Raw genomic sequence first — 57671 nt, 5'->3', positions numbered from 1 at the left:
TTGGGTATCCCGTTCGCGTCCTTCCATCGCTTCCCGGACACATCTCTCCAACTGCTCCGGCTCGGCCGGCTTCAGCAAGTAATCGCTGGCTCCCAGCCGGAGCGCCTGCTGCGCGTAATCAAATTCCATAAACCCGCTAAGAATGACCCAGCTTGCCTGCGGAGCGAGCGTCTTGCCGATCCGAATAGCCTCGATGCCGTCAAGCTTCGGCATTTTGATATCCACGAATACGAGATCCGGTGTATCTTTACGCAATAACTCTAGCAATTCCTCGCCATTTCGGGCTTCTCCGATCAGCTGGCATGGCAAGTTCTTAAGCTCCAGTTCCTGCAACATACTTCTTAAGGTAGAGCGAATTAGCTTCTCGTCATCCGCGATGATGATTTTCATAGGGGGTACTCCTTCGTCGGAATATAAATCGAGATGGTGGTTCCGGCACCCGGCCGGCTCTCCACCTCCATCACGGCATCCGGGTAACTCATGGTCAGACGGGTTCGGACATTGGACAATCCAATTTGGTCCTCGGAATTGGAGGCAGAAGGATCAAACCCAACGCCGTCGTCCTTGACCACGATCTCAATGTAGTCCTGCGAATCCCTTTCCCTTCTTCGAGCCTGTACCGATACGGATACCATTTCCTTGTCGGCCGGTTCTACGCCATGAATGATGCAGTTTTCGACCAATGGCTGCAGCAGCAGCTTCGGGATCGGGAATGAAGCGGCGTCCGGGTCGCAGTCGATCTGGAATGCCAACCGATCATCAAACCGTAATTGCTGCAGCATGCAATATTTACGCAGGATGTCCAGCTCTTTCTCAAGGGTTGTCTCATGGACCGGCTCCAAACTGTAGCGCATCATATAACTCAAGGAGATAATCGCCGTTTCCAGTTCCTTCGCGCGGCCCTCCCGGTTCAAGCCGATAAATCCGTTCAGCGTGTTATACAAAAAGTGAGGCTGAATTTGCGATTGCAGCGCCCGGTATTCGGCATCCTGTTGGGCGAGCTTCGCTAAATACTCCTGGTTGATGAGCTCATCCAGGCGGGAAACCATGCTGTTGAGAGAATGACCGAGTTGCGCAATCTCATCGTTGCCGGGTAACGTGTACCGCTCGGACAAGTCGCCTCTCTTTACTTTGTGCATGACATGATTCATCCGTTTGAAGGGTTTCACAATCCAGCGGGTAAAATAAATCAATACGCCGAAGGTGACTAATAGGGCAGCCGCCGTGAGCAGGAGCGCGACGATATAAATCCACCGAACTTGGTCCTTCTTCTCCTGGTTGGACAGAAACACGACGATTCGCCAGTCCGCGGGACTGATTTTTTTGGAAATGCCTAAATAGTTGTTACTTTCGTACTGATCTTTCTGGCGAAAAGAGGATAATTGCTCTTTCAGCTCTTCGGGCACGGTTTGGTTGGCGTATAGGGTGTTCCCGCTTTGGTCCAGGATCACGACGATGGAAGAGACGTTAAAGTCAACGTCACTGGCGATTTTCTCCAGCACCTTCTTATCCGCATCCGCCATGATCACCGCCAGTGGGCGTCTCGTGTCCGGGTCCTTAATCAAACGGGCCACCGAGAAGGCTTGCGGTACGGATTCCAAGTTTAGGTAGTCCTGGGGATGCGAGCTGATGAAAACCGCTTGTCCATCGCCGTTGTATGCCTGTTGGTACCAATCTTGCGTGTGAAAGATGAAGTCAGGCTTCAGGGGAATCGAACCCTTCGACGTCAAATAAGCTTGCCCCTTGACCGGTACAATCAACGTGCTCAAGATATCCGGGCGGGTATTCGTCAGGTATTGCGGCAGCGTTCCTTTAAGAGCTCGGTCTGTGGTTAATTTGATATAATCGTTAGCGGTTTCGTAGGTATTGTTCGCTTTGATTTTCAATGCAGACATCAAATCATCGTTTAGATAAGGCATTGTGGATAAACGGACTAGGTCGTCCAGATAGGTTTCGATGTTCTTTGAGACGGCATTCATCGTGGATATCGTTAATTTCTGCGTCTCTCGCATCAGCATCCCTTTAATGTAAGAAGGAAGGGCAAAGGCGGAGATGACAAAGGGAACGACGATAAACAGCAAGTAGAGAATCGTAAGTTTAGACCGAAGCGTTTGAAAAAAGCGCATGCTCCTCCCCCTTCCCTTTAACCTTAGCTTCCTTTCTGCCCAAACGTCAATTAGAAACGGTGGGTGTGTAGAAAAGAGCGCTTTCATTGGAGAATGGTGTCGTACAAAAAAAGGGGGTTTACCTTTATGATGGATTCGTAAGGCAATCTTACAAAATATAAGGGGGATACTCATGAAAAGAACAAGAGGGTTACAGCTCGGGATTGTGTTAGCGCTTTCCCTGTCGCTCGCGGCCTGCGGTTCGAGCAACAACAGCAATAACTCAGCTGCGCCGGCTGATTCGACCGGTGACAAGCCAAGCGACAAGAAAATTACGCTTACCGTCATGTCCAGCACCCCTGCCGGGGAGCAAGGTGCGGTAATCGAAGCGATTGCCAGAGAGTTTGAAGCGGAAAATCCTTCAATTAAGGTCGATTTCAGTGCACCTGGCGCAGACTATGAGAACATTATGAAAGTCAAAATGGCTTCCAATGAAATGCCAGATGTATTCGGAACGCATGGCTGGGCCAAGGTCCGTTACGGCGAATATTTGGCGGATCTTCAAGGCGAAGAGTGGGCTTCCCAGCTCCACGATGCAATCAAACCAGCGGTGACGGATGAATCCGGCAAAGTGTATGTCTTGCCGATGGATCAAGATAAATCGAGTTTGGTATATAACAAGGCTGTCCTGGAGCAGTATGGCATCGCCGTCCCGCAAACCTGGGATGAGGTGATGAAAGCTGCTGAGGAAATCAAGACGAAAAGCGAGGGGAAAGTGACGGCGTTCCATGTAGGCGGCGCGGATTCCTGGCCGCTCGGACAGTTCTTCGATTACTTCGCGACTCCGGCTTTCATTAGCGCGGAACAAAACTATGCGGCACAGTTTCTCGATGGCACCTTTGATTGGACTCAATTCGATAAACTGCCTCAGATGTTGTTGGATCTGCAAAAGAACGGATACTTGAACAAAGACGTGCTTACCGCAAAATACATGGATTCTGCGAAAGCGTTTGCGGAAGGGAAAGCCGCTTTCTTCGCTTACGGTCCATACATTATAGAAGAAGCGAAGAAGACCAACCCAGACGTAAAAGGCGGTTTGCTGCCAATTCCTTCGATCGAGCCAGGGGATACACCAACCTTTGCCGGCGGGGAGAAGACAACTTGGGGCGTTTGGAAAGATTCTCCGAATATTGAAGCAGCCAAGAAGTTCGTAAGCTTCTATGCGAAACCGGAGAATGTCGCTAGAGTAGCGGGTGCGATGGTCTTGCCAGCTGGCCTGAAGGGTGTCGACGTAAACTTGGGCGATCTTACCGAGGATTTCAAAACGTATGAAAACCTGCGCGTCATCCCATTCTTTGACCGCGAGTATCTGCCAAACGGCATGTGGGACGTCTTGTGCAAGAACGGTCAAGACTTGTTGGCCGGCGGGATTACCGTTCAAGAGTTCTCTACGAATATGAAAAACGAATATGAACGCTTGCGCGCGGCGGATAAATAAGTTCTACCCGCACTAAAGATCGATAGCCCGGCGGCATGAACTGCACGGGCTATCCCTTTAGTGAGGGACAAACAGACATAAAGCGCAACAACCAAGAGGAGGGGAGAAACCGTGCAAGCAGAACCCATCAAACCCGCAAGCCCATCTCGGTCAAATCTCAGCAAGCCGGGGGTTCTTCGAACATTTTTCCAATCAACAACCGCATTAAACTTCATGTATTTGCCGGCGCTACTGTTATTCGGCGTCTTTATCCTTTACCCCTTAATCAAGGGGATTCAAATCTCCTTCACCAACTGGGACGGATATTCCCAGGATTATAGCTGGGTTGGCTTCGAAAAATACGCCCGGATGTTTCATGACAAAAATATCGGCACAACGATGAAAAATACGCTCATCTACGGTGTTGGCAGCACCCTGCTGCAAAACCTGATCGGGCTTGCATATGCCTTGTTCCTGGACAGCAAGATCCGGGGCAAAGGATTGGCACGGACGATCGTTTATATGCCGGTCATTATTAGCCCGCTCATTATGGGTTATATTTTCTACTTTATTTTTCAATATGACGGCGGGGCATTTAACGATATCATGCTTCTGCTCGGGATGGAACCGACAGACTGGTTAGCCAATGGTTCGCGAGCGGTTTGGATCATTACCTTCGTTAATACTTATCAATATTTGGGGATCGCCATGATCATCTACCTGGGGGGACTGCAGTCGATTCCGAAAGAATATTACGAGGCCGCGCAAATCGACGGTGCCCGCTGGTGGGGGCGTTTCGCCAATGTGACCTGGCCTTTGCTAGCGCCAGCCATTACGGTGAACGTCGTCATTAATCTGATCGGCGGACTGAAGTTGTTTGACGTTATCGTCGCATTGACCAACGGGGGGCCGGGTTATGCTTCCCAATCCTTGTCCACGATGATGTATAACCTGTATTTCGCCAGACAGGATGCCGGTTATGCCGCAGCCATGGGGAACGTGATGTTCCTGCTCATCTGCGTCCTCAGCTTGACCGTACTGCATTTCCTGCGTAGAAAGGAAGTGCGGGCGTAATGAAAACGGCGAGACGAGTTGTCTTTAGCTTGATCTGTCTGATTCATCTGATTCCGTTCTACTTGCTTATCAACTTGAGCTTCAAGCCGCCGGAGGATACCAGCAGCAAATGGCAGCCGGCATCGACGTTATACTGGGATAACTTCGTGAATGCTTGGACGCGGGCTCATATCGATAAAGCGATCATGACGAACTTGACCGTCACGGTCTTCTCGGTGCTCCTCGTCATTCTCGTCGGCGCGTTTGCCTCCTATCCGCTGGCCCGCAACCGGACGAAATGGAACAGCTTTATCTATTCCTTGTGCATTTCGTGTTTGGTGGTACCGAGCTTGACCATTTTGGTTCCTTTGTACAAGTTCGTCGTGGATATCGGAGGATTGAACCAATACTGGTCGATCATCCTGCTGCAAGTGACGTTTGCTTTGCCGCTCACGATTTTCTTGCTTACGGGATTTATGGGGAATGTGCCTAAAGAGCTGGATGAAGCCGCATTGATTGACGGTTGCAGTCGGTACTCGATTTTCTTCCGGATCATCTTACCGCTGCTGAAGCCGATCGTAGCAACGATCATTATTGTCGTTGGCGTGCAAATCTGGAACGACTATCAGTTCTCCGTGTTCTTCCTGCAGAAATCGGGAAGACAAACCATTCCTGTGGCCTTATCGATGTTTATCAGTCAGCACCAGAGCAATATTAATTGGGTCGCGGCCGGTTGTTTGATGGGCATGATGCCTTTGACGGTGGTCTACCTGTTCTTGCAGAAGTATTTCATTAAAGGGATGGCAGACGGAGCGGTGAAGGGTTAATGGGCTGAGAGAATAAGAGAATAAGCGAATGCTTATCGGGAAAAGGAGAAGAAACATGGCGATACGCGTATATGAGGAGCAGGGGATCTTTCACTTGCAGTCCAAAGGAACAAGCTACATCATGCAAATCGTTAACGGTTATCCTGCGCATGTTTACTGGGGGAAGCAACTGGCGTTTGAGGAACAGCCGCACAGCTTTGTGGATCTACCCGAAGGCCCGTTGTTTTTGTTGGACCGGCTGCCGCAGGAGTATCCGCAATACGGCACCGGCGATTTCCGCAGCCCGGCGTATCAAGTTCGTCTGGGCGATGGCAGTCGGATCACCGAGCTGGTTTACAGCGCTTATCGAATCCTGAAAGGGAAGCCCCAGCTGGAAGGGCTGCCGGCCGTCTATTGCGAGACGGAGAACGAAGGCGAGACGCTGGAGTTGGAGCTGCGCGACGCTTACAGCGGGTTGATCGTTACGCTGAGCTACAGCGTGTTTGAGGACAGCGCGGCCATCGCCAGATCCGTTCGGATTGACAATCAAGGCGAGCAGCCGCTGCAACTGCTGCGTGCGCTCAGCGCCAGCATCGATATGCCGCGCTCCGATCTGGACGCGGTGTATCTGGCTGGCACCTGGAACCGGGAGGCGCATGTTCAGCGCCGTCCGCTCGGTCCGGGCGGCACGACGATCGAAAGTCGCAGAGGCGCCAGCGGGCATCAGCTGAATCCATTCCTCGCGTTAGCTGCTCCGGATGCGGACGAGGATCATGGCGACGTGTTCGGCTTCAGCTTTGTTTACAGCGGAAACTTCTTCATCTCCGCCGAGGTGGAGCCATTCCGCACAACCCGGGTGGGGATCGGTATCAATCCGTTTGATTTCAGCTGGCAACTCGCACCGGGCGAAGCCTTCCAAACGCCGGAGGCGGTAATGGTCTATTCGGGCGCCGGGTTTGGCGAGATGTCGCGGACGTATCACCGATTGTACCGGACGCGGTTGTGCCGCGGCGTGCACCGCGACCGTGTGCGGCCGATTCTGGTCAACAACTGGGAAGCAACCTACTTCAGCTTCACGGAGGAGAAGATCGAGGAAATCGCCAAAGCCGGGGCGGAACTGGGGATCGAGTTATTCGTTCTGGATGACGGATGGTTTGGGCGCCGCGAGGATGATCACTCCTCGTTGGGGGACTGGACGCCTAACCCGAGCAAACTGCCTGGTGGCTTAACGAATTTGGCCAAGCGGGTCAACGACCTTGGAGTACAGTTCGGGTTGTGGTTCGAGCCGGAAATGATCTCCCCGGACAGCGATTTGTACCGAAGTCATCCCGACTGGTGTTTGCACGTGGAAGGCCGGCGCCGCACGGAATTCCGTTGGCAGCTGATCCTGGATTACTCTCGGCAGGACGTTCGTGACTACATCTACGATAAGCTAAGCGAGATCTTCAGCACCGTGCCGATCTCGTACGTCAAATGGGATATGAACCGCAACATGACGGAGATCGGGTCGGCCACGGCGGGTCCAGAGCAACAGGCAGAAATCGCGCACCGCTATATGTTAGGTTTATACGAGCTGCTGGAGCGCCTCACGACTCGCTTCCCGAACATTTTGTTCGAAAGCTGCGCCAGCGGCGGCGGAAGATTTGATCCAGGCATGCTGTATTACATGCCGCAAACCTGGACAAGTGACGATACGGATGCCGTTGAACGGCTGAAGATTCAGTATGGGACCAGCTTCGTTTATCCGGTAAGCGCTATGGGAGCCCATGTATCGGCGGTGCCGAACCATCAAGTGGGCCGGGTCACCTCGCTCCAAATGCGCGGCGATGTAGCGATGTCAGGCAATTTCGGGTATGAGATGGATCTGACCCGCTTCAGCGACGAGGAGAAGGATTTGGCCAAAGCGCAAATCAAGCGGTATAAAGAGATCCGTTCACTGGTTCAGCAGGGCGATATGTATCGTCTGGTCAGCCCGTTTGCCGGGCACGAAGCGGCCTGGATGTTCGTCTCCGGAGATCGCAGCGAAGCCTTGGCGTACTATTTCAAAGTATTGGCGGAGCCCAATGCGCCGCAACGTAAGTTGCGTTTAAAAGGACTGGATCCTGATAAGCTCTATAAGGTCGAGGAGAGCGGACTTGTCATGAGAGGGGATCGGCTGATGGCAATCGGAATTGGGATCCCTGCGGAGCTAAAAGACTACTATAGTTATTCGGTTCGTTTGAAGATCATCGACTAATCGAGCTCTAAGCTTTATCCCGAATCATAAAACCCCGAAACTATGGTTTCGGGGTTTACTTTAGGTAAAGCTGTTGATGGCTAGTTTCGAGCAAAGCGCTTTTTTGTTCAATTCTAGATCCTTTAAATAATTATTGATTTTAGCATCCAATTGTTCAATGAGATGCGAACGAATATCCTCAATATGCTCCTCCTGGCAGAAGGCAGAAATGGCCAGGATGCCGTCGGAGTAATGTTTCGTTTCCTGGATGGCGGTGTTGAGCTTCTCTTTATACAGCCGTTTGACCGATCCAGTGATCGGTTTGATCTCGTAATAACGATTCGTCTCGACGAGCAATCTCCACGGTGTTATGCGGGATGCAAGCTGATCTTTCCTTAACTCTACGGTGATTTGATACAATGTTTTTGGGCTGTTCATGATGTTGATCCCCTCGTATATTTATACGCTATATTGAATACTATATCACAAATCATGAGAGCTTTTGAAGCTGATTTCTAGAACTTTACGACTAAAAAAGTGATACTAGAGAACTATAAGCAATTGATTATGAAAAATCAAGAGACAAATCATACAAGTTTCCGTTTCCACCTGCGCGTCCTTCTTTTTTCCTCCTGTCCCGCATAACTTTTAGAGATGGAAATATAGAACATGCTTTAGAAGTTTTCCCGCTGCAGGGGGGGTGAAACATGCGGATACGACGCCGCGGATGGCGGAGCCGGACAAGGCGGCCGAAGCGCAGACGGAAAGTCTGGATCGCTGTCGTGATCATTACCATCATTGGTATGGTTCAATTTGTTCAGTATGTGGAGCGACGGATGACAGGACCGATCGTTCACTTGGCTCAGATTCGGGTCAAACAGATCGCCACCGAATCCATCAACGATGCGATTACCGCTCAGGTGGCGAATCAAGAACAAGTTGGGCAATTGATCGATTGGAAGACGGACGATAACGGAAAAATCACCGGATTTATGCTGAACTACTCCGCGCACATGAAGGTGACCTCCGAGACGATTCAAACGGTTCGGCACACGCTGGACGAAGTGGCCCGGTTATCGGAAACCATCCCGCTGGGGCAAGCCTTGGGTAGTCCGCTCCTGGCTTCCTTTGGTCCGAGTATTCCGATCAAGATCGAGCCGAAAGGGGATGTGAAGGTCGACTTGAACACCCGACGCCAGGATGCCGGCATTAATATGATTCTTGTGGAAGTATACCTTCGGGTGAAAACGGAACTGGCCGTGGTTGTCCCCTTTGATATGGAATCACAGGCGGTGGAAACGGAAATCCCGGTCTCTTACCTGCTCGTGGTCGGGGATGTACCCATGTATTATTATGACAGTAAGGGCAATCCGGTCGGCGAGGGCCAAGCAGATGCACCGAACATTGCTCTTCCCGCGTTGCCGGGTGGCACTGATACGGCCGAACCGCCGACAACTAAGGAGGAGACGGTTACGCCGGACGGGGCCGACGGAGCGGGAGAAGCTGGTGGGAATGCAGAGTCAGGGAATACGGGCACGGAGATACCTTCCAATTCAGAAACAAATGCAGGGGGACATAATTAAAGGGCGCCGGTTATTTGGACGCCCTTTTATTTTTTTTGGAACGTTCGGCTTGCTCCCATTTTTTCAGCAGTGGATAAGGATCAAACGCCCATTCCGTGCTTCCGGTATCCCGGTAGATCCCGTAATGCAGGTGCGGCGGGAATTTTCCCGATGTCCCCGGCGGGCCGTAACCGCTGCTGCCAACCCATCCGATGGTTTGACCTGGTTCGACGAAATGGCCGACTTCAATGCCTTTTTCATAACCTTGCAGATGCGCATAATAGTGGTATCGGTTGTTGATATCCCGAATTCCCATGCGCCAGCCGCCGTAGGGGTTCCACCCTTTTGTTTCCACCACCCCGTAGCAAACGCTGCGCACGGTTACGCCCATCGGGGCGAACAGGTCGGTTCCCTCATGGATACGCAGTCCACCCCAGCCGCGCCGATCACCCCAAGTATCGCGAAACGTATAGATGCTGCGTAACGGAAGCGGGAATGCGCTGTCGCTCAAATCCAGCCGTCCCCAGTTCCTGTACATTTTCGCGAATTGACGGATCCGCTCTACGGCAGAGTCGTTTTGATAGTAACGCCATAAGGCAATGCGGAAGTCCTCTTCCTTATAGCCGAAACCGGTTAAATAAGAAGCCAATGTAAACAAGGCGTCGCGATCGTTCTTCGGATCGGCTGCGCCATCGGCGGTGGCGTCTTTCCCGCTGCCGCCAAATAACTCGATCGTGGCCGGGTTCCGGTCCTCAGGATCCGGATTAAGCGGGCCGGTCCAAAAGGCTTCCTTGAAACGGAATCCGGTTATACGCTGTTCCAGCTGCTGTTGCTCCTTCCGCGGCGTGATGGTACGTTCGTACTGATCCACTGCGGCAAGCCAATACCAGGGAACTTTAGTCAACAGCTCCATTTCCTCGTATAACGTGCGCCTTTGATCGTAAACGCTGGTTACCGCTTCTGCCGATGTCCCCGGGGCGGCATCGGCATCGAGAGCGCCAATCCCTGTTCCCGGCCATAACGAGGTGAGAAGCGACACGCTGACGATACACCAAACCGCTTTGCCGCGGGCAAATCGATGAGACTTCAAGGCAAGTATTCCTCCTTCGCCTTTATTTTGCACGCGATTCGTGACCTCTCTTAGATTGAGGCAAATGTTGTGTTTTTATTCCATTTTGCGAAGTAGGTTTTTCCAGCGGTTTCATGATATAATAAATGGCGCTACGGCTTAAATCACAAGAAGGAAGGTCTTGCGCTTTGGCAAAACAAATCCAGGAACCGAAACCGGATTGGATTCGTATCAAGCTAACAACAGGGGATAATTACCAAGATATCAAGCAAATGATGCGCTCCAAAACCTTACATACCGTTTGTGAAGAAGCGCGCTGTCCGAATATATATGAGTGCTGGGCGAACCGCACCGCAACGTTTATGATTTTGGGCGATATTTGTACACGGGCCTGCCGCTTCTGTGCGGTAAATACCGGTCTGCCGACTGAGCTTGACTTGCAGGAACCTCAGCGTGTTGCTGAAGCGGCGGAGCAAATGAGCTTGCAGCATTGCGTCGTTACCAGCGTGGCCAGGGACGATCTGAAGGATGGCGGGGCCAGTATTTTCGCTGGGACGATCAAGGCGCTACGCGAACGGTTGCCCCTCTGCAACGTAGAGGTGCTTATCCCGGACTTTCAGGGCGACGAAGAAGCGCTGCGTATCGTAATGGAAGCGAAGCCGGATATTTTGAACCACAACATCGAAACGGTGGAACGGATGTCCGACCGTGTCCGGGCGAAAGCGAAATACCGCCGCTCCCTGGAACTGCTGCAGCGGGCGAAAACGATGAAGCCGAATATTCCGACGAAATCCAGCATCATGCTGGGTGTCGGCGAGGAGTGGGACGAGATTTTGCAGGCGATGGACGATTTGCGGGCCGTGGACTGCGATATTTTGACAATTGGACAATATTTGCAGCCCACGCCACAGCACCTGCGCGTAGAGAAGTACTACAAGCCCGAGCAGTTTGCGGAGTTGAAAGAAGAAGGGATGAAACGGGGCTTCAGCCACGTGGAATCCGGTCCGCTCGTGCGTAGCTCGTATCACGCCCATGAACAGGTCAATTCGGCCAAGAAACAAGCAGGCGTTCCCGCTTCGTCGTAAACCAGAAGGAGGATGGATCCTTTGATTCAAATCGGCGGCAGAACCTACGAACTGATTCAGAATTATCGGGAGGCTTGGGATCCCGAGGCTTTTAAGCAGCGGTACAGCGAGGTCCTTGACCGCTACGATTATATTATTGGCGATTGGGGTTACGAGAAGCTCCGCCTTAAGGGCTTTCTGCGGGACAATCATCCCAAGGCGAATCGAGATACGGCTTATTCCGGGATCACGGATTATATCAATGAATACTGCAATTTCGGCTGCGCTTATTTCGTCCTGCAGAAGGTGAAGGACAACCATAAGGACAAGGACAACCCTAAGGACAAAGACGCGGGAAACGGAAAAGTCGAACAGCTGCAGGAAACAGAAGCGGCCTCCGAATAATCGGAGGCCGTTTTATTTCGTCTTATGAAATTAGTTTATGGATAAGTTCAGAAGGCCTTGTTTATAGCTCCAAGTCAGCTTCGGAAATTTCTTCTGGAACTCGTGCAGTTCCAGATAGGATTCGCCATCCACGATTTTGGCCGTTTTGGCGGCCAACGTGAAGCCGGTTTGCTTACCGAGGTGATCCGTAATGGTTAATTTCCCGTTACTTGGAGTCCAGGCTGGGGTGGCTTGAATCAGCGAGGACAACAAGCGGGAAGGAGCATACACTTGCTTACCGCTCTGAAGGACATCGATATAACCCGGGAAAGCCGTTCCGTTAATGTTCAACGAAGCAGGTCCTCCGCTTACGCTGACATGCCGTACGCCGGCTTCATACATTCCGGTAATCAACTGCGCCGCCGCGTTGTTCTTTACCTCCAAGTCCGGCTTCAAACCAACGTGGTTGAAATCCAGTTTCTTTGGTGTTAGGTAAGCTTGAACCGTCAGCTTCAGGGAGCTGCCATTGGATAACGGGAACACGTTCTGGATCCGAGCTTTCCCGTAAGTTTGTGCACCCACAACCTTGGCGATCCCGTTGTCGCGCAGTGCCCCTGTCAGAATTTCCGAAGCGCTGGCGGAGAGCCCGTTGGTTAGTACTACTACCGGTATCCCGATGTCTTCGCCGCCCGTGATCTCTACGGGCTGCAGTTCGCCGCTTTGATCGGTGGTATACATCAGGACCCCAGTTTTCATAAACTGCTTAGCGATATTGGCGGCCGACTCCACGTAACCCCCAAGATTGTCGCGCAGGTCCAAGACGAGTGCACCGATCCCAGCTTGGCGCAGGGAGGTTAGCTTTTGTACGAATTCCTCGTCCGCCGTATCAGAGAAGGAGGAGACCGCGATGTAACCGACCTTACTCGAAGGAATGATCGATCCGGTAACCGAAGGCAGCGAGAAATGGGCTCGCGTAATCGGATAAACCAAAGCTTGTCCGGTCCGGTTAACCGTGATCTTGACCTGGGTGTTCTCCTCCCCCTGAATCCGCGCCACGTCCTCACTGCTGGTTACCGATTGCCCGTCCACCTTGGTGATGATATCGCCCGCTTGAAGACCTGCTTTGGATGCGGGGGAATTCGGCAACACATCGGTGATGTACAGCTTGTCGTTATAGAAGCGAAGTGTAACTCCGATGCCCACGAATTCCTGATTTACGCCATTCTCAAAATCCTGTAGATCCTCTTTCGAGAAATAATCGCTATATGGGTCATCCAGCGAATAAACCATGCCGCGGATCGCATTATCCAGGAACTCTTGGCGCTCCACCCCTTCAATATTGTAAGCTTCCAAATAATCCAATACTTCCTGGAGCGCTTGGAGATCGGAAGAGGTTTCCGTCGAACCTAGTTGAATGATCGTTCCGGCCTCGGCGGTACTTGCTGTTCCAGCCGCCTTCACCGCTCCGGCTGCTTGCGGCAAGCCCAGCAGCGCGAGGGATAACATCGGGATTAATGCATACTTGCGGAATGAAGTTAAGATCATATTCAGTTCTTCCTTTACATAAATTTCGATATTCAGGAGCTTGTCTTCCCCGTCCAATTAATCCAGGAACGCGTTACTCACCCGATTCCAAAACGGAAACGGCCGGTAGCGGACAAAGCTGATTTTCCGCTCGGAGACCTGGCAGCGGACGGAGACCAGATCATTCATCGGCAGATTGACGTGGTCAATCGTCAGCAATAAATTTTGTTCCTTACGCGAATAAATATCGCAGTGATGATGCTTGGGCAGCACTAGCGGGGAACCCAACGTCCGGAACACGCGATTGTTGATGGAAGCAATCTCCGTGATCTGCAGCGCCTCAATCGTGGGGTGGATCATGGCTCCCCCCAAGCTTTTGTTGTAAGCGGTGCTGCCGGAAGGGGTGGATACGCAAATGCCGTCGCCGCGGAACATTTCAAACATCTGGTCGTTGATATCCACTTGGGCAACAACGGTCCCGTCGACGCCCTTCAGCGTAAACTCGTTCAGGCAGATGTGAGAGGATGTCCCCGATTTCTTCTGGATTTCCAGCTCGATCAAGGGGTAACGGACAATGCGGGGCCTAAGCAATCCGGGATCCGAATGTCCGCTCATCATCTGCACCAGTTCGGGTATTTCGTCCGCTTTCCAGTCGGCGTAAAAACCCAGATGGCCGGTGTGAATCCCGACGAAGGCGATGGAAGAAATTTGATCGATAAATGTATGGAAGGCATGAAGCATCGTGCCGTCTCCACCGATGGAGACGACGATATCCGGGGATTTCGCATCCAGCTCAAGCCCTTGCTCCGCCGCGAGCTTATGGAAGGTTTGGCTTAATTCGACGGATAGTTGGTCCCCACGGTCAAGTACATAGTATCTCAAGTTGACAAGCTCCTTTGAAAGAGGCTGTTCAAAAAAACGCCGTTTTGAACACGCGCTTGAATATCCTTTTGTAAAGATCATAATCAATTCACCAGCAGAACACAACGTTTCATTTTCGCTGCCGCATGCGATGAATGAATCCGGACAGGAATGACAAAATAAGCAGGATCGCCATCGTCATCAGAAAGAATCGGAGCGCTCCCGGAAGGGCCTGCCAACCGTAAAGGACCTCTTCTCGTCCAAACTTAGGCGAAGCGATAGCCCAAGCCGGTGCGGCCCCCATGAGAGGATTCCAGATGAGCAGCAACAGCCCGGCGGATAACACGGCGTGAAGGAAACGAGCCACGAGGAATGGGAAATAACGCAGGTCAGCGTCATTTAAGATACTGGCTACCTGAGCATGTACCGATAGGCCGCCCCAAGAGAGGATGAATGCGGCTGCTGCGGCTTTGAACATGAGGGGGATTCCTTCCGGCGCCGCGGCCGATTTGGCGCCCAGGGTCACTTCGAACAGACCGCCCATCAAGGGTTCGGCCAACTGGTTGGGCAGCCCCAAGAGCGGCAGTAGATGGCGAAACCCGGCATATAAAGAGTTCATGAAGCCCGAAGCGGTGAGCACTTCAAGAATGACGGAAAAAAATACAACGAGGCCGCCGACGACGGTCATCAGTTGCAGGGAAGAGGCGACCGCTTGCCGCAGCAGTTCCCCGAGGCTGCGGCCGTCCTGAATCCGTGCCTCATGCATCGCCTTCAGCGCCAGCTTCAGGCTGAAGCGACCGGATTCGCCACCTTCATCGAGACTTGCCGGTTCGTTGCGGTCAGGGCGGTAGAACCGCATGACCAGCCCGATCAAGAGTGCCCCTCCGTAATGGGATAACGCGAGCGCGCCGGCCAGCTTCGGGTTACCGAAGAAGCCAACCGAAACCGCCCCGATCAGAAAGATCGGATCAGACGACGTGGTAAAGGAGACAAGACGTTCTCCTTCTACTCGGGAAACGAGACGCTGCTCGCGCAGCTTGGTAGCCAGCTTGGCGCTCACGGGGTAGCCGGAAGCAAATCCCATGGCCAGTACAAAACCGCCGCTGCCCGGGATCCGAAACACCGGTTTCATCAACGGATCAAGCAGCTTGCCGAGAAAATGGACAATTCCAAAGCCAAGCAGGACTTCGGAGATCACAAAGAATGGAAATAGGGACGGAAACAGCACGTCCCACCAAATGGCCAGACCGCGGACCCCGGCTTGCCAGGAGGCTTCCGGGTAGCTGATCATCAGTACGGCTAGCAAAAGTGCGGCAAAGAGGAATAGAAAAGCCGTCAAGCGTTTGAATACCATGGGGTACGCCTCCACATCAAATCATAGTGAAGTGTATGTTTTGGCTGGGACAAACAGCACAAAAAAATAAAGGAAGCGGTTTCAAGAAGGGCTGATATTTCTGAACTTCTATGTTAAAATGATTCTAGAAGACCAATTTGGATCTTTTGAACCAGCTATGATCCGATCCTAAACGTGGCAGCAGCCAAATTTTGTGGATGGAGTGATGTTCATGAGCATTGTCGCAGGGATCCTTGTCTGTGCTTTTGTTTATGTTATCCGCGCCTCTCTCGTCCATTCCGGCGAAGAGGATTGGCGCAGCTACTGATAGATTCCAGACCCGCATATAAGTAGAAGCTCCGGTAGGAGCTTTTATTTTTTTTTGATATAATAAGGAAAAAACGGAGGCGGTGAACTGATGAATCAAGGCGCAAGCCTATACGACAATCTTGGCGGTGAAGAGACGATTCGGCGACTGGTGGAGGCCTTCTATCCCCGGGTTCAGCGTGAACCGTTGCTTGGCCCTTTATTCCCGGAAGACATTACCCCGGTGATGGAGAAGCAATTTATGTTCTTGTCGCAGTTTTTTGGCGGACCTTCGCTCTATTCCGACGCCGTTGGCCATCCGATGATGCGTGCTCGGCATCTGCCGTTTCCGGTAACCCAGGAACGCGCCGAGGCCTGGCTGGCCTGCATGAGTGCCGCGCTGGAGGAGATAGGGGTCGAGGAGCCGTTGCGAGAATTCGTGCTGGAGCGGTTGTCCGGTCCGGCTTTTCATTTTGTAAATACACCTTAGTCGATAACAGATCATCCGCCGAGCGGACTATTGAAAGGAAGTAGGACGATTTGGAACTTGAACCTCTGTATCAGATCAAAGTCACTTGTATCCATTGCCAAAATGAATTTTCAACCTCGCGCTTGCGTCCCAGCTTTAAACGGGCCATACGCACGGATACGGACTTTTGCGGATATTATCAGAAGGAGAACCCGGATTATTATGTGGTTCGGGTATGTCCCTCATGCGGATTTGCTTCGACGGAGAATTCGGTATCCCGCCTGACCGACCGGCAGAACGCTCTATTCGAGGACGCGATCGCCAGCCGATTCAACAAGAAGAGCTACGGCGGCCATCGCGATTGGGAAACGGCGCTGGAGACCTACAAGCTTGCGTTGATTTGCGCCCAGACCATCGGAGAAACCGACCGGATCATTGCCAGCTTGCTGCATCACATCGCTTGGCTGTACCGGTATCAAAGCAATGTCGAACAGGAGAAACGGTTTCTGGAGTTTGCGCTGGAGGCCTATATCCGCGTATACGAAAATGAAGGCGTTGGCGGCAGCGATGCCCGCTTGATGTATTTGATCGGCGAGTTGTACCGGCGGGTTGGCAATTACAACGATGCGGTCAAATGGTTTGGACGCGTCATCAACGACAAGCGAATTGTGGATGCGGCAATGATCCGGGCTTCCCGCGAACAGTGGGCGCTGCTTCGCGAGGAAATGCTTAGCGGCGGGCACGAGCTGCCTGAAGAAATGCGCGGTTGACGGACAAGCCTTCACGGGAGTTAAGCATCAAGAAGGGCCGTCTCGGAAGAAACGGCCCTTCGTTGCGTATCGATTTTCCTAGGCGTCTTGGAATTCAGCGGCTGGATTTACCGAACAACCGTATCGGTTAACAGGTAATCGTTGTCGCAGTCCAGGACATGAAGCTTGTTCCCGCAGCAGGGAAAGACAAGCAGCTTCTTCTTCCCTTCATGGATCGTCTTCAGCTCGCGGGGCTTCAGCGGCAGCAGCACGTTGCTGCTGGAGCAAAACGGGCATTCATGTACATAAACGTCCCCCATGACGACGTCATAGGGCCACGACTGATTAAAAGGGATCATTCCGAATCGGCAGGCGGGTTGCCCGCCTCTTCTTTGGCTAATTCAGCGATTTTTTGCAATAGAATGTGCTGCGGCATATGCATAAGGTGCTCAATCGGCACTTTGAGTTTTGCGGCTAATTTCACGGCGGTATCCGCCGAAATTTGCAACGGTTTCATCGAATATCCCTCCTATATTCTGTCGGCTAGTTAATAGTGCAACCACTATTAGCATACACTGTTACCCCATAAGCCATCAATAATAACGATACGGAAAGGAAGCGAATCTATGTCACGATTTGCCGAAAACATTCAACCCACTTGGGAACTAGAAAGCATTTTTCCGGGAGGCTCCGCGTCCGCGGCACTGCGCGATCATCTAGAAGCTTTGGAACGGGATATTACCGGGTACCAGGCCATGCTGAAAGAACTGGAGGCCCCATCCACACTGGAGGAGACGAAGGCGCTGGATGGCTTGATTGCGGACCTGCAATCAGCCGCAGCCCGTCTGTATGAGGCGAACAGCTTTGTCGGCTGTCTGACGGCGCAGGACCAACATGATAAGAAAGCCGTTCAGCTGGACGCGAAAATCACTTCTCTAGGCGCTTCCTTTAGCAATGTCATGACATTATTCTGGAACGTTCTTCGGATGACGAATGACGAGGTCTGGGAAGCGTGGATGAAACGGGAAGAAATCGCGCCAATCTCCTTCGTGCTCTCCGAGAAACGGGACCTGGCCCGGGAGAAGCTGGCGCCGGAGCTGGAGAATCTGGTCTCCGATTTGGCGGTGGACGGCTACCATGGATGGGGCCAGCATTATGATACGATCGTCGCCAAAGTAGGCGTGCCTTTTGAAGAGGCGAATGGTGAGATCAAGACGTTATCGGTAGGCCAGGCGGCCAATAAGCTGGATGATCCGGACCGGAATGTACGGGAGCGCGTGTTTGCCAGCTGGGAAGAAGCATGGACAAAGTCGGAGGATTACTGTGCCGATACGCTGAATCGTCTGGCAGGGTTTCGGCTGAAATTGTACGAGAAACGCGGCTGGGACGATGTGCTGAAGGAACCGTTGGCCATCAACCGGATGTCTAAGGCTACATTGGACGCGATGTGGCAGGTGATCGTCGAAAATAAACCGAAGTTCGTCGCTTATCTGGAACGCAAAGCCAAGCTGCTTGGCGTGGATAAGCTGAGCTGGACCGACGTGGATTCCCCATTGGGGCAAGCAACCGGTAAAATAACGTATGAACAGGCAGCAGAAGATATCGTTAAGCAATTCGGTAATTTTAGTCCCAAGCTGGCTGAGTTCGCCACGATGGCGTTTAACAAACGCTGGATCGAGGCGGAGGACCGTCCCGGCAAACGCCCCGGCGGATTCTGTACTTCCCTGCCGAAGAGCAAACAGACGCGTATTTTCATGACGTTCGGCGGCACGGTTTCCAATGTCTACACGCTGGCGCATGAGCTTGGGCACGCGTATCATCAATCCGTAATGGAAGAATTGCCGATGTTTAATCAGGATTATGCGATGAACGTAGCGGAGACCGCTTCGACCTTTGCCGAGATGATCCTGGCCGATGCCTTCGTGAAAAATGCGGCGAATGATCAGGAGAAGATCGTCCTGCTTGCCGACAAGGTACAAAACTCGGTGGCCTTCTTCATGAATATTCATGCCCGCTTCTTGTTCGAAACCCGGTTCTACGAGAAACGCCAGCAGGGCGTGCTGGATGCTGCCGAGTTGTCCGAGCTGATGGAGGAAGCGCAGCGCGAAGCGTTCCAGGAGGCGCTGGGCAGTTATCACCCCCATTTCTGGGCCTCCAAGCTGCATTTCTATATCACGGACGTGCCTTTTTATAATTTCCCGTACACCTTTGGATATATGTTCAGTACCGGGCTTTATGCCCTGGCGCAGCGGGAAGGTCAAAGCTTTGCGGCCAAGTATGATGCGCTCTTGCGGGATACCGGCCGGATGACGGTGGAAGAACTTGCCGCCAAGCATCTTGGGGTTGATTTAACAAAGCCGGATTTCTGGCGTGAAGCGATGGCGGTGAATGTGGCCGACGTCGACGCTTTCTTGGAACTGACCAAGTAACTGTACGGATACTCTATGGGCCCCCTCGAGTGGGGGCCTATTTTCTTTGGAGCTTTTTGTCGGAAAGGGGAGAAAGATCCATCCTAAATAGGTATAAATAACCATTTTTGTTGCATATTGTTGATAGAAAGGAAATATTATCCTATAATGTGACATAAGCCCTATATCATAGGTTGCAATCTTTTGGGGGAAAGGTGGGAGGATATGCTGAAAGCTGAGCAAATTTCACTCGTTAGGCAGATCGACATGGTTTTTAAGGAGCTGGAGGAGGAACTGGCGGGGTTATCTTCGGGAACCGTATTTCTGCAGATCCGGAATAATACCGTCGGTAAGTTTGGCATCCGCCACAATCCGATTGCCGGCAGAAACGGGCAGCTTAGTGAAGATGCTCGTGGGTTAAATGCGGAACAGATCCATTCTTTTCGGATGATGGCGATTCAAGCGCTTCAGTTCAAACGGTACTGGACGCATGGCGAGATCAGCTACGAATTTGCATTACGTCAGGGTGCCGTAGTTATCGACGCGGTCATGGAATCGAATTATAACATGGCCAATTTACTGATCCAACGGTATCCACATAAAGATCACGGTACAAATACATATGGGAACCTGTCTTCCTGAGGTTTCAACCGACAAAGGGAAACAGGCGATCTGCTAAGCAGACCGCCTGTTTCTATAGAGGGTAATAGGAGTATGCAAGTTACAGGTTCGAACGACCCGACAATTGCTGCTCCGCCAGTTGAACCAAACGTTTTGTGATATAACCTCCAAGAGATCCGGTTTCACGGGAAGTATAGTTCCCATAGTAACCGTCTTGCGGGATTTGTACGCCCAATTCCTGCGCTGCTTCCATTTTCATTTGTTGCAACGCAGCGGTCGCTTGAGGAACAACAAGGTTATTACGGCTTCCGCGGCTTTGACCTGCCATGTTTGTCACCTCCTTTGGCGTTAGTGATGTTAGTATGGTTCGTAGGTTGCAAAATATGCGGGAAGATCCAAAGCTAGGGCAGTGGTAATTATTTCATTCGGCTCGAAAACCGCGTCACAACGCAAAAAAACCGCCTTCTAGGAAGGCGGAAATTTTGAAAATAGGATGGGATCATCCGTGATCCGGATAGATCATCTCCAGGGAAAGATTTAATTCCAGCGTCTGCTGAGGGGTTAACTCGATGAGTCCGGTCTCATTGGCCGGGAGGGCCAAATTTGGAGCGTCCGGCAGCCAGGTATAAGGCTCGATACAGAAAAAATGATCTGCTTCCCCCTTAGAATAGATGACCCAAAACTTAAAATGTTCCGGATCGGCCGAATAGCGCAGTCCATAGCCATCCTCTCGCATCATCAGGGCTTCAACCGGTTTGTTGCCGATGCGCAGCATCGTGTCGCAATTGACACCTTGCAGATTCATCCCCGGATTCAGCGCTTCCCAATCCCCTAACGGAGCCGTCTCCCCGGTAGGGATATTTTCCTCATCCGAAACGAACAGATTCGACACCGGTAGCTGCAGATTCCAGCGCTGGGGTTCTCCATCAATCATAAACCAGGTGTGCAGCCCCAAACCGAAAGGAGCGGGCTTATGACCCAGGTGGGTAATCTTAAAGGTTTGCTTTAAGCTTGCCCCCTGCAGCCGGAGCGTCATCTCTAGCTTCAAAGGCTCGGGATACTGACGGATCCAGCCGGGATCGTCAGAGGTTACGAATTCCGTCGTAATGGCGCAGCCATCATCATCTTCTTCAATATCGCTTACACACCAGCTTTGCGTCCGGTGTAAACCATGGATGTGGTTGTCGTTCGCCGTGTTGCGGTCGAACTGGTATTCTTGCCCGGCATACGTGAAGTGCCCTCTACGAATACGCCCAGGAGGGGTTAAGAGCGGGATGCCGAAATGATAGGGCTTTTGCAAATAGAAATCAAGTTCATTTTCTTCCGGATGACGCAGCACATCGCGCTGCTGGACATTGTCCCATATACGAATGACGTTATTTCCGAGGCGGGGTAGTAGCGTGACTTCAAGTTCGCGGCTATGTAAGATGTACGTATCGTAACCGTTCCATTGCCCTTTGGTCACCTTTTTCATATCGTTGCTCCTTTTCCCACATAATCAAGATCCTTAAGGCTAGACTAATCATAACACTTTTTCCGTTGGACGAAAAATGGATTTGACACCACCTTCCGGGCAAATTATGATAAATACAATACGAAAACAGCGGAGATGAGGGGAAGTAAGCAAAGGATTCGTCCTACAGAAAGCCGGTGGTTGATGCGAACCGGTGGAGGAGCTTTTGCCGAATGGGCCTCGGAGCGCCGTGCTGAACATGAAAGGGTGAAGAGCCTTTTCTCAGTAGGCCGGACGGGTGATCCACGTTACGGATTGATAAGGCCGATTTTCTAGGGGCAGTGTTCATGTGATACCTGCTAATCCCAAATCGGCGAATGAGGGTGGCACCACGGTCTCACGTCCCTTTGCGGACGTGGGGCCTTTTTGCGTTTCAACGGTCACACTCGCATCAGAACTTTGTTATCGTGAAATCTTATGTAGGAGGGTTTTCTATCATGAAAAAAGTACTATCCGGCATCCAACCCAGCGGCAAACTGACGCTAGGCAATTACATCGGGGCCATCAAAAATTTCGTTACGCTGCAGCACGATCACGCCTGCAACTTTATGGTCGTGGATTTGCACGCGATCACCGTTCCGCAGGAGCCTGCCGCACTGACGGAGCAATCCGAAGCGGTGGCTGCGCTGTACATCGCCGCCGGCATCGATCCGAACAAAGCGAACGTATACCTGCAATCCCACGTGATGCAGCATGCGCAGCTCGGATGGCTGTTGACGACGCTCACTTCGATGGGCGAACTGGAACGGATGACGCAATTCAAAGACAAGTCTGCCGGCAAAGAGTCCGTCGGGGCCGGGCTATTCGTGTATCCCGCCTTAATGGCGGCGGACATTCTGATTTATAACGCGGACCTGGTGCCGGTTGGCGAAGACCAGAAGCAGCACTTGGAATTGACCCGCGATTTGGCCGGCCGGTTCAATCACCGGTTCGGCGACTACTTTACGTTGCCGGAGCCGTATATTCCGGAGGTTGGCGCGCGAATCATGTCCCTGGACGATGCCTCCAAAAAAATGAGCAAAAGCAATCCGAATCCGGGCAGCTATATTGCTCTGCTGGATTCGCCGGACGAGATTCGTAAGAAGATCAGCCGGGCGACGACCGATTCGGGCCGTGAGGTGAAATTTGATCCGACAGGCAAGCCGGAGGTCAGCAATTTGATCACGATTTACAGCCAGTGCTCGGGGCTGTCCATCGCCGAGGTGGAGCAGCGTTACGAAGGACAAATGTACGGGCCGTTCAAGAAGGACCTGGCCGAAGTCGTTGTCAGTGTGCTGGAACCGCTTCAGCAGCGGTACCGCGAGATCCGTGAGTCGGGCGAGCTGCGCAGCATCTTGCGCCAAGGCGCGGAAAGAGCATCCGAAATGGCCGAGAAAACGTTGCAGGACGTACAGCGCCTGATGGGGTTTGTCGGCAAATAAACACAGGTGTAGAACGGGAAAGGGTGTGCTTGGGGCAATTTATTGCCTCGGGCCCATCCTTTTTTTCGTTCGTGCGGCCTCCATCTATCGGAGGGGGACAAAATGATGATTCAGGTACGGCAAATCGACTGCCCCTGCCTAAAGTTCTTGTTGAAGGTGGAGCATAATGACATAATCAAAGGACAGAGAAGGGTTTACGACTTCTCCATTTTATGATTAAGGCGGGGTTCTATGAACTTCTTAAGAAGCCGCACGTTCCGCAGTAAACTGAAATCTGCATTTCTCATCGTCATCATTCTTTCCGTACTGATCACCGGCGGCTTTTCCTACTCCATATCGGCTCGCATTGTAGAGAAAAATGCGCTAAATCTTACGCAGGATACGGTGACGAAATCAGCTCAAATCGTCGATGAGAAGTTGAATAAGCTCATGATTATCATGATGACTTTTATGTTAAGCCAGCCTTTTCGCAGCATGTTGAAGGATGCTTCAACCGGAGAGGCGGACCGGTATTATACGCATTTGGCGAATATGGATAACGTATTTTCACAGGCCCGAATCGCTGAACCGTTGATTCACTCCATCTATATCTCCACGCCGATCGGCGAGTTTTACCCGCTGACGATCAACCGGAATCGCCATACTCGTTTACAGGACACGTTTCTGTACGAAAGGGTTAGGCTGGAGAACAAGAACGTTTGGGTCGAAGGTCATGAGGATATGTTATTTTCAGGCAAAGACCGAGTGATCTCTCTCATCCTGGAACCGATCTTCGATGCGCCGGTCAAGGACGTATATATCGTGGTTAATATCCGAGAGGAAGGTTTTCGGAATTTGGTCGAAGCCGGGGTTGGGCAGGATGCGGTACGTTTTTTGCTTAATGCCGAGGGGGTCCCGGTGTATTCGAAAAATAACGACTTGGTCCAGAAGGCGGTCAACACGGGTCCTCTTCTGAACGAATTGCAGCATCATGCAGCGGCAACCGGAAGCGCTTCCTATCGTATTGATCACCGCGATTATTTGCTGAATTATGCCCGACTGGGGATAGCCGACTGGACGATGGTCACGATGCAATCGAAGGACGATGTTCTTCGGGACTTGATCTACGTGAAGTGGATGATTGTCGGCATCACCCTGGGAGCCTTTCTGATTACTGCGCTCATTTCCGGCGGATTGACCCGTTATCTGCTCTCCCCATTGCAGGGACTGCAGAAGGTGATGAAGCGCGTAGAGGCCAATGATCTCACCGCAAGATTCAATGGAGAAGGGAACGACGAGCTGGCCCAGGTAGGGTTCCGGTTCAATCGGATGTTAGAGCAGGTGGTGGTCTTAATCGATGAGGTCAAGCAGGCGGAAACCAATAAACGCACCGCCGAGATCAAGGCTTTGTCCGCTCAGATGGACCCGCATTTTTTATACAATACGCTGAACACCGTTTATTGGAAGCTGAAGCTTGGGCAAGTCGAAGAATCCCAACGCATGGTTGTTTCATTGTCGCGATTGTTCCAGCTGGGTCTCAATAAAGGAAACGAGATAACGACCCTGCAGAAGGAATTGGAGCACGTCAAGCAATATTTGGAGATCCAGAAGCTGTGTTACCCAAACTTATTCCATTATGAAATTCGAGGAGAGATATCGCCAATCGATTCGTGGCCGATTCCCAGACTCATGCTTCAGCCGCTTGTTGAGAACAGCATTCTGCACGGCTTCAAGGATATGGAGACCGGCGGCCAAATTACGATTGAGATTGGTTATGACCCGGAACAGGATCTGGGGGAGATGAAGGTTACAGACAATGGGCGTGGAATGGAAGAGCATTTACCGGAGAACGGCTATGCCATTCGAAACCTGATGAGCCGGCTGCAACTGTTTTATGGAGACCGCGCAAAGCTGACATTGGATAGCAAACCGGGCCGGGGAACAACGGTGACTGTAACCATACCGCGGGGAGGAGTGCAGCATGTTGAAGGATGAGGTGCAGGACCCAATTAGCTTATGCGTTATTGATGACATTCGAAGCGTCGTGGAGGGTTTGACGGCGATCTCTTGGACGGATTATGGGATTTCGCTCCGAGGGACTTCCTCCAACGGTAGCGATGGGCTGGAACTCGTGGCTCGAGTGAAGCCGGACTTGGTGATCACCGACATTCGGATGCCGAAGATGGATGGTTTGACGATGCTCCGGCATTTGCTCGAAACGAACCATCACTGCAAAGTGATCTTGATCAGCGGGTATGCGGACTTCGAGTATGCCCAACAAGCGGTTCATCTGGGCGCTTACGAATTTGTCGTCAAACCGTTTACGGAGGAAGAACTTCTGGGCGTCGTGCTGCGAGCGAAGGCACAGATCCTGGAGGAACGATCCAGGCTGCAGAACCATCATTTAATGGAAACTAAACTGCGAGAAAGTATGCCCGTGCTTCGCCAAGAATATTTAAGCATGCTGGTCCACCATCGGACCCCCTGGGAACATGCCTCCGAACGGTGGGATTTTCTTGGGATCGACCTGGAGCGGCAGGGCTTTACCGTCATGTTGATCGAGATCGATAAATTTCGGGAGCAGGTTGCCGAGTTATCGATCCGAGAGATTGAGCTGATCCGGTTCTCCCTGCAAAATATCGTGGAAGAAACGATCCGTCCCTACAGCAAATGCGTTGTGATTCGAGCCAAAAACAATCGTTTCCTAGCACTCCTGAATGAATCCGATATAGGGGACGCTACGTTGATTGCCGAATCTTGTTGCCGGAATATCGAGAAATATACCAAGTATACCGTCTCCATAGGCGTCTCCGGAACAGTCGGGCAGATCCATCAGCTTCCCGATGCCTATCGGGAGGCGGAGCGGGCGCTCGCTTATCATATCTTCAGTGAAGGGAATGCCGCCATCGGGATCGGAGATCTACCGGAGACCGGAAGTCAATCTCCGCTGTCTCTGGAACGCAAAGATGAACTTCTCCTCGCGCTTCGAACCGGCAACGGGGATCGGGCTGTTGAACTCTTAGGTTCCATCTCCTCGCAGTTGCAAGGGCTGGCATCGCCGCCACACCCGGATTATTTGCTCAGCCTATACGATGAGTTGGCGGCTTCCGTCATCCGGGCGTTATACGAATTGGCGCCATTCGCCGAGATACAGCCGCTAATCGCCCGATATCAATCGATGCGAGGCACCACGGGGATGCCGTTAAGCCGCTTAGAGCAGCAGCTTTCGCAGTTGTGCCGTGAAGGGGCCTGTGTGGTAGGCAGCAACACGCTGTCGGAAAGCCAGAAGATCATTTATCGATCGTTGGAGTTCATTCAAAGCCGGTTAGGAGAAGAAGTGACGTTAACCGAGTGCGCGGCTCACGTGCATCTTAGCGTGAGTTATTACTCCAGCCTGTTCAAGAAAGTTACTGGAATGACCGTCACGCAGTACGTTAATCAGGAACGAATTCGATTGGCCAAGACCTTACTGGTGGAAGGCAGGTCGGTGCAGGAAGTTTCTGTCGCGGTGGGCTATGAAGAGCGGCGTTATTTTAGCGAAATGTTCAAGCGTATTACCGGTATGACCCCTACGGAGTTCAGATCAGACTATTATCCCGATTCGACGGAAGAGGCGGAATCGACAAAATCATGAAATCGCTACCCTAAAGAGTGGGTTTGCCCCACTCCTTTTTTATGCCCGTGATTTTATAGTGAAGAGGAAGACAAAGTAGTTTCAATTCAGAAGGGGGAAATGTCTATGATCAAAAAAGCGATGCTGCTCGGAATGAACCTGATGCTGATTTTGGCTTTGGTGGCGTGCGGCGGGGGTGGCTCTAAAACCTCCAATGAGCCGAAAGAGTCGACGACCAACGACAAGAACGAAGGTAAGACGACCGCGGCTCCCGTTCAACTGCAGTATTGGACCGATGACCGCCATGACCAGGAATACATTAAAGAGATGGTTACCCGATTTAATGAGACAAATGAAGACAACATTCAAGTTGAATTGACCGTCATGTCCGAAAACTACACGCAAAGTGTGGACATCGCGTTCTCCAGCAATCAAGCACCGGATATTCTACGGTTGAAAAGCGCCAATACCGAAGCCTTCTTCAAAAAGGGATACCTGCAGCCGATTGATAGCTACCTGACGGATGACATGAAGGCGAAGTTCTCCTCGGTCATTATCGATGGGGTAAACCGGTTCGACGGGCAAATTTATTCGCTCCCCAACACAGGGCTGACGCTGCGGTTGGTTTATAACAAGGACTTGTTCGATAAAGCGGGTATTACCAATCCGCCGGCTACGCTTCAGGAAATGGTCGATGCCGCCAAGAAGATTACGGAAGTCGGCAAATCGGAAGGGATTTACGGCTTCGCATTGAACTTCAAGAACCCGAAGCAGGCGTTTGACCGTTCCGTTCGAGAGATTTTGTCGCTTAGCGGGTATCAGGGTTTAGGGTTTGATTTGAAAACAGGGCAGTTCGACTTCGCTCCTTACGCGCAAGTGATTGAGTATTTCAAACAAATGCACGAGGACGGCAGTATTCTTCCAGGAGCCGAATCGCTGGATATTGACCCGCTGCGCGCTCAATTCGCAGCCGGCAAAATCGGGATGTACTTGAGCTTCTCCACGGAACCGGGCGTCTACCAAGATCAATTTCCAACGGAAATGAACTGGGCCGGTGCGCTGGCACCAACGCTGGATGGACAGAAGGGCACCTCCGAGATCGTATCGGCCGGCACATGGCTTGGCATGAGCAAAACCTCGCAGCACCAGGATGCCGCTTGGAAGTTCATGCAATTCATGTATGCGGATGATGTGCTGACCGCGTATCACGAGAAGGGATTTGGAATTTCCGTCGTGCCAAGCATTGCCGAAACGGCAAAAACCCCGGATGTCAAAGGGATGGAGGGTTTCTTGATCGGGGAGAAGGATTCCTTGTGGCCGGTCGCGCCTAACGTAACGCCGGAAGGGGCGAACTATGCGGATGCCTTCTTCAAATACATGCTGGACGGCGGGGATGTACAGAAAACCGTCGAAGATCTAAATCAACGCTATAACGACGCTTTGGCGAAAGCGGTGGAAAAGGGAGAGGTCAAAGTCACTCCGAATCCTTCCTTTGATCCCGCTAACCCGCAAGGAAAATAGTGCTTTACTCGGGACAGGAGCTTTTGTGAGCTGGTGACAAGGCTCCTTTCCTGTCTCCTGACACACAAACAAAAGGGGAGGAACCGAAATGGCGAAGCTGAAGCGGCTTCAGGAGAACGGCCTGTTTCTGTTGCCCAGCGTCATCCTAACGTTGGTTTTAGGGATTTATCCGTTGATTTGGATGCTGCGCTATATGTTTTACGATTACGTTGGATACGGAGAGGCTTTATTTGTAGGTTTGGATAATTTCAGCAGGTTATTTCGCGATGAGCAGTTTTGGGCATCGGTCGGAAATACGTTTGTGTTTGCCGGAGGCAAGCTGTTGTTGACGATTCCATTGTCCTTGCTGTTGGCAGTGCTGCTCAACGGCAAGCTGCGAGGCAGGAATTTGCTGCGGGGGATTTATTTTATGCCGACGGTCATCAGTACCGCAGTGATCTCGGTCGTTTTTTACAACATTTTTAACTCCTATAACGGGATGATCAACCAATTACTAATGAAGTACCACCTCATCGGGCAACCGATCGATTGGCTGGGGCCCAAACACGCGATGTTAACCGTCATCATTGTGGCTGTATGGGGGGCGGTCGGCAACTATATGCTCTTGTTTCTGGCTGGGCTGCAGAGCATTCCCCAGGATTTATACGAAAGCGCCGCGATCGACGGGGCTCATGCCGGACAACGTTTCTGGCACATCACGATCCCGATGCTCGGCCCGGTGATGCAAATGATTATTATGCTGGCGATCATCGCCTCGCTCAAAGGCTACGAAAGCATCATGGTCATTACTGAGGGGGGGCCGATCGGCAAGACCGAAGTGATGTACCTGTACTTATACAAGTTGCTCTTCCCGGTATCAACCGGATCTCCGGTGACGCAGCAGTTCGGTTACGGCAGCGCCGTCGGATTTGCCACGGCGATCATCGTCGGAGCGATTACGGCGGGTTACTATTTCTTAAGCAAGAGAATGAACAAGGTATTCTAAAGGGGGCTAGGAGAGATGAATCAATCAACAATTGCGGATAAAAAGCCGGCCACACAAGCCGCAAAATGGATTGCGCGCCCAATCATGTGGCTGTTTCTGCTGGTCACGGTCCTGCTGACCTTGTTTCCGATCTTGATGACGATCCTCGGTTCCTTGAAGACCGGGGCCGAGATGATGAGCGGCGGGGACTTGCTGCCGAAGGCATGGCAGTTCCACAACTATGCGGAGGCTTGGCAGCAAACCAATTTTGCCAGGTTTACGTGGAATAGCGTGTTCTTAAGCGTGATGAGTACGGTCGGAACGTTGCTGGTGGCCGCGATGGCAGCCTATGTCGTCGATCGGCGGGACTTTCCAGGTAAAGCGTTATATGTGGGGGTTCAGGCCTCAACCATGTTTATTTCCGTCGGGGCGATCGTGCTGCGACCGCAATTTGACCTGATGGTCAAATTGAACCTGAATTCGTCGCTATGGGGCGTCATTCTGATCTTAATCAGCGCCCATTCCAGTACGTTCTTTATATTACAGGGGTTTTATAAATCGATTCCACGCGAGTTGGATGAGGCGGCTATGGTAGATGGATCGGGCTTTATACGAACGTTTTTCAAAATCATTCTGCCGCTGTTGACTCCAGGGCTAGGGGTGGCGGGGTTATTCGCTTTCCGTCATGCCTGGAACGAATACATTCTGCCGCTCGTCTTCACGATGACGAGCCCGCATCTGCAGACGTTGACCGTCGGGTTGGCCAATCTTCGTTACGGCTCTTCCGCGGCCATGCAAATCCACCTGATGATGGCGGGGGCTTGCTTGTCGATCCTGCCGATGCTGCTTGTTTACATTTTAGCGAACAAAACCTTCATCCAAGTGACGGCGGGCTCCGTGAAGGGATAATCAAGTTACATGTGAGGAGGTTCATCATGAACGAGAAGCAAATTACTTTGCCGGTTCAGACGATTCCGGTGTCCTATGACGTGGACGTCTTGGTTGTCGGCGGCGGCGCTTCGGGGATCGCGGCGGCCATCAGCGCGGCTGAAGGTGGAGCGAACACGCTGCTGATCGAGCAGAGAGGATTCCTGGGTGGAATGGGAACGGTGGCTTTAGTTCCGGCGTTTTGCCCGTTTACAGACAAGGAAAAGCCGATCATTCGCGGCATCGGGATGAAGTTGATGGAGCGGATGAAACAAGCTTGCAACGCCGATTATCGGGCCGAATACCAGGAAACGCTCGATTGGGTTCCGATCGACCCGGAAGTATTGAAACGGGTTTACGATGATGCCTTGCTCGAAAGCGGTGTCTCGCTGCTCTATCATACGTTTGTTTTTGACGTCCAGTTGTCGGACGATCGGACCAAGGTGGAGGGCGTTGTCGTCGCGAACAAATCGGGCCGATCCTTCATCCGTTGCCGTTATTTGATCGATGCGACGGGAGATGGCGACTTGGCCGCCCTGGCGGGTGTGCCTTTTCAGAAGGGTGGCGACCAAGGCGAATTGCAGCCGGGGAGCATGTGTTATCTGTTGGCTAACGTAAACCGGGTGAAGTTTCAACAATATATACAGGAGACCGGGGATACCGGTCAGCTGCACCAAACGGTGGAGCGGGCGATTGCGGAAGGGGCCTTGCCGGAGGGACGCAAGTCGATCTCCGGTCTGGCTTGGGTGAACGACTATCTGGTTGGCGTGAATTTTGGTCATGTGTTTGGCATCGATGGGACAAAAGCCGAAGATTTGACGCGAGGTGCGATCGAAGGCCGTAAATTGGCCGAACGTCAGGTCGAGTTCTTTCGCAAGTATGTTCCCGGGTTTGAAATGGCGCACATGGTCGCGAGCGGCGAGCAGGTCGGCATTCGGGAAACGCGGCGAATTCAAGGGGATTACGTCTTGACGGTAGATGATTTCATCTCGGCGCGGTCTTTCCCGGATGACATTGCCCGCAACGCCTATTACATCGACATTCATCTGGCCAATCACAAGAGCGAGATGACTTTTAACCACCTTCCTCCCGGGCAATCGCATGGTGTCCCATACCGGATTATGCTGCCTGTCGGCATCGAGAATGTGTGGGTAGCGGGTCGCTCTGCTTCTTCGGACCGGGCGGTTCAAGGCTCGCTAAGGGTGATGCCGAACTGCTTTGCGATGGGGCAAGCGGCGGGTACGGCAGCTGCGCTGGCAGCGAGCACGGGAGCAACCTCTCGGAAGATCTCCGTACCGCAGTTACAGAAGTTATTGCTGGAGCAGGACGTCTGGCTCGGAGAGAAATTCCCCCCAACTGAAGGTGAACGGTGATGTCCCCTCTGACGTTACATGATTTGCCGCTTGAGGAATATTGGTTTCACGGCGCCGTTACGCTTGAACGGCAACCTGAAGGAATCAAACCTTGGCGTATCCCTTACGAGGACTATGAACTGTTTCCTCCGGATGGGATCGGGATGAAAGCAGAGATTTGTGCGGGGGTTCGTATACGGTTTAACACCGATTCATCAGTGATCGGCGTAGGGTTCACGCCTTTGGCAGAAGAGGCGACCTTGGACTGTCTTTGCGATGGAGAGATGCAGGCTCGGCTGAAGCTCCCCCCGGGAGCAACAGAGGCAAGATTCCAGGGACTAAAGCGGGAACGGAAGATCGTGGAGATTTACCTTCCCCAGAATGTAGGCATGACGGTGACACGCCTTTCGGTAGAAGTCGATGCCGTTTGCGAGCGTGCAGCGGATTTGCGGCCAAAATGGGTGGCTTATGGCAGCTCCATCACCCAATGCGTGGCGGCCGAGGGCCCTTCGTCAACCTGGCCGGTTATCGCCGCACGGGAGTGTGATTTTCAGTTAACCTGCCTGGGATTTTCGGGCAACTGCCATTTGGAACCGAGAGTCGGGCGAATGATCGCGAATTTACCGGCGGACTTTATTTCGCTTTGCGTCGGGATCAATGTGTACGGGGCGGCGTCGCTAAGTCCGAGAAGCTTCAAGCCGGCCTTGATTGGCCTTATTGAGTTCATTCGAGATCAACATCCCGATACGCCGTTGCTTGTGATCTCGCCCATTTACGCCACCGATCGGGAAACAAACGAAAACGCCTTAGGCTTTACGCTGACGGCAATGCGCGAAGAGATTCGAGAAACGGTGGGTCTGTTTCAGCGGCGTGGCGATAGTCGGATTTATTATGGCCATGGCTTGAACTGGTTCGGAGCGTCTGACCAAGAGTGGTTATCCGACGGGCTGCATCCAAACGCCGAGGGGTATCAGCTTATGGGAGAACGGTTTAAGGAACGGATGCTGAGCGTACTCGATCCTAGCATTAGCTTTTTATGATGAAGATCAAAAAGTAGGAGGATAATCTTATGGTCCATCAAGTTCCCTCAATATTAACCTCAAGTCCGGTCATCCGCCGGTATGAGCTGAATCCGATATTGGATGCGGCACGAGTACCTTACGATACGGCTTTGGTGTTTAATGCAGGGGTCACCAAATTCAATGGCAAGTACGTCATGATTTTTCGCAACGATTATGGTTCGCTGGAACATCAGACCATTGAGCCGCATCATACTACCGATCTCGGCATCGCGTACAGTGATGACGGGTTGCATTGGCAGGCCGGACCGAAGCCGGTGTTTAAGCTGCATGACGGAGAGATCATAAGGGCGTACGACCCCCGGTTGACCGTGCTAGACGGCCGCTGCTACATGTGCTTCGCCGTGGACACGCAGCATGGAATCCGCGGCGGGATCGCCGTCACGGACGATCTGGAGCATTTCGAAATTCTCAGCTTATCGACGCCGGATCTGCGTAATATGGTGTTGTTCCCGGAGAAAATCGCCGGCAACTATGTCCGCCTGGAACGGCCTTTTACCGTGTACGGCCGCGGCGGAGTAGATCGATTCGACACCTGGATCTCGCAGTCGCCCGATCTGGTATACTGGGGCCGATCCGAATTGTTGCTCGCGGTAGAACAGGTTCCATTCGCTAACGATAAGATCGGCCCGGCCGCACCGCCGGTGAAGACGGACAAGGGGTGGTTGACGACGTTCCACGCGGTTGACATCGATCCTTCGCGGGGGAAGAACGGCTGGGAGGCCACTTGGAAGAAACGTTATACTGCGGGAATTATGCTGCTTGATTTGGCCGATCCTCGCAAGATCGTCGGGATGAGCAGACAACCTTTGATGGCGCCGGAGGCCCCGTACGAAACGGATGGCGGATTTCGGAACGACGTGATTTTCCCCGGCGGGATGGTCCTTGAACCGGATGGAGAAGTCAAAATCTATTACGGCGCGGCGGATACCGTGGAATGCTTGGCTACCGCGCATGTAGATGATCTGATCAAGCTTTGTTTGGACAAATAAACCCATTACGAATGAAAGCCGTCGGACAGGTCCGACGGCTTTCGTGTCACTAAATTGTCATAGTTATCGCGCGATATTCCAACGATTGTCAAACACTTCTGCGTTTTGATATGATAAAGTTTATAGCGAGAGGGTTATTTTGTTGAAAATTTTATGAATGTTCGATATATGGAATACCTAAACTCACCCTAATCTAAATGTAGGAGGATTGAATCGCGCGTGGACAAACCATTAAGTGTTCAGGCTTCTGCGGAATCCGCTGCGTTGTCCGTGAGACCTACTCCTCCGGGAGAGACGGCGACTTGGAAAGATTTCATCGCCTTGACGAAACCAGGCATTTTACGCTCCAACCTGATTGCCGCTTTTGCCGGGTTTTGGGTTGCTTCCCGCTGGGAGCTTGATTATATTCAATTAGTTGTCATGCTGCTGGGAACGGCGCTGGTGATGGCGTCGTCCTGTGTCTTTAACAACTATTTCGACCGGGAGATGGACACAAAGATGGCTCGAACGAAGAACCGTGCCCTTCCCACAGGGAAATTGTCTCCAAAGACGGTGCTGTGGTATGCGGTGACCTTAGGCGTTTTGGGCCTAACCGTATTATTTGCCTTTTGTGGTCCGCTAGCAGGATTGTTTGGCGTGGTAGGTATGTTGGTTTACGTGGTCGTCTATACGTTGTGGCTTAAACGCAGCTCTACCTGGAGTACCTCGATCGGCGCCATTTCCGGTGCTATGCCGCCTGTTATTGGTTATGTCGCCGCTTCGGGCCGCATCGATCTGGGCGCCTGGATGCTGTTCGCCTTGCTTTTCCTATGGCAACCGCCCCATTTCTGGGCGTTGGGCATCCGCCGCACTGAGGAATACCGGGCTGCGGGCTTCCCGCTGCTGCCTGTCGTCAAGGGCATTCCGCGGACGAAGCTGCAGATGATTCCGTATCTCGTATTGCTTATTCCAATTCCGATTTTGATGTACGCCTACGGTTATACAGGGGTCTGGTTCCTGGTGATTGGAAGCCTTCTGTCGGTTGCCTGGCTGCTCATGGCACTCCAGGGGTTCCGGGCGAAAGATAACGACGTTTGGGCGAAACGAGTCTTTCTATTTTCGGTCAATTATTTAACGATTGCCTTGATCGTGATGATATTGGATACGGTAAGGCTGTAATGGGGGATGGGCATGGCGGTTTTGAAGAAATACAAATGGACATGGATTCTTCTTTCGATTTGCGTGATTCTAGCCGGTTATCTGTTATGGGATACTTATGCGAAACCCAAGCTGCCGGTCATTCGTCCCGTCGCCGATTTCAGTATGGAGAACGTAGACGGCAAGACAGTGACCCTGCAGGACACGAACGGCAAAGTCCGGCTGTTTTATTTCTTCTTCGCCAATTGCCCTGACGTTTGCCCAATCACAACCTTCCGGTTGAGTCAGGTTCAGGATATTTTGAAGGATAAAGGGCTGTTCGGCAAAGATGCTTCTATTGTTTCCATTACGTTCGATCCGGAGCGAGACACGCTTGAGAACGTCAAGGCGTTTGGGGACAAATTCAAGGCGGATTATTCCGGTTGGTATTTCCTTCGCGGGGATCAACAGAAGACGATCGATCTAGCGATGGAATCGTTCAAAATTCTGATTAATCAGGACGAGGATGGGAATTTCGTGCATATGGACCTAATTGGCCTCGTGGACCGCGAAGGCCGGTTGCGTGAAATTTACCGGCCGGAGGCGACGCCGGACGAAATCGCCGCAGGAGTCGTGGATCTAGTTAAGGAGTAGCGGAGCGACTACGTGATCAAAAGCAATAAGGCTTTTCAGCGCCGAGAAGCGCGATCAAAAGCTGTCATAAGGAGCCGGTGTTGGAGGATAGTTTATAAATTCCTCCAGCCCGGCTTTTTCTAATTGAGCGATCAGGTATTCGTCGGGAGTTCCTTCCACACCGGCATACCCCCGTCTTGTATAGATTTGTACCGCGTCGGGAAAAGCATCGCGCAGCAAGCCTCGGATACGTTTCCCGGATGGATCGTTATCCAGGAACAGAAACAACTCGTCATCATTGACCTTTTTGCGCAAACTTTCCAACTTCTCGTTATTTAACGTGCCAAACGTACAATAGATCTGGACGGCCTCGTTCAGCAAGCGCCGCAGCTTGCTGCGGTCGTTCTTGCCTTCTACGATGATGCTGAGCGACAAAAAAATCCCCCCCGGGCTTTAAGCGTAATCAACCAAGCTGTGGTTACGCTTCTAGTTTATACCCGGCAGGGGATCTCATGCAAAACAGGATAGAATGATAAGGAAAAGGGCTGGAATCAAGTTATTTCAATTCAATATCGAAACGCGTTCCCGGATCTCCAATAAATACAAGGGTTCCATTCTCAGGTAGTTTCACTTGGTTGTTTCCGCTGACCACTGAGAAGTTCACGCAAGCCCCGGAGGCGTCGTAAACCGCAAAGGACGTTTTAACGGGCAGGTCGACGGTGATCGTTTTACCGGCCGCTTTGGCCGGAATGGAGAACCACCGAGCTTGTTCCGTCGGACGCAAGGTTACCGAGGACTTCTTGCCAGGGTACAGTTCCTTGATCTGATCCCCGCTCAAATACCGAGACCCGCCGGCTTCCAGGTACTCGCTTCCGGCTTGGGTAATGAAACGGAATTCCGCAGAGTCGCGGCTTCCCGTAGATGGAACCGCATGTTTGCCCATCAAGGAATCGGGACCCGTGATTTGTTTGTCCATCACGTAGCCGGGCAAGCTGTCTGTGCGTGTGATTCTGTAAGTTGGCAGCGTCATGAAGTAAGCCATGGAGCTATACTTTTCCGATACCAGGAAATAAGATTTCCCTTCGCGATGCTTCCAAGCGGCTTCAACTTCCGGCGATATCGCGTTCTCTTCAAGCTTCTCCGCAGAATAAAGATTTAAGGCCAGTTGACCCAATTCAGGGACGGTGGCGTATTGTCTTTCCCATAAATAAGTGCGTCCGTTCTTCTCCTTCACGAAGCTGACCTTCAGCGAGCCGTCCTCGCTGACAAAAGTGCCGTCCTTCGTGTACATCAGCTTGGGAAGACCCAAGGATTCGCCTGGCGCAAACGGAGACGATATGTTGATTTCGCCATTCGCTACATCAATTCGGAACAATTGGTTTGTCGCCCCATAGAAACCGCTGTACTTCGTCAATTCTTCCGGCATATCCGCTTTTTCCGGTGTACCGAAAGACTTGGCCGGTTTTGGTTCCTTAATCGTTCCTTTATCCTTTAAGGCCTGGAGCAACAGTTCGTTCGCGAGCAGTTGATTCAGCGAGCTGGAGCCACCGGAGGAGAGAACGGCGGCCGCCATTTTCTGTTCCGGCAAAACGACGAGCTCCGCATGGTACATCAGAGTATCTCCGCCCTTCGCTAAGGCCTTAATGCCGTATTCGCTGAAGGGGAACAACCGCATGGTATCCCAACCCAGTCCGAAGTCGAAGCTGTTATCGGCGTCTTGAGGCCATACGCCTCTTTTGTATTCCGGCTGTGCCATGGCATTAACGGCCTTCTCGGACAGGATCCCCGCTTCACCCGTGAACAGGCTGGCGAATTTCACTAAGTCTTCGGCGGTCGAGTAAATGCCGCCCGTTCCAATCACGTTCACCGTTTCGTTCGGTAATTGTTCCGGAACTCCAGGCGTGTACAGTGCGGCGAGCTTGCTAGCTTCCAAGTCATCCTGTGAGGTCAGCGTATGCTTCATGCCAAGGGGCACGGTGAATTCTTGATGGATATAATCGGTAAAATCTTTGCCGCTGACACGTTCTACCAAAATTTCTGCCAGCGTAAAACCGTCGTTGCTGTAAACCGAATAGGCACCCGGGTCCGCTTTCAGGGATTGCCCAGCCAATTGATCAAGCAGCGTATCATGAGCGTAAGAGTCGTTATCATCAATCAAAAAAGCATTGGCGAGGCTGGACCCCTCGAACCCGGAGGAATGGTTAAGCAGCATGCGTGGCGTGATTTGCTTATACCGTTCATCTTTCATCTTGAACTCCGCTATGTAATTCACCAACGGGGAATCCAGGTTGATTTTACCTTCGTCAACCAGTTTCATGACAGCGGCAGTCGTAAACATTTTACTGGTTGAACCAATACCATACATCGTTTCAGAAGTCAGTGGGATCTTCCCGGCGGCATCGTTTTTGCCCGATTCTCCGGAGGCGATAAGTTTACCGTTGTCCACCAAAGCATACTGGACGCTGGTAGTTCCGTAGGTGCCGGTGAGCAGCGCGGCTTTCGCGGCGGCGATTTGCTCCAATCCTTGCGGCGTTTTGTCAGTTGGCGGCGCTTCGGCCGCCATAACACTAGCTGGCATCAGCAGTGTAAAAGCAAGGATCATGGCAAGAAACGCATTTCGTCTTTTCTTCAAACTAAAAACCCTCCCTTAAATTGGATATATCTTTAGTACGTTAACAAAGTAGGGGAGGGTTCATCTTTTTTGGAATAGGATGGATAATGACGCAAAACGGCCTGCCGAAGGGGCAGACCGAAGTGCAGGGACTATATTGATTACAAAGAACTAGAGAAGAGGAGCACGAAGGATGATTACCAGCAAAATGTACAACACGAGGATCGTCCCCGTCGATGTCCAGAAACCGTATCCAGGACCCACCGGGCCCGGTCCGCAATTGTCAACGCCACCCATCTATGTTCACCCCGCTTTCAACAGGATCGGTTACTACACGATTATCTTATGAAGGAAGATTGCCTGCGCCCTGTGCGGCAGCCTAAGGCGGGGTGAAATATCCTGTGCGCTTGTCCCGGATACCGAATTCCTTGATTCAGGGATGTCCGGTGCCGGCGCCAACTGGAGGAGATAGGGCTCCGGCGTGTTTTTTTGGCGGTACGATGATAATGGCCAACATCAGCACGAAGAAGGCCAGAAAGTAAGGTGAATACGAACCGTGGATCGCTCCTGCGCTGATCGGCCCGATAAATGAGCCAAGCGACATCGCGATCGATTGCAGCGAAAATACGGTGCCGAGCCGTTTCCCTCCGCTCAAATCGATAAATAGCGAAGCGATAGCGGGGAACACCACCCCTTTGGCCATCCCCAAGGCAAATAGCGTAACGGGGAGCGGGATGAAATCAAAGGCAGCCATGGCGAAGAAACATAAGGCGATGCCCAGAATGCCGAGGCTTGCTCTTAAATAGGGGGAATAATGGCTCAAAAATAACATCGACAGCGTCACGAGCGCCCCTAAGCTGATAATGGAAAAATATAAGCCCGTATGCATGATACCCTCGGTTCCGCCGGCCTGCAGCGGCAGCTCAAAAAACAAAATACCCTGGGAGCAGGCCACGGCGAGCGGCAGCAGATAATAACGCAGGGGGATCACGTTGATTCTGACCGGTACCTGTGCCTTGGCGGAGCCTGGTTTTGCCGGATCTGCCGCGAGCATCCGCGGAGGCTCCTTGATTGTGAAAATAGCGATGATCCCCGTCGAGATGAGCAGCCAGCCGAGCATCTGGAAGGTGATGGTGAAACCGGATTGGGCGACCAGGAAGGCGCCAGCGGCCGGCGACACGACCGAGGCAACGGTATGCATGACGCCATGTCCAGCCATCAGCTTGCCTTGCTGTACAGGACTCTTGGACAGCGAGGCGAGCATCGCCAGGCAGGCCGGAGACAAAAAGGCTAACACAAACCCGCTGATTGACCGCAGCGCGAGTAGCTGCCAGGGCTCGGTGACATGAGCCTGCAGCAGCAGGATCACTCCGGCGGTCAGCAGGCTGAAGATCATGTACCCTTTGCTGCCGTGACGGTCGACGCCTTGCCCCGCAAGCAGATTGCCCGGCAGATGGGTCAGCGCATAGATGCCCATCATCCAGCCGATAAACGTCGGCGCGGCTCCGAGCGATAAGGCAAAGGGGGTCAGGATCGGGTACTGGGCGTGCAGATCGAAGAAAGCCAGAAACATAAAGAAGTACAGCCAGAAGGCGATTTTCACGCGTCGCCCCTCCTTTTCGTAAAATGACTCATTGATATACTTGTACGCCCGCTGGGACGAACTTATTACCCACGGCTTTCCATCACGAAGCATTGGCCTAGTAGTCATTCGGCGTCGAATCTTGAATTCACCTAGGCTCTCCGTTGCTCACGTAGCCTCCAGCTACGCTCCGCTACTCGATCCTAACTTCATCCAACCTTCTCGGTGCTGTAAAGCCGTCCGGCTTTCCATCACGAAGCAGTGGCCGGTCCGGGGTTAAGCTGACATGGCCTTGGGCCATCATGTATAATGGGATTGAATTAAAATTAAGGAAATCAAAGGTGGAGGTTTCATCATGTTTGATGTACAGGTATGGACCGAATTTCTACAGGAAAACTGGCTGGTGATCGTCGTTGCCCTGGTCATCCTTTTCCTCGTGTTGAACTTCGTAAGAACGGTTGTGAAATGGGCGCTGGTCCTGGTCATCGCCGCTTTTATCATCATTTACAGCGGTATCACGATGAAAGACATCGGCGATGCGGTAACGACGGTCAAAGAGCAAGCTCTCGACATCAGCAAAACCGAAGCGTTGAACATGATGAAAAATGAAGCGAAAGAAGCCGAATTGACGCAAAATTCGGACGGCACGTTTACAATTACGACCCCGAACCTGGAGGTTATCGGACAAGCGGGCAGCGATAAGGTAAAGGTATCGTTCCGTGGGGTCTCTCTTGGAGAATGGTCGATGAACGACACGCTGGAGGCATTTATCCAGGAAGCCAAACGTAATTCCCAATAAAGAAGATAAACAAACAACCAGAATGAACGGAGGAGCTCATGAAGCTGGACATGACGACATTGCTGCAAACCTTAAGCGAATATAACTGGATCACGGTGCTGCTGTTGGTCGTGTTGCTGGGTTCGGTGTTACAGGGATTGGTTCGCGGAGCTTCCCGCTCCGCCGGCCGTCTGTTCGCGCTGCTTAGTGGCGGCGTATTGTCGCTGGTCGGAATCGCAGTGGCCGTCCCACTTACGATGTGGGTGTCGCCGAAGGTACAGGTTTGGCTGTCGACCTTGCCGCTTCCGGAACGGGAGCTGGCGCGATGGGAGCAGGTTCTGTATACGCTGATCATGGCGGTACGTGATTTTCCACTGATGCGGTTTGCCGTCGTATTCCTCCTGCTGTATTGGCTGATACGCACCTTGGCAGGGTTTGCGATGCTGTTCTTCCGCGGGGGGAGCGGCCTGTTCGGCTGGCTATTCTCCGGTGGGGATCGTCCGGCTTCCTTGCTTAGCCGTTTGACAGGCGCGGGGATCGGGGCCGTCATTGGAGCGGCACGCTGTTTGCTGCTGATTGCCTTGCTATTCATCGTCGTGACGGTGAACCCGAACAGCGGGTTCAGCCGTTACGTTGAAGCCTCGCCGGTTTACCAGCAAGGGGCGAAGACGGTGATCGAGCCGCTTACCGGCAATTTGATTAAGGAGAAGCTGCCGGTATTTACCCGAAGCGTAGAAGCGGAGCTTGGCAGCATCTTGCAGCAGAAATATGAAGTCATTGATGCCAACATCCCGGATTCCATCGAGCTAGCAGCGGCGGAAATTGCCAAAGGGGCCGATACGGACGAGGAGAAGGCGCGTCGGTTGTACGACTGGGTTGGGACGCGGGTGTCATATGATTACGATAAAGTGAAAGACTATGAGGAAAAAGGAATCTGGCACGAGCAAACGCCGCAAATGACGTTTGATACCAAACGTGGGGTTTGCATCGATTACTCCCGGCTTTACGCCGTAATGGCCAGATCCCAAGGGCTTCAGGTCAAGGTCGTGACCGGTCTGGGTTACGATGGACAAGGCGGATACGGGCCGCATGCCTGGAACGAGGTGTTTTTGCCTGAGAAAAATGCTTGGGTCCCGCTCGATTCTACCTGGGCCAAAAGCGGCGATTGGTTTAATCCGCCGGCTTTCAACGAAACCCACGTTCCTGATAAGATCATTTAAAGTGGCAGTAGGGACTCGCGGATTTGGCCCTACCGACGAAAATTACTGGAAACGGGGTGTAACTTCACCGCGCCTTATTTCGTTATGGTACTATAGAGTAGGTTGTCACAAACGATAATTGATTTAAGGGGAAGAAAGTAGGGAAACACCTTGAAAAGCGCTTATGTTAAAGATCCGCAAGAGCAGGAAATTGCAATGCAGCGCCATTTTAATATACGGTTAAACATGTTTTTCTTTAGTGCTTTTGCCATATTCACCGTTATCATTGTGCGTCTCGCTATATTACAGTTCGTGGAAGGGCCGACATTGTCCCAGCAGGAGAGCAATTTGCGGGTCAAAGACGTGCCGTTGTCGCCAACGCGTGGAACGATCTACGCAGCAGCGGGGGAGAAATTAGCCTACTCCACGCCGGTCCAATCGCTGTATATCACCCTCCAGAAGGATTATAGCAACGCAACTGACAAAGGGAAAACCAATCGTCCGGAAGCTTTGGCATTGGCCAAAAAGCTGAAGGAGGTTTTTGATAAATTCGGTACGCCGGACACGAAAATGACGGAAGAGGAAATCATCAAAGCGATGGACCTCGATTACCGGCAAAACAACGGGTTTACGCCGCGCCGCATCAAGATCGACCTGACCGCTGCGGAAGTAGCCTATTTTCTGGAACGGAAAAGCGACTTTCCGGGGATCGACATCGTGGAGGAAAGCATCCGCCATTACGACCCCGATACCGTAGCCGTTCAAACGATCGGATATATCAAGAAATATAAGGGCGCTTCCACATCGCTCGACAAGTACAAGCAGATTCGGGAATCGAAAAACGATGATCCTGCCATGCAATATACGGAAACCGAAGACGTCGGTTACGACGGTCTGGAATTATTTTACCAAGACGAGCTTCGCGGGAAGAACGGCTACAAGAGCGTGCCGATCGATCCGCGGAACATGGCCACAGGTATCGCGGAGATTACGCCGCCGGAAAAAGGCCATGATTTGCACACGACGATCAACAAGAACATCCAGATGATCGCCGAACAGGCAATTCTCGACCAAATCGATTGGGTGCACAGCCACCCGGTATCCGGCAAGGTTCATCCTAACGCAAAAACCGGGTATGCCGTCGCGATGGAAGTGGAGACCGGCAACGTCGTAGCCATGGCCAGCATGCCGGACTACGATACCAACGTATGGCAATCGGGCGGGGTATCCGCAGACAACTGGACGAGTATCTCCTCAAACTACCAGAACGGTACGATCACGCCAATCAGCTCCGGACGTTCGGGGCATAACATGGAATCCGTCATTTTGCTGGGTTCCACCATTAAGCCATTATCGGTGTTGATCGGACTGAACGAAGGTTTGTTTACGACCAGCACCTACTACCATGACTCCGGGATTGCTTATTTCGGGAGAAACGATTCCGCCAGCGTTCGCAACTCGCAGCGGCATGCGTACGGCTCGATTGATCCAGCTAGCGCAATCCGTCATTCCTCGAATACGTTTATGGTTGATATGGTTGGCGAAAAGCTGTACAACAGATACGGTTCCAAAGGGATCGAGATCTGGGATAATTACATGAAGCAGTTTGGTCTTGGTATTTCGACCGGCGTGGATCTGCCGAATGAATATTTAGGCAAGCTAGAGTATACAAATGAATCGGAGACCGCATTATCCCGACTCGCCTATGCTTCCTTCGGACAGCAAGGTAAATACACCGCGATGCAGCTCGCTCAATATACGACGACGTTGGCAACAAGAGGGAAACGGATGGAACCACATCTCGTCAGCAAAATCACCGATACCGAGGGCAATATTGTCAAGGAATTCAACCCGGTGATCCTTAATGAAGTCAAGTTTAACGACGCTTATTGGAAAGAGGTTATCGGCGGAATGGAGACCGAAGTTTCCTTTGCGTTCTCGGGTTTCCCTTACGATTTCGCACGGAAAACAGGGACCTCGGAGCAATGGGCTGACGGTGCCAATCGTGATAACGGCGTATTTATCGCTTTCGCGCCGCGGGAGAACCCGAAACTGGCGGTCGCGGTCGTTATTCCTGAAGGCGGCTTCGGTGCCTACAGTGCCGCACCCGTCGCTCGCAAAATTTTCGATGCGTACGACCAAGAATACGGCCTGGACGGCGTGCCGAAGAAAGCCAAAAATGAGCAGCAACAGCAATCTAGCAATAATCAAACTGGTCAAAACGGGAATCAAACCGGGCAAACCAATCCCTAACTGAATCTTTTGAACAGCAGCGACCTTTTCACATCATGTTGAGAAGGTCGTTTTTTTATTCCCGGCGGCTGAAATCCGGTTCCCAGATGTTCCAATGGAGAGAGGCGGGAAGGAACTACGATGAACAGATACGTTTCGGAGGATCCTCAAGAACAGCAGGCTTTCATGCGACGTCATTTCCATATTCGGTTGAACCTTTTTTTCTTCAGCGCGTTCGCCATATTTACGATCATCATCGTACGGCTTGCGATCATGCAGTTTGTGGAGGGGCCAACGCTCTCCAAGGAAGAAACGAGAATGAGGGTTCGGGAGGTGCCGATGCCTCCAGTCCGAGGTTCCATCCTAGCGGCGGGGGGAGAAATGCTGGCTTATTCCACGCCGGTGCAGTCCTTGTATTTGACGCTCCAGAAGAGCAACTACGACCCGGTATCCGAAGCGGGGCAAGCCAATTTGGCAGAAGCCAGGGCCTTGGCCCGAGAGCTAAAGAAAGCCTTCGATACATATGGCGATCCCGCGAATGAAATGACGGAGGAGGCCATTCTCGGGGCGATGGATCTGCAGTTCCGCTATGGCGGCGGATTTGTTCCCCGCAGGATCAAAAGCGAGTTGACCGAGAAAGAAGTCGCTTATTTTTTGGCTCAAAAAACCAAGTTTCCAGGTTTAGACATTATCGAAGATTCGGTGCGCCATTACGATCCCGACTTGGTAGCGGTACAAACAGTCGGTTATCTTAAAAAGTACCGGTCCACGTATGATTTGGAATGGTATAAACCGATCCGGGAGAGTCGGGATTCGGATCCGGCATTGCAGTACACGGAAGACGAATTTGTTGGCTTCGATGGGCTGGAGATGTATTATCAACGGGAGCTGCGCGGCAAGAACGGATACAAGCGGGTTCCGATCGATCCGCGTAATATGGCGAATGGCGTAGCTGACATCATTCCCCCGGTTAAGGGCTACGACCTGCATACCACGCTGAACAAAAAGGTGCAGTTGGCGGCGGAGCAAGCGATTCTGAACCAAATCGAGTGGGTCCGTAAGAATCCTGTATCCGGGAAAGTGCATCCTTTCGCCCAAACGGGTTACGCGGTGGCCATGGAGGTCGATACGGGCAACATCATCGCCATGGCCAGCATGCCGGATTACGATACGAACTTATGGCAAACCGGTAGCATGGACACCCGGGAATTTGAGAAGATCCGGGAGTATTACAAAAACGGGACGGTCACGCCGTACAGCGCAGGATACTCGGGTCATGGATTCGAGTCGACCGTGTATCTCGGCTCCACCATTAAACCGCTGTCCGTTCTGATCGGGCTGAACGAAAAGCTGTTTACGACCCAAACGAAGTATACCGATCGAGGGGCTGCTTATTTCGGTCGAAACGATCAAGCGAGGGTGCGAAATTCCTCGAACCATATCTATGGTTCCATCGATCCCGGGCTGGCCATTCGCTACTCGTCTAATGCGTTTATGGTCGATATGGTCGGGGAAAAGCTCTATAACAAATACCGCGCGAAAGGCATCGACATTTGGGACGACTATATGAAGCAGTTTGGGTTAGGCATCTCTACGGGAATCGATTTACCGGGAGAGTATTTGGGGACATTGGAGTATAAGGACGAATCGGAAACGGCGTTATCCCGGTTGGCTTATGCCTCTTTCGGACAACAAGGCAAATATACAGCGATGCAGTTGGCGCAATATGCTGCCGCCCTGGCGAATCGGGGGAAACGCATGCAACCTAGGCTCGTGCAAAAAATGACCGATGACTCGGGAAATACGGTGCTGGAACTCAAACCCCGGGTGCTGAACGAAATCAAAATGAACGAGGCCTACTGGGACGAAGTCATCGGAGGCATGCGGACAGACGTCAGCGCGTTTGACGGGTTTCCATACGATTTTGCCCGGAAGACGGGAACTTCGGAGCAAGCTTATAAAGATGAACTGATGGAAAATGGTGTGTTTATTGCGTTTGCGCCGCGTGAAAAACCAAAGTTGGCGGTGGCGGTCGTCATCCCCGAAGGTGGATTTGGAGCCCACAGTGCCGCCCCGGTTGCCCGCAAAATCTTCGATGCGTATGACCGCGAATACGGTCTGGCCGGTCGTCCCCTAAAATAATCGACTCAAGAAGAGGCCCTGCTCGCTGAGCGGGGCTGTTTTTGCGAGTAAATTTTTGGGGTCCCAAGGAAATTTCGCTTGCTTTTTGGTAATCCTTTGCTTAAAATTTGCACAAGGGAAACATTTTTATATAACACTAAAAAATAAAGCCTGAGCAAACAAGTGTTTACTTGTACAACATTGAGCGATTAAGGGAGAGGAGAAACGAAATGGATGAGTTGAAGATGAAGAAAAGCCCTTTTGAAAGGGCAAAGATGACGTTAGGCGTATTGGCTTTGATCGTATTGGCGGCTTGTTCTAAAGCGGAGGGCCAGGCAGACCATATCCGTGACTCGGCGGACGAAACGCCGGTACTGGTAGTGGCCACGATCGGGATGATTACGGATGTCGTACGGGAAGTCGGCGGTGAGCAGGTCGAGGTGACCGGACTGATGGGACCGGGGGTAGACCCGCATTTATATAAGGCATCGCAAGGGGATATCGAGAAGCTGGACAACGCAGAGGTCGTGTTTTACGGGGGGCTGCACTTAGAAGGGAAAATGACGGAAGTTTTCGAGAAATTGGAGCAGCGGAAGCGGACCGTGGCGGTCTCGAAGGACATTGATCCGGGCGAACTGCGCTCTGGCGCGGATGCCGGCGGATCGCAATACGATCCGCATATCTGGTTTAACGTCCGGCACTGGATCACGGCGACGGAAACGATCCGAGACACGTTGTCGGCCTACGATCCGGACCAAGCGGACGCCTATCGGAAGAACGCCGAAGCGTATATCGCCGAATTGGAGAAGCTGGATGCGGAGGTGAAGCAACGGATTGCCGAAATCCCCGAGCAGGACCGGGTATTAGTAACGGCACATGATGCGTTTGGTTACTTTGGAGATGCCTACGGGATCCAGGTCATGGGCCTGCAAGGGATCAGTACGGCGGCCGAATACGGTTCAAAGGACGTCGCCAAGCTTCGGGACTTCTTGGTTGAGAACAAGATCAAGGCCGTGTTCGTGGAATCGAGTATCCCCACCAAATCGATGGAGGCGGTCATCGCCGGAGCCGCTGAGCTGGGGCATACCGTGGAAATTGGCGGCGAGCTGTATTCGGACTCGTTGGGAGAAGCCGGCTCCGAGGCGGACACGTACATTCATATGGTCCAACATAATGTGAACACGATCGTTGAAGCGTTGAAATAAGTCCAGAAGGGGAGAACAAGGATGAAGAGTTATCCGCTTGAAGTGAACCGATTAACGGTTGCTTATCAGAAAAAGCCGGTGTTGCGTTCGGTATCTTTTCAAATCCCGGAGGGGCAATTAATAGGAATTCTCGGTCCGAACGGGGCGGGCAAATCCACACTGTTAAAAGCGGTGCTAGGGCTGCTTCCGACTCTGGACGGAGAAGTACGCATCTATGGCCGCTCCTACCGGGAACAACGCAAGTTGATCGGATATGTGCCCCAGCGTGAATCGGTCGATTGGGATTTCCCAACCCATGCGTTGGATGTGGTGATGATGGGGCGTTATGGCCAGCTTGGTTGGTTCCGCCGCCCGGGGGCGAAAGAGCGGCAGATCGCCATGGAATGTCTGGCCAAGGTAGGAATGGCGGAGTATGCCGGTCGTCAGATCAGTCAACTGTCTGGCGGTCAGCAGCAACGGGTGTTTCTGGCCCGGGCGCTGGCGCAAAATGCGCAAGTCTATTTTATGGATGAACCCTTTGCCGGCGTGGACGCCACCACGGAAAAAGCGATCATCGCCCTATTGCACGAATTGAAGGAGCAGGGGAAAACGGTTCTGGTCGTGCATCACGATTTATCCACGGTTAAGGAGTATTTCGATCATGTGCTGCTGCTGAACGGTGAATTGATTGCCGCAGGACCCACCGAGGAGACGTTTACGCCGGATCATTTGCATCAGACGTATGGCGGAAGAATCGCCATGCTGGCGGATTTCGGTGCTGCTCCTGCTGGGAAGGTGTGACAAACGATGTTAACGACATTATGGCAATGGATTACCGATCCGAACTTGCAGTGGATTTTGATGGGGTCCTTGCTGCTGGGCTTAGGAAGCGGCGTTATCGGATCCTTCACCTATCTTCGCAAGCAAAGCTTGCTTGGAGATGCGCTGGCGCACGCTGCGTTGCCTGGGATCTGCATCGCGTTTATGTTAACCGGGGTCAAGTCCGTGGGCCTGTTTATGCTCGGCGCGATCCTAGCCGGAATGGCGGCGACGTTTGGGATCTCCGCAATCACTCGCTATACGCGGATCAAGCAAGACGCGGCGCTTGGTATTGTGCTTTCGGTGTTCTTTGGGATCGGGATCGTGATGCTGACGAAGATCCAACACAGCGGCAACGGGAACCAAAGCGGCCTCGATAAATACCTGTTTGGTCAGGCGGCCTCTATGATGCTCGCGGACGTCTATCTGATGGGCGCCGTATCCGTTCTGTTGATCGTAGTCTGCATTTTGCTCTTCAAAGAATTTAAGCTAGTAAGCTTCGATCCCGGCTTTGCGAGGGGAATGGGACTTAAGGTAGCCTTTCTGGAGCAATTGCTCTTGCTTATGACCGTAGTAGCGGTCGTCGTGGGGATTCAAGCAGTAGGAGTCGTACTGGTGGCTGCCTTGCTGATTACACCGGCGGTCGCCGCCCGGTTCTGGACCGACGCTTTGGGTATCATGGTCGTGTTGGCCGGTGTATTCGGGGCGTTGTCGGGGGTCACCGGAACATTGATCAGTTCGACCTTATCGAATCTGCCGACCGGTCCGGTCACGGTATTAGCGGCAACCGCGTTGTTTGTCCTCTCCGCGGTGTTTGCACCAAATCGGGGGCTGCTAGCGAAATGGGTGCGCCGCTGGCGCGGCCGCAGCGAGATACAGCATCCCGCGGAGCTGGCGATGATCCGACAAGCCGGGAATGCGGTTGAAAGGGGGACGGAATAATGGCTGATTTTTGGATTATTTTGACCGGTACACTGGTGGCCGCAACATGTGGAGTTTTGGGCTGCTTTCTGGTTTTGCGGAAAATGGCCATGGTCGGGGATGCAATCAGCCACTCGGTCTTGCCGGGGATTGCCATCGCATTTCTAGTGAGCGGCTCTCGAGACTCCATGTTAATGCTCATCGGAGCGGCCGCGCTGGGATTGATCACGGTTTTCTTGATTCAGGCTTTACAGCAAAGCGGCCTGCAATCAGATGCCTCGATCGGCATCGTATTTACGGCATTGTTCGCCGTTGGCGTGATTCTAATCAGCCGGAACGCCTCTCACATTGATCTGGATCTAGATTGCGTGCTGTTTGGTGAAATTGCCTACGTGCAGTGGGACACCTGGATTTGGAACGGCTACGACATGGGGCCGGTCGCCGTCTGGATGCTGAGCGGAACGTTGCTCCTCGTGCTGGTGGCAATCCTGTTGTTCTACAAGCAGTTTAAATTGTGCGCCTTCGATCCTGCGCTGGCGGCTGCGGTTGGGATTCCGGTTGCCTTATTCCATTATTTACTGATGGGGTTGGTTTCGCTGTCAACGGTCGCTTCCTTTGAGAGCGTTGGCGCCATCCTGGTTGTCGGCATGTTGATCATTCCGGCATCGGCAGCTTACTTGCTGACCGATCGGCTGAGCGCCATGCTGGGGTACAGCGTGTTGATCGGGGTGCTTAGCGCAGCGGGCGGTTACTACGCGGCTAAATGGCTGGACGCCTCCATCGCCGGCTCGATGGTGACGGTAGCCGGCATCCTGTTCCTGCTGGCGCTTGTTTGTTCTCCGAAGCATGGCCTGATCGCCCGATTTGGCAAGCGAAATCGACCGAACGCTGCAGCGGTTTAAGGCCCCGAATCAAGCGAAAACAAACGCTATTTTTAGACCGAAAGTGACGCATTCTTGTCAAGTTGTTGCTACCAAGTTCCTTCTTCCCCGTATTACTTGATATAGTTAGCCGGCAAATGGTCCGGCCAGATCACAACTTAAGGAGAGGGATTCATATGGAGGCAGGTACACAGCAGCAGCAACATCCAAAGAAGAACACGCCCGTGGGGAAATGGATTTCAACGGCCATCATCGTCATCGTCGTGCTCATCGTTGGTTCTAACAGCTATGCGCAAGTGGAATACGGCCATGTCGGTTTGTACAAAACGTTCGGGAAGTTGAATGATAATGTTTTATCTCCAGGAATGCATTTCAAAGTTCCGTTTATTCAAACCGTCATTCAGGTGAACACGCAGGTCACCAAGACGGAAACGGACACCACCGCTTCCTCCAAGGATTTACAGCCGGTTTCCACACATGTCGCCGTCAACTACTCGGTCAACAAGGATTCGGCCTACAATCTGATGAACAATATCGGCGGGAATTTCGATATGGTCATCATTAATCCGGCTGTGCAAGAGATCGTCAAAGAAGTAACGGCACGCTATCAGGCCGAAGATCTGATCGCTAAGCGCGACGTCGTAGCGGGGGAGATTAGCGAGCATTTGACCGCTCGGCTGGCGAAATACGATTTAATCGTTAACGAAATTAATATCGTCAATTTTAAATTTTCCGACGCGTTTAACCAATCGATCGAAGCGAAGCAGGTTGCTCAGCAACAAGCCTTGAAGGCCAGCAATGACCTGAAGCGGATCCAGATCGAAGCGCAGCAGAAGATCGCTCAAGCCCAAGCCGAAGCAGAGTCGCTTAAGCTGAAGAAGCAGGAGGTTACGCCGGAACTGGTACAGCTTAAACAGATCGAGGTACAGGAGAAAGCGCTGGAGAAATGGGACGGCAAGCTCCCGCAAGTGACGGGCGGCGCCACGCCATTCATCGACATCCAATCGCTGACGAACCAGCGTTAATTAAATCGAAGTTAACCCGAACCTAGCCGCCTTCCAGGGCGGCTTTTTCGGGTTTAACGGACAGTTAATCAACGGGTCTGCGCGCTTTGTCGGAACCCGGGATTATGGTAAAATGGCGGTATGCTGTCTAGAGATTAGAATCTATTGCGGATAGGGGAGCTGTCTGTTGTTGAAATACAAACTGTTGGCGCTCGATATGGATGGAACGCTGCTTAATGATGAGCATCGAATTACGCCCGAGACGGAACGCTGGATTCGGAAGGCTGCTGCCGCCGGGGTGCATGTCTGCTTGTCGACGGGACGCGGGTACCAGGAGGCGGTTCCGTACGGTGATCAATTAGGCCTGGGTACGCCGATGATAACGGTGAACGGAAGTGAGGTCTGGAAGTCGCCGCATGAGTTGTATCGCAGAGTGTTGCTTGATCGGTCATTGGTTTCGCGAATGTACGACATTTCCCGGGAAAAGATGGTCTGGTTTTGGGCATACGCCGTCGAGGGCAGCTATAACGAAACAAATTGGCAACCCGAATTATTGGAACAAAATCATTGGATGAAGTTTGGTTATTTTACCGAGGACGATGAGGTGAGAGGAGATATTTTACGGCAGCTGCAGGAAATGGGCGGCCTTGAAATTACGAATTCGTCCCCGCACAATCTGGAAATCAATCCGAAGGGAATCAGTAAAGCCAGTGGAATCGACACGGTTTGCGGACTGCTGGGGCTGGAGATGTCCGAAGTCGTGGCGGTTGGGGACAGTCTGAATGACTTGGCCGCGATCGAGGTTGCGGGGCTCGGCGTAGCGATGGGCAACGCGCAGGAAGCCGTGAAGGAGAAGGCGGATGTCGTAACCACGTCGAATAATGAAGACGGAATTGCCTGGATAATTCGGGATTATATATTGACGGGAGAGTGAGAAAATGGCATTGACCGTACTTGGCTGGATTCTGGTAATTGTCCTATTTGCCGTGGGTATGGCCGGAGCGGTGTATCCCGTATTACCCGGGGTGCTCGCCGTTTATTTTGCCTTTTTCGTGTACGGTTGGTTTTTCTCGTTTGAACCTTTTGGGTGGTTCTTCTGGATCCTGCAAACGCTGATCGTCGTCGTTCTGATGGTGGCGGATTATGCGGTGGGAGCTTGGGGGGTCAAGAAATTCGGCGGCAGCAAGCTGTCAGTGTGGCTTAGCACGATCGGCATTATCATCGGCCCGTTTATTATTCCAGCCTTCGGGTTGGTGCTGGGTCCGCTCCTTGGTGCGATGATCGGGGAATTGATCAAAGGTGAATCGCTGTCCAAGTCGTTTAAAGTCGGTGTCGGCTCGGTTGTCGGCTTGTTTAGCAGCATCGTTGTTAAGGTGATCCTACAGTTGGTCATGATCGTCATCTTCATCATTTGGATTGTTGCATTTTAACCTATATCTCATCAGAGCACTCATCAGGATTGCGGGAAAGAAGGAATTGGTTTTGTCCAAGAAGGAATCGTTTGTTAAAGGTACGTTAATTTTGGCGGGGGCCGCGCTGATCGCGAGGGTGCTCGGCCTGTTCCAGCGCGTGCCGTTGGAGCACATCCTCGGAGATATCGGGAACGCGTCGTATTCACAAGCGAATGCGGCTTATTTCATGCTGTTAACTTTAGCGACGGCAGGCATTCCGAGTACGCTGAGCAAAATGGTGTCGGAGCGGCATGCGCTGAACCGGCCCGAGGAAGCGCGTCGCGTCTATCAGGCGGCATTGCTATTTGCAGGTGTGGCGGGCGTCGTTATGTTCGCGTTGCTGTTTGTTCTTGCGCCTTATTATGCCGAGGCTTCCGGCGTTCCGGAATCGGTTGTTGCGATTCGTGCCCTGGCACCAGCACTGCTGCTATTCCCGCTGATTGCGATCATTCGTGGCTACTTACAGGGTCGGAATATCATGATCGCGGGCGGGGTTTCGCAGGTGATTGAGCAAATCGTGCGGGTGGCTACCGGCATTATTTTGGCTTTTGTGCTGTTCCATTGGGGATACTCGGGCGAGCAAATTGCAGCCGGCGCGACATTTGGCGCGGTGCTCGGCGGGGTGGCCGCGCTGGTCGTCATGTTGGTGTACAGCATGAAATTGTCGCGGAAGGACCAATCCGCTGGGCAAGAGAAGATGGAAAAGACCACCGGACGGATGTCCTTTAAACGGATCTATGCGGAGATATTTAAGCTATCGATTCCGATCGTGCTCACCGCACTCGCGGTTCCGGCGGTGAACTTCATCGATAACTCGATCCTGAAGCCGCTGCTAACCGGACAAATCGGCTCCGGACAAGCTACGTATATCCTCGGTATTCTTGGGAATCGTGCGCAGATGATCGCCGGTATTCCGCCGATTTTGGCGATTGCGCTAAGCCAATCGCTGGTGCCTATTATCTCCGCTGCTTACGCGCGGAAGGATCAGGAGCATCTGCAGCGCCAGGTAACGTTGGCGATGCGGGTTGCGGTGCTGAGCGGGATGCCGATCATCCTTGCGCTGGGCACTGCGGCTTATTCCGTGAACGGGCTGCTGTTTAGCACCCGCGACGGCAGCAGCATTGTGGCTCTGCTGACGTTCGCGACGATTTTTCAAATCACGATGATGACCAGCAACTCGATTCTGCTTGGAGTTGGTAAAGCCAATTTATCCATGGTACACGTGGCAATCGGGATTCTTGTGAAGCTGGCGGCCAGCTATGTGCTTGCTCAGTTCTGGGGGATATATGGCATCATTATCGCCACCGGTCTCTGCTTCCTCGTGATTACGCTGCTGAATGTACGGGCGATGAAGCAGATCGTTCCATTCTCGCTGATGGGCAGCCGTTGGGGCGGGTTCGTACTAACGATTGTCGCGTTGTCGGGTGTGGGATATGGCTTGAATCAAGCGGGGATCCAAATGGTGGATCTGATGCCGGCGCGCGTCGCTTTCTTCCTGACCTGCTGCATCGTTGGCGTGGCGGTTGTCGCGCTGTATCCGGTGCTTCTCATCCTGTTGCGCGTCATCCGGAAGGACGAGCTGGCTGGTTATCCGTCACCGCTTCGCAAAGTGCTGTCCCCGCTGATGCGGTTGCAGCGCGGAGGCCGACAGGTGGGATAAAACAAGATCGGCGGTCCGCCCGCCTTCATTCTATCGATTGGCGCCTTTGCTCGATTATCCCTTTGGTTCAGGTCAGGGAGTTATATGTCGCTTTTACACCATTATCCCTTTGGCACAGGTTGGGGAGTTGTATGTCGCTTTTACACCATTATCCCTTTGGCTCAGGCCAGGGAGGAGATGTTGCTGCTGGGATACACCAATTCCCTTGTAAATTCAGATCCCTGATCATACGGGATAATGGTGAAAAGAGCCGACCAGAGGAGGCGCCCAAGGCTGCCCAGGCAACCCAAGCGCCCCGCGGGTCAGCGGTCTTCCACCGCATCGTGCACCAATGCGGTCTCGAGGATGCCGTTCCTGTGCGACCGGCTGATGTCGCACAGGAACGGCGCCTTCGGCGCGCTGATGCCATCCAGCGCGCGGGTATCCTTGAGCCAATCCTCCCGGGAGATTGGCTCATAGGCGGTGTCGCCCCAAGCGCTCAGCAGCTTGGGGCTGTAGAGACGCTGGCCCGGCGGCAGCGTCTCCTGTTCCAGAAGCTCTGACCCCTGCACCTTGGCGGTCAGAGCTTCTTCCAAATTGGCCGTGAACAGTTCCGGCCAATAATCCGCCCGCGAGCCGCTATGCGGCACGCTCGCGGCGAACCGCTCCGCGCCGCTGCGCACGGCGCGGTAGCCCATAAGCATCGCGTAGAGGCTTTTGCCTAACGCGATGCGGGCCGGCAGGCTGCCGAAGTCGGAGACGGTGCGCCCCGCAAGGCGGCGCGCCTCGCCCCCGGCAGCCTCGTCTTCCGCCTGTTCACTCAGCGGGAACACCACCTGGTTTAATCCGGCCAGGCTGAGCAGGCGAAAGTTCATTTTACCCGTCACATGTTTCTGGAAGTAAGGATGGCGTACGACGCGTTTTTCGATATAATTCTGCTCATTGATGATCAGTCCCACGGTGAGCAAGGCACTGCCGCGGTCGATCCAAAACCGTTCCCAGAATGGGCGCATAAACCCGGATACGTGAAAATACGGCAGCAGGTGGAACCGACTAGCGCCAAGCTCCCGGCTCTTCATGTACAACCTTAGCTGCGGGTAGGCATCTTGGAAGATCAACGCGTTGCTGCGCTCTAGAAACCGATAGGTCAGCCGCTTCTCCTCAGCGTCGACCACATCGGCGATCCGGCTGCTGTGCAGGTCCGTCATGTTCCAGCCGGCATTCCGCGAGACCATGTGCGCGAGAAAAGCCCAATGCAGTTCCGGGCAGGCTTGATAGCAGGCAAGATAAGCCGCGGTTCGGCTGATATTGCTCGCCCCGGCTACGCGAGTTTCCTCTGCAATGGTTTCGGCAAGTCGTAAATCCTCGGCGCTGTACTCCTCCCCTGCTGGCATAGGCCTAGACGACGTGTTGCGCCGTAGTTGTTCTTCGATATCGTTAATCACCGTGCGGGCAGCCGCTTCGTTCCAACCTAGAGAAACCGTCTCTTTCCGCATTCGGGACGAATCGGAGAGGGAAGCGGTTTTGCTTCTGAGCATAGACGAAAATGCGGCGGGCAGGCGGAACATCAATCGCCGCAAATTGATGGCTTTCCCCTTGGTCTGGCGAGAATCCTCCATTGTGCTTCCGCCCTCCCTTCTTCCCGAACTGCGAATATTTGGCGGCCAACAAGACATACTACGGTATTAGTAATTAGTATGTCCGAAACATTTGACTTCCACTCCCGCTTTTGGTTGACTAGAAGTACCTGAAGGAAAGGAAGGATGGCCTTATGAAAAAAATAACGTCTCCCGCGGAGTTTCAAGTCAGCATCCAATCCAGCAACCTGATCGTAGCGGTCTTCAAAGCGGACTGGTGTGGGGATTGCAAATTCATAGATCCGTTTATGCCAGATGTCGAGGAGAAATACGCAGGCCGGTTAACGTTGATCGAGGTGGATGTCGATCAGGTCGGCGATGTCAGCCAGGAGCAGAACATTCTGGGCATCCCGAGTTTCGTCGCCTATACTGACGGCCGCGAACTGGTTCGGTTCGTGAACAAGCTACGCAAATCCCGCGAGGAAATTGAAAATTTCCTGAACAAGGCGTTGGACGTGTACCATACGCTGCATGACACGCCGGAAACACGGGATACACTGTAAAAATCCATTATATTCCTCACACCGCCGTCAGGGTTTCCCTTGCGGCGGTGTCTATTTTTCAACATTTTCTATGAAAGAAGTTAGTTGATCGGTTATAATGAAAAGGATTTATCGATTAACTAAAAGGTGTGAACCGTTTGAATACGAAATATTTGAAATGGCTCAGTTACGCGTCCTGTTTTGTCATGTTTCTGGCCACATTAGGCGGCAGCGTCGTGACTAAGACGGAATCGGGATTGGGCTGCGGCAACGATTGGCCGCTTTGTCACGGGAAATTTGTTCCTGCTCATACACTTGCTTCGATGATTGAATATTCCCACCGTGCCGTCAGCGGGGCGGCTGGATTGGTCTCTTTGGCGGCGTTTGTCGCCTTTTGGTTGTATCGGAAGAACCGTAAAGACCTCCAGATCTATTCCCTGCTTGCGCTCATCTTCGTTATGGTACAGGCCGTTATGGGAGCGATGGCGGTGATCTATCCTACGTCGTCTGCCGTCATGGCGCTGCATTTTGGGTTCTCGTTGATCGCCTTCGCGAGCTCGATCATGCTGGTGCTGGGCGTTCGCCAGGAGGAGCGCGGACAAGTTAATGCACAGTCTTCTGACTATGCACCTTCTTCGGCTCGGGTTTCTAAGGCGTTCCGTAATCTGACCTGGATAGCGACCGGCTACACCTATATCGTTGTCTATATCGGCGCGTATGTCAGCCATACGGACTCGGCCGGCGGTTGCAGCGGTTGGCCGCTGTGCAACGGGCAACTCGTTCCCGAACTGTCCGGGGGGGAAGGCATCGCCTTTCTGCACCGGGTTGCGGCCGCTTTGCTGCTGGTCGTAATAGCCACGGTAGGTCACTTTGCCTTCCGCAAGCATCCCGGTCTGCCGGAAATCCGCAAGCTGGGTGTCGCCGCAACGCTGCTGGTGATCGTCCAGGTGTTCACCGGGGCCACCATTGTGCTGACCTTAAACAACTACGATGTTTATTTGTTCGCTTCGCTCGCGCACATTATCGTATTGGCCGCTTTATTCGGAGTCCTTTGCTATTTAAGCGTCCGGACTTGGCAGTTGAGCCGAACACCCGAGGTACAGGCGACGTCGGCCGGCAAGGCGGTTTGACAACGCGATTGTCATGAATCTGTAGAATGACGGACGCTCAAGCGGCTGCACGGATAAGGTATACTTTTGTCTATAAGCGAACGTTATGTGAGGAACGGACGACAATTCCGTCTTTTATAGGAGGACAACAAGATGAGTTACAAGAACCTACGGCAATGGATCGATGCGCTGCAAAAAGAAAACGACCTCGCCATCATCGACGTGCCGGTCGATCCCTATCTGGAGTTGGCCGAAATTCACCGGCGGGTCATTGATGACGGCGGCCCCGCTTTGCTGTTTACCAATGTCAAAGGAACGCCGTTCCCGGTGGCAACCAACCTGTTTGGAACACCTCGCCGGGTGGAAATGGCTTTTGGCCCTCGGCCCGAGATGCTTGCTAACCAACTGGTCGAGGCGATACATAAATTGCTGCCGCCGACGCCCAAAGCGATTTGGAACGAGCGGGGGCTGATACGCGACGTTTTGAAGGTCGGTATGAAAACCGTATCCAAGAACGAAGCCCCGATCCTCGAAGTCTGCCGGACGGAGACGCCATTGAAGGATTTGCCGAAAGTGACGAGTTGGCAGAAGGACGGGGGCCCGTTTATCACGCTGCCGCTCGTGTATACGGAAAATCCGCTGCAGCCGAAAGAAAATAACCTGGGGATGTACCGGATTCAGCTGTACGACGATCAGACGACCGGAGTACACTGGCAGATCCAGAAAGGCGGAGGGTTCCACTACCACGAAGCCGAGAAACGCGGGGAGCCTTTGCCGGTTTCCGTATTCTTGGGCGGCCCGCCGGCCATGGTAGCCTCGGCTATTTCGCCGGTTCCCGAGCATTTGTCCGAGTTGCTGGTCGCTTCTTTCATCCTGGGCGAAAAGCTCCCGATGGCAGAGAATCC

General features: G+C 52.6%; 52 protein-coding genes and 1 other annotated feature (2 of these 53 running past the window's edge). Of the genes, 37 read left to right on the top strand and 15 right to left on the bottom strand.

Annotation, left to right across the window (positions count from 1 at the left end):
- Both MKZ15_RS19120 and MKZ15_RS19115 read right to left on the bottom strand, forming a co-directional pair.
- Positions 1-390, bottom strand: the 5' portion of a protein-coding gene (locus MKZ15_RS19120) for a response regulator (protein WP_339817399.1). It extends 1134 nt beyond the left edge of the window; 390 of the gene's 1524 nt are visible here — the first part of the coding sequence; the start codon lies at positions 388-390; its stop codon lies beyond the left edge, outside the window.
- Positions 387-2126, bottom strand: coding sequence for a sensor histidine kinase (locus MKZ15_RS19115; RefSeq protein WP_339817396.1), 1740 nt, complete (start codon positions 2124-2126; stop codon positions 387-389). Before MKZ15_RS19115 ends, MKZ15_RS19120 begins: the two co-directional genes overlap by 4 nt.
- A 172-nt stretch (positions 2127-2298) precedes the next feature.
- On the opposite strand from MKZ15_RS19115, the gene MKZ15_RS19110 reads away from it, so the two are divergent.
- The 4 genes from MKZ15_RS19110 to MKZ15_RS19095 all read left to right on the top strand — a co-directional run bounded on the left by MKZ15_RS19110 (position 2299) and on the right by MKZ15_RS19095 (position 7677).
- Complete coding sequence (locus MKZ15_RS19110; protein ID WP_193417345.1) at positions 2299-3603, top strand: extracellular solute-binding protein; 1305 nt, start codon at positions 2299-2301, stop codon at positions 3601-3603.
- A 213-nt stretch (positions 3604-3816) separates the two neighbouring features.
- Positions 3817-4656 carry a sugar ABC transporter permease gene (locus MKZ15_RS19105; protein WP_213623382.1) on the top strand — a complete coding sequence of 280 codons (840 nt, stop codon included), beginning with the start codon at positions 3817-3819 and terminating at the stop codon, positions 4654-4656.
- Positions 4656-5462 carry a carbohydrate ABC transporter permease gene (locus MKZ15_RS19100; protein ID WP_193417346.1) on the top strand — a complete coding sequence of 269 codons (807 nt, stop codon included), beginning with the start codon at positions 4656-4658 and terminating at the stop codon, positions 5460-5462. The genes MKZ15_RS19105 and MKZ15_RS19100 overlap by 1 nt, the downstream gene beginning before the upstream one ends.
- 55 nt (positions 5463-5517) lie before the next feature.
- Positions 5518-7677 (top strand): alpha-galactosidase, encoded by a 2160-nt coding sequence (locus MKZ15_RS19095; protein WP_339817393.1) that lies wholly within the window; start codon positions 5518-5520, stop codon positions 7675-7677.
- 60 nt (positions 7678-7737) lie between these two features.
- On the opposite strand, the gene MKZ15_RS19090 is transcribed toward MKZ15_RS19095, so the two are convergent.
- Positions 7738-8094, bottom strand: coding sequence for a hypothetical protein (locus MKZ15_RS19090; protein ID WP_155606136.1), 357 nt, complete (start codon positions 8092-8094; stop codon positions 7738-7740).
- A gap of 269 nt (positions 8095-8363) precedes the next feature.
- Here MKZ15_RS19090 and yunB point away from each other — a divergent pair, with 269 nt between their 5' ends.
- Positions 8364-9239, top strand: a complete 876-nt coding sequence (gene yunB / locus MKZ15_RS19085) for a sporulation protein YunB (protein WP_193417348.1) — start codon at positions 8364-8366, stop codon at positions 9237-9239.
- 10 nt (positions 9240-9249) lie between these two features.
- Here yunB and MKZ15_RS19080 read toward each other — a convergent pair whose 3' ends face one another.
- On the bottom strand, positions 9250-10308 hold the full coding sequence (locus MKZ15_RS19080) for a M23 family metallopeptidase (RefSeq protein WP_193417349.1): 1059 nt from the start codon (positions 10306-10308) through the stop codon (positions 9250-9252).
- A gap of 167 nt (positions 10309-10475) precedes the next feature.
- On the opposite strand from MKZ15_RS19080, the gene lipA reads away from it, so the two are divergent.
- Both lipA and MKZ15_RS19070 read left to right on the top strand, forming a co-directional pair.
- The gene (gene lipA / locus MKZ15_RS19075) at positions 10476-11372 is read left to right on the top strand and encodes a lipoyl synthase (RefSeq protein ID WP_213623257.1); all 897 of its coding nucleotides are present in this window, start codon (positions 10476-10478) and stop codon (positions 11370-11372) included.
- A 12-nt stretch (positions 11373-11384) separates the two neighbouring features.
- Positions 11385-11756: a YutD family protein gene (locus tag MKZ15_RS19070; RefSeq protein ID WP_239483754.1), complete on the top strand. Its 372-nt coding sequence runs from the start codon at positions 11385-11387 to the stop codon at positions 11754-11756.
- A gap of 30 nt (positions 11757-11786) precedes the next feature.
- On the opposite strand, the gene MKZ15_RS19065 is transcribed toward MKZ15_RS19070, so the two are convergent.
- The 3 genes from MKZ15_RS19065 to ylbJ all read right to left on the bottom strand — a co-directional run bounded on the left by MKZ15_RS19065 (position 11787) and on the right by ylbJ (position 15474).
- Positions 11787-13280, bottom strand: a complete 1494-nt coding sequence (locus MKZ15_RS19065; RefSeq protein ID WP_339817389.1) for a S41 family peptidase — start codon at positions 13278-13280, stop codon at positions 11787-11789.
- A 57-nt stretch (positions 13281-13337) separates the two neighbouring features.
- Positions 13338-14141 (bottom strand): NAD kinase, encoded by an 804-nt coding sequence (locus tag MKZ15_RS19060; protein WP_339817387.1) that lies wholly within the window; start codon positions 14139-14141, stop codon positions 13338-13340.
- A gap of 109 nt (positions 14142-14250) precedes the next feature.
- Positions 14251-15474: a sporulation integral membrane protein YlbJ gene (gene ylbJ, locus MKZ15_RS19055; RefSeq protein WP_339817385.1), complete on the bottom strand. Its 1224-nt coding sequence runs from the start codon at positions 15472-15474 to the stop codon at positions 14251-14253.
- Positions 15475-15871: 397 nt separating this feature from the next.
- On the opposite strand from ylbJ, the gene MKZ15_RS19050 reads away from it, so the two are divergent.
- Positions 15872-16249, top strand: a complete 378-nt coding sequence (locus MKZ15_RS19050) for a globin (RefSeq protein WP_193417353.1) — start codon at positions 15872-15874, stop codon at positions 16247-16249.
- 50 nt (positions 16250-16299) lie between these two features.
- Positions 16300-16998, top strand: a complete 699-nt coding sequence (locus MKZ15_RS19045) for a DUF2225 domain-containing protein (RefSeq protein ID WP_339817383.1) — start codon at positions 16300-16302, stop codon at positions 16996-16998.
- Positions 16999-17105: 107 nt separating this feature from the next.
- Here the strand turns inward: MKZ15_RS19045 and MKZ15_RS19040 are convergent, their stop codons facing one another.
- Both MKZ15_RS19040 and MKZ15_RS19035 read right to left on the bottom strand, forming a co-directional pair.
- A complete protein-coding gene (locus MKZ15_RS19040; RefSeq protein ID WP_059041126.1) occupies positions 17106-17336 on the bottom strand; it encodes a hypothetical protein in 231 nt (76 codons plus the stop codon).
- Complete coding sequence (locus MKZ15_RS19035) at positions 17333-17494, bottom strand: YycC family protein (protein ID WP_155606144.1); 162 nt, start codon at positions 17492-17494, stop codon at positions 17333-17335. The genes MKZ15_RS19040 and MKZ15_RS19035 overlap by 4 nt, the downstream gene beginning before the upstream one ends.
- 109 nt (positions 17495-17603) lie before the next feature.
- On the opposite strand from MKZ15_RS19035, the gene MKZ15_RS19030 reads away from it, so the two are divergent.
- On the top strand, positions 17604-19406 hold the full coding sequence (locus MKZ15_RS19030; protein ID WP_339817379.1) for a M3 family oligoendopeptidase: 1803 nt from the start codon (positions 17604-17606) through the stop codon (positions 19404-19406).
- A 204-nt stretch (positions 19407-19610) separates the two neighbouring features.
- Positions 19611-20027 (top strand): O-methyltransferase, encoded by a 417-nt coding sequence (locus MKZ15_RS19025; RefSeq protein WP_155606146.1) that lies wholly within the window; start codon positions 19611-19613, stop codon positions 20025-20027.
- A 79-nt stretch (positions 20028-20106) separates the two neighbouring features.
- Here the strand turns inward: MKZ15_RS19025 and MKZ15_RS19020 are convergent, their stop codons facing one another.
- Together MKZ15_RS19020 and MKZ15_RS19015 are read right to left on the bottom strand one after the other, a co-directional pair.
- Positions 20107-20334 (bottom strand): alpha/beta-type small acid-soluble spore protein, encoded by a 228-nt coding sequence (locus tag MKZ15_RS19020; protein ID WP_155606147.1) that lies wholly within the window; start codon positions 20332-20334, stop codon positions 20107-20109.
- A gap of 171 nt (positions 20335-20505) precedes the next feature.
- Complete coding sequence (locus tag MKZ15_RS19015; RefSeq protein ID WP_155606148.1) at positions 20506-21480, bottom strand: aldose 1-epimerase; 975 nt, start codon at positions 21478-21480, stop codon at positions 20506-20508.
- Between the two features lie 123 nt (positions 21481-21603).
- Positions 21604-21869, top strand: a binding site (T-box leader).
- An 87-nt stretch (positions 21870-21956) separates the two neighbouring features.
- Between MKZ15_RS19015 and trpS the strand changes: the two genes are divergently transcribed.
- The 11 genes from trpS (at position 21957) to MKZ15_RS18960 (ending at position 35137) form a co-directional block, all read left to right on the top strand.
- Positions 21957-22940, top strand: a complete 984-nt coding sequence (gene trpS, locus MKZ15_RS19010; protein WP_193417356.1) for a tryptophan--tRNA ligase — start codon at positions 21957-21959, stop codon at positions 22938-22940.
- Positions 22941-23171: 231 nt separating this feature from the next.
- On the top strand, positions 23172-24914 hold the full coding sequence (locus MKZ15_RS19005; RefSeq protein ID WP_339817376.1) for a sensor histidine kinase: 1743 nt from the start codon (positions 23172-23174) through the stop codon (positions 24912-24914).
- On the top strand, positions 24901-26553 hold the full coding sequence (locus tag MKZ15_RS19000) for a response regulator (protein WP_339817374.1): 1653 nt from the start codon (positions 24901-24903) through the stop codon (positions 26551-26553). Before MKZ15_RS19005 ends, MKZ15_RS19000 begins: the two co-directional genes overlap by 14 nt.
- 105 nt (positions 26554-26658) lie before the next feature.
- Complete coding sequence (locus MKZ15_RS18995; RefSeq protein WP_213623264.1) at positions 26659-28053, top strand: sugar ABC transporter substrate-binding protein; 1395 nt, start codon at positions 26659-26661, stop codon at positions 28051-28053.
- Positions 28054-28141: 88 nt separating this feature from the next.
- Entirely contained in the window at positions 28142-29038 is an 897-nt protein-coding gene (locus tag MKZ15_RS18990; RefSeq protein ID WP_155606153.1) for a sugar ABC transporter permease, read from the top strand.
- Between the two features lie 15 nt (positions 29039-29053).
- The gene (locus MKZ15_RS18985) at positions 29054-29926 is read left to right on the top strand and encodes a carbohydrate ABC transporter permease (protein ID WP_193417359.1); all 873 of its coding nucleotides are present in this window, start codon (positions 29054-29056) and stop codon (positions 29924-29926) included.
- Positions 29927-29952: 26 nt separating this feature from the next.
- Complete coding sequence (locus MKZ15_RS18980; RefSeq protein ID WP_155606155.1) at positions 29953-31317, top strand: FAD-dependent oxidoreductase; 1365 nt, start codon at positions 29953-29955, stop codon at positions 31315-31317.
- Entirely contained in the window at positions 31317-32336 is a 1020-nt protein-coding gene (locus MKZ15_RS18975; protein ID WP_339817372.1) for an SGNH/GDSL hydrolase family protein, read from the top strand. Before MKZ15_RS18980 ends, MKZ15_RS18975 begins: the two co-directional genes overlap by 1 nt.
- Positions 32337-32365: 29 nt before the next feature.
- Positions 32366-33367 (top strand): glycoside hydrolase family 130 protein, encoded by a 1002-nt coding sequence (locus MKZ15_RS18970; RefSeq protein ID WP_193417362.1) that lies wholly within the window; start codon positions 32366-32368, stop codon positions 33365-33367.
- A 219-nt stretch (positions 33368-33586) separates the two neighbouring features.
- Positions 33587-34525: a heme o synthase gene (cyoE, locus tag MKZ15_RS18965; protein ID WP_193417363.1), complete on the top strand. Its 939-nt coding sequence runs from the start codon at positions 33587-33589 to the stop codon at positions 34523-34525.
- Between the two features lie 12 nt (positions 34526-34537).
- Entirely contained in the window at positions 34538-35137 is a 600-nt protein-coding gene (locus MKZ15_RS18960; RefSeq protein WP_339817371.1) for an SCO family protein, read from the top strand.
- 54 nt (positions 35138-35191) lie between these two features.
- Here the strand turns inward: MKZ15_RS18960 and MKZ15_RS18955 are convergent, their stop codons facing one another.
- The 3 genes from MKZ15_RS18955 to MKZ15_RS18945 form a co-directional block, all read right to left on the bottom strand.
- Entirely contained in the window at positions 35192-35551 is a 360-nt protein-coding gene (locus MKZ15_RS18955; protein WP_155606159.1) for a toprim domain-containing protein, read from the bottom strand.
- Positions 35552-35672: 121 nt separating this feature from the next.
- A complete protein-coding gene (locus MKZ15_RS18950; RefSeq protein ID WP_339822523.1) occupies positions 35673-37694 on the bottom strand; it encodes a serine hydrolase domain-containing protein in 2022 nt (673 codons plus the stop codon).
- Positions 37695-38160: 466 nt separating this feature from the next.
- Positions 38161-39330 (bottom strand): MFS transporter, encoded by a 1170-nt coding sequence (locus MKZ15_RS18945; protein WP_193417365.1) that lies wholly within the window; start codon positions 39328-39330, stop codon positions 38161-38163.
- A gap of 334 nt (positions 39331-39664) precedes the next feature.
- Here MKZ15_RS18945 and MKZ15_RS18940 point away from each other — a divergent pair, with 334 nt between their 5' ends.
- From MKZ15_RS18940 to MKZ15_RS18885, 12 genes are all read left to right on the top strand, one after another.
- Positions 39665-40108 carry a hypothetical protein gene (locus MKZ15_RS18940; RefSeq protein WP_155606161.1) on the top strand — a complete coding sequence of 148 codons (444 nt, stop codon included), beginning with the start codon at positions 39665-39667 and terminating at the stop codon, positions 40106-40108.
- A gap of 38 nt (positions 40109-40146) precedes the next feature.
- Positions 40147-41307: a transglutaminase domain-containing protein gene (locus tag MKZ15_RS18935; protein ID WP_339817370.1), complete on the top strand. Its 1161-nt coding sequence runs from the start codon at positions 40147-40149 to the stop codon at positions 41305-41307.
- 150 nt (positions 41308-41457) lie between these two features.
- Positions 41458-43539 (top strand): penicillin-binding transpeptidase domain-containing protein, encoded by a 2082-nt coding sequence (locus MKZ15_RS18930; protein WP_339817369.1) that lies wholly within the window; start codon positions 41458-41460, stop codon positions 43537-43539.
- Positions 43540-43659: 120 nt separating this feature from the next.
- Positions 43660-45660, top strand: coding sequence for a penicillin-binding transpeptidase domain-containing protein (locus tag MKZ15_RS18925; protein WP_339817368.1), 2001 nt, complete (start codon positions 43660-43662; stop codon positions 45658-45660).
- A 209-nt stretch (positions 45661-45869) separates the two neighbouring features.
- Positions 45870-46844 carry a zinc ABC transporter substrate-binding protein gene (locus MKZ15_RS18920; protein WP_339817367.1) on the top strand — a complete coding sequence of 325 codons (975 nt, stop codon included), beginning with the start codon at positions 45870-45872 and terminating at the stop codon, positions 46842-46844.
- Between the two features lie 21 nt (positions 46845-46865).
- The gene (locus MKZ15_RS18915) at positions 46866-47624 is read left to right on the top strand and encodes a metal ABC transporter ATP-binding protein (protein ID WP_155606166.1); all 759 of its coding nucleotides are present in this window, start codon (positions 46866-46868) and stop codon (positions 47622-47624) included.
- 6 nt (positions 47625-47630) lie between these two features.
- Positions 47631-48584, top strand: a complete 954-nt coding sequence (locus MKZ15_RS18910) for a metal ABC transporter permease (protein ID WP_339817364.1) — start codon at positions 47631-47633, stop codon at positions 48582-48584.
- The gene (locus tag MKZ15_RS18905; protein ID WP_239483757.1) at positions 48584-49465 is read left to right on the top strand and encodes a metal ABC transporter permease; all 882 of its coding nucleotides are present in this window, start codon (positions 48584-48586) and stop codon (positions 49463-49465) included. The genes MKZ15_RS18910 and MKZ15_RS18905 overlap by 1 nt, the downstream gene beginning before the upstream one ends.
- Positions 49466-49620: 155 nt before the next feature.
- Positions 49621-50469, top strand: coding sequence for a prohibitin family protein (locus MKZ15_RS18900; RefSeq protein WP_155606169.1), 849 nt, complete (start codon positions 49621-49623; stop codon positions 50467-50469).
- Between the two features lie 163 nt (positions 50470-50632).
- On the top strand, positions 50633-51382 hold the full coding sequence (locus MKZ15_RS18895) for a Cof-type HAD-IIB family hydrolase (RefSeq protein WP_193417482.1): 750 nt from the start codon (positions 50633-50635) through the stop codon (positions 51380-51382).
- 10 nt (positions 51383-51392) lie between these two features.
- Complete coding sequence (locus MKZ15_RS18890; protein ID WP_339822520.1) at positions 51393-51878, top strand: DUF456 family protein; 486 nt, start codon at positions 51393-51395, stop codon at positions 51876-51878.
- Positions 51879-51930: 52 nt separating this feature from the next.
- Entirely contained in the window at positions 51931-53559 is a 1629-nt protein-coding gene (locus MKZ15_RS18885) for a polysaccharide biosynthesis protein (protein ID WP_155606171.1), read from the top strand.
- Between the two features lie 302 nt (positions 53560-53861).
- On the opposite strand, the gene MKZ15_RS18880 is transcribed toward MKZ15_RS18885, so the two are convergent.
- Positions 53862-55157, bottom strand: coding sequence for a DUF2515 family protein (locus tag MKZ15_RS18880; protein ID WP_339817363.1), 1296 nt, complete (start codon positions 55155-55157; stop codon positions 53862-53864).
- A gap of 152 nt (positions 55158-55309) precedes the next feature.
- On the opposite strand from MKZ15_RS18880, the gene MKZ15_RS18875 reads away from it, so the two are divergent.
- From MKZ15_RS18875 to MKZ15_RS18865, 3 genes are all read left to right on the top strand, one after another.
- On the top strand, positions 55310-55678 hold the full coding sequence (locus MKZ15_RS18875; RefSeq protein ID WP_155606173.1) for a thioredoxin family protein: 369 nt from the start codon (positions 55310-55312) through the stop codon (positions 55676-55678).
- A gap of 137 nt (positions 55679-55815) precedes the next feature.
- Complete coding sequence (locus tag MKZ15_RS18870) at positions 55816-56787, top strand: heme A synthase (RefSeq protein WP_339817362.1); 972 nt, start codon at positions 55816-55818, stop codon at positions 56785-56787.
- 132 nt (positions 56788-56919) lie between these two features.
- Positions 56920-57671: the 5' portion of a UbiD family decarboxylase gene (locus MKZ15_RS18865; protein ID WP_339817361.1), read on the top strand. Its footprint extends 1015 nt past the window's final position; 752 of the gene's 1767 nt are visible here — the first part of the coding sequence; the start codon lies at positions 56920-56922; its stop codon lies off the right edge, out of view.

The organism is Paenibacillus sp. FSL R7-0216 (assembly GCF_037969915.1).
GTDB classification, from domain to species: Bacteria; Bacillota; Bacilli; order Paenibacillales; family Paenibacillaceae; genus Fontibacillus; species Fontibacillus rhizolycopersici.
This window is presented reverse-complemented; position numbering and strand designations above follow the sequence as displayed.

Coding starts and splice junctions, on each gene's coding strand:
- MKZ15_RS19115 (WP_339817396.1), bottom strand. CDS start 2,126: ATGCGCTTTTTTCAAACGCTTCGGTCTAAACTTACGATTCTCTACTTG.
- MKZ15_RS19110 (WP_193417345.1), top strand. CDS start 2,299: ATGAAAAGAACAAGAGGGTTACAGCTCGGGATTGTGTTAGCGCTTTCC.
- MKZ15_RS19105 (WP_213623382.1), top strand. CDS start 3,817: ATGTATTTGCCGGCGCTACTGTTATTCGGCGTCTTTATCCTTTACCCC.
- MKZ15_RS19100 (WP_193417346.1), top strand. CDS start 4,656: ATGAAAACGGCGAGACGAGTTGTCTTTAGCTTGATCTGTCTGATTCAT.
- MKZ15_RS19095 (WP_339817393.1), top strand. CDS start 5,518: ATGGCGATACGCGTATATGAGGAGCAGGGGATCTTTCACTTGCAGTCC.
- MKZ15_RS19090 (WP_155606136.1), bottom strand. CDS start 8,094: ATGAACAGCCCAAAAACATTGTATCAAATCACCGTAGAGTTAAGGAAA.
- yunB (WP_193417348.1), top strand. CDS start 8,364: ATGCGGATACGACGCCGCGGATGGCGGAGCCGGACAAGGCGGCCGAAG.
- MKZ15_RS19070 (WP_239483754.1), top strand. CDS start 11,385: ATGGATCCTTTGATTCAAATCGGCGGCAGAACCTACGAACTGATTCAG.
- MKZ15_RS19065 (WP_339817389.1), bottom strand. CDS start 13,280: ATGATCTTAACTTCATTCCGCAAGTATGCATTAATCCCGATGTTATCC.
- ylbJ (WP_339817385.1), bottom strand. CDS start 15,474: ATGGTATTCAAACGCTTGACGGCTTTTCTATTCCTCTTTGCCGCACTT.
- MKZ15_RS19050 (WP_193417353.1), top strand. CDS start 15,872: ATGAATCAAGGCGCAAGCCTATACGACAATCTTGGCGGTGAAGAGACG.
- MKZ15_RS19040 (WP_059041126.1), bottom strand. CDS start 17,336: ATGATCCCTTTTAATCAGTCGTGGCCCTATGACGTCGTCATGGGGGAC.
- MKZ15_RS19035 (WP_155606144.1), bottom strand. CDS start 17,494: ATGAAACCGTTGCAAATTTCGGCGGATACCGCCGTGAAATTAGCCGCA.
- MKZ15_RS19030 (WP_339817379.1), top strand. CDS start 17,604: ATGTCACGATTTGCCGAAAACATTCAACCCACTTGGGAACTAGAAAGC.
- MKZ15_RS19025 (WP_155606146.1), top strand. CDS start 19,611: ATGCTGAAAGCTGAGCAAATTTCACTCGTTAGGCAGATCGACATGGTT.
- MKZ15_RS19020 (WP_155606147.1), bottom strand. CDS start 20,334: ATGGCAGGTCAAAGCCGCGGAAGCCGTAATAACCTTGTTGTTCCTCAA.
- MKZ15_RS19015 (WP_155606148.1), bottom strand. CDS start 21,480: ATGAAAAAGGTGACCAAAGGGCAATGGAACGGTTACGATACGTACATC.
- trpS (WP_193417356.1), top strand. CDS start 21,957: ATGAAAAAAGTACTATCCGGCATCCAACCCAGCGGCAAACTGACGCTA.
- MKZ15_RS19005 (WP_339817376.1), top strand. CDS start 23,172: ATGAACTTCTTAAGAAGCCGCACGTTCCGCAGTAAACTGAAATCTGCA.
- MKZ15_RS19000 (WP_339817374.1), top strand. CDS start 24,901: ATGTTGAAGGATGAGGTGCAGGACCCAATTAGCTTATGCGTTATTGAT.
- MKZ15_RS18995 (WP_213623264.1), top strand. CDS start 26,659: ATGATCAAAAAAGCGATGCTGCTCGGAATGAACCTGATGCTGATTTTG.
- MKZ15_RS18990 (WP_155606153.1), top strand. CDS start 28,142: ATGGCGAAGCTGAAGCGGCTTCAGGAGAACGGCCTGTTTCTGTTGCCC.
- MKZ15_RS18985 (WP_193417359.1), top strand. CDS start 29,054: ATGAATCAATCAACAATTGCGGATAAAAAGCCGGCCACACAAGCCGCA.
- MKZ15_RS18980 (WP_155606155.1), top strand. CDS start 29,953: ATGAACGAGAAGCAAATTACTTTGCCGGTTCAGACGATTCCGGTGTCC.
- MKZ15_RS18975 (WP_339817372.1), top strand. CDS start 31,317: ATGTCCCCTCTGACGTTACATGATTTGCCGCTTGAGGAATATTGGTTT.
- MKZ15_RS18970 (WP_193417362.1), top strand. CDS start 32,366: ATGGTCCATCAAGTTCCCTCAATATTAACCTCAAGTCCGGTCATCCGC.
- MKZ15_RS18960 (WP_339817371.1), top strand. CDS start 34,538: ATGGCGGTTTTGAAGAAATACAAATGGACATGGATTCTTCTTTCGATT.
- MKZ15_RS18950 (WP_339822523.1), bottom strand. CDS start 37,694: ATGCCAGCTAGTGTTATGGCGGCCGAAGCGCCGCCAACTGACAAAACG.
- MKZ15_RS18940 (WP_155606161.1), top strand. CDS start 39,665: ATGTTTGATGTACAGGTATGGACCGAATTTCTACAGGAAAACTGGCTG.
- MKZ15_RS18935 (WP_339817370.1), top strand. CDS start 40,147: ATGAAGCTGGACATGACGACATTGCTGCAAACCTTAAGCGAATATAAC.
- MKZ15_RS18925 (WP_339817368.1), top strand. CDS start 43,660: ATGAACAGATACGTTTCGGAGGATCCTCAAGAACAGCAGGCTTTCATG.
- MKZ15_RS18920 (WP_339817367.1), top strand. CDS start 45,870: ATGGATGAGTTGAAGATGAAGAAAAGCCCTTTTGAAAGGGCAAAGATG.
- MKZ15_RS18915 (WP_155606166.1), top strand. CDS start 46,866: ATGAAGAGTTATCCGCTTGAAGTGAACCGATTAACGGTTGCTTATCAG.
- MKZ15_RS18910 (WP_339817364.1), top strand. CDS start 47,631: ATGTTAACGACATTATGGCAATGGATTACCGATCCGAACTTGCAGTGG.
- MKZ15_RS18905 (WP_239483757.1), top strand. CDS start 48,584: ATGGCTGATTTTTGGATTATTTTGACCGGTACACTGGTGGCCGCAACA.
- MKZ15_RS18900 (WP_155606169.1), top strand. CDS start 49,621: ATGGAGGCAGGTACACAGCAGCAGCAACATCCAAAGAAGAACACGCCC.
- MKZ15_RS18880 (WP_339817363.1), bottom strand. CDS start 55,157: ATGGAGGATTCTCGCCAGACCAAGGGGAAAGCCATCAATTTGCGGCGA.
- MKZ15_RS18875 (WP_155606173.1), top strand. CDS start 55,310: ATGAAAAAAATAACGTCTCCCGCGGAGTTTCAAGTCAGCATCCAATCC.